This is a genomic window from Aquabacterium sp., assembly GCF_050725395.1.
Classification (GTDB): Bacteria; Pseudomonadota; Gammaproteobacteria; order Burkholderiales; family Burkholderiaceae_C; genus Aquabacterium.
The window spans coordinates 1-56460 of sequence record NZ_JBOHHL010000020.1 but is presented as its reverse complement, the minus strand read 5'-3'; the positions used below and the strand labels follow the sequence as shown (position 1 = coordinate 56460).

Annotated in this window: 49 protein-coding genes, 1 tRNA gene and 2 pseudogenes (1 of these 52 only partly in view); 33 read left to right on the top strand and 19 right to left on the bottom strand. The window is 64.4% G+C overall.

What is annotated here, in order from left to right; genetic code table 11:
- On the bottom strand, window positions 1-1288 hold the 5' portion of the coding sequence (locus ACREB4_RS13410) for a glycosyltransferase family 4 protein (protein ID WP_431588726.1). The gene continues 29 nt to the left of window position 1, outside the view; the window shows 1288 of its 1317 coding nt (coding positions 1-1288); it begins with the start codon at window positions 1286-1288; its stop codon lies off the left edge, out of view.
- A gap of 274 nt (window positions 1289-1562) precedes the next feature.
- Between ACREB4_RS13410 and ACREB4_RS13405 the strand changes: the two genes are divergently transcribed.
- Window positions 1563-2519 carry an SDR family oxidoreductase gene (locus ACREB4_RS13405; protein WP_431588725.1) on the top strand — a complete coding sequence of 319 codons (957 nt, stop codon included), beginning with the start codon at window positions 1563-1565 and terminating at the stop codon, window positions 2517-2519.
- A gap of 3 nt (window positions 2520-2522) precedes the next feature.
- A complete protein-coding gene (locus ACREB4_RS13400) occupies window positions 2523-3122 on the top strand; it encodes a cysteine hydrolase family protein (RefSeq protein WP_431588724.1) in 600 nt (199 codons plus the stop codon).
- A gap of 31 nt (window positions 3123-3153) precedes the next feature.
- Here the strand turns inward: ACREB4_RS13400 and ACREB4_RS13395 are convergent, their stop codons facing one another.
- Window positions 3154-5202: an NAD(+) synthase gene (locus ACREB4_RS13395; RefSeq protein ID WP_431588723.1), complete on the bottom strand. Its 2049-nt coding sequence runs from the start codon at window positions 5200-5202 to the stop codon at window positions 3154-3156.
- Window positions 5203-5364: 162 nt separating this feature from the next.
- Between ACREB4_RS13395 and ACREB4_RS13390 the strand changes: the two genes are divergently transcribed.
- The 6 genes from ACREB4_RS13390 to ACREB4_RS13365 all read left to right on the top strand — a co-directional run bounded on the left by ACREB4_RS13390 (window position 5365) and on the right by ACREB4_RS13365 (window position 12466).
- Window positions 5365-5946 (top strand): (2Fe-2S)-binding protein, encoded by a 582-nt coding sequence (locus ACREB4_RS13390; RefSeq protein ID WP_431588722.1) that lies wholly within the window; start codon window positions 5365-5367, stop codon window positions 5944-5946.
- The gene (locus tag ACREB4_RS13385) at window positions 5943-6974 is read left to right on the top strand and encodes an FAD binding domain-containing protein (protein WP_431588721.1); all 1032 of its coding nucleotides are present in this window, start codon (window positions 5943-5945) and stop codon (window positions 6972-6974) included. Before ACREB4_RS13390 ends, ACREB4_RS13385 begins: the two co-directional genes overlap by 4 nt.
- On the top strand, window positions 6971-9256 hold the full coding sequence (locus tag ACREB4_RS13380) for a xanthine dehydrogenase family protein molybdopterin-binding subunit (RefSeq protein ID WP_431588720.1): 2286 nt from the start codon (window positions 6971-6973) through the stop codon (window positions 9254-9256). Before ACREB4_RS13385 ends, ACREB4_RS13380 begins: the two co-directional genes overlap by 4 nt.
- 186 nt (window positions 9257-9442) lie before the next feature.
- Window positions 9443-10639, top strand: a complete 1197-nt coding sequence (locus ACREB4_RS13375) for an acetyl-CoA C-acyltransferase (RefSeq protein ID WP_431588719.1) — start codon at window positions 9443-9445, stop codon at window positions 10637-10639.
- Between the two features lie 25 nt (window positions 10640-10664).
- Window positions 10665-11441 (top strand): SDR family NAD(P)-dependent oxidoreductase, encoded by a 777-nt coding sequence (locus ACREB4_RS13370; protein ID WP_431588718.1) that lies wholly within the window; start codon window positions 10665-10667, stop codon window positions 11439-11441.
- 11 nt (window positions 11442-11452) lie between these two features.
- A complete protein-coding gene (locus ACREB4_RS13365; RefSeq protein ID WP_431588717.1) occupies window positions 11453-12466 on the top strand; it encodes an AraC family transcriptional regulator in 1014 nt (337 codons plus the stop codon).
- A gap of 13 nt (window positions 12467-12479) precedes the next feature.
- Here ACREB4_RS13365 and ACREB4_RS13360 read toward each other — a convergent pair whose 3' ends face one another.
- The 6 genes from ACREB4_RS13360 to ACREB4_RS13335 form a co-directional block, all read right to left on the bottom strand.
- Window positions 12480-13241: an enoyl-CoA hydratase gene (locus ACREB4_RS13360; protein ID WP_431588716.1), complete on the bottom strand. Its 762-nt coding sequence runs from the start codon at window positions 13239-13241 to the stop codon at window positions 12480-12482.
- Window positions 13242-13250: 9 nt separating this feature from the next.
- Window positions 13251-14144, bottom strand: a complete 894-nt coding sequence (mmsB, locus tag ACREB4_RS13355) for a 3-hydroxyisobutyrate dehydrogenase (RefSeq protein WP_431588747.1) — start codon at window positions 14142-14144, stop codon at window positions 13251-13253.
- A gap of 14 nt (window positions 14145-14158) precedes the next feature.
- Entirely contained in the window at window positions 14159-15682 is a 1524-nt protein-coding gene (locus ACREB4_RS13350; protein ID WP_431588715.1) for a CoA-acylating methylmalonate-semialdehyde dehydrogenase, read from the bottom strand.
- A complete protein-coding gene (locus ACREB4_RS13345) occupies window positions 15679-16845 on the bottom strand; it encodes an acyl-CoA dehydrogenase family protein (RefSeq protein WP_431588714.1) in 1167 nt (388 codons plus the stop codon). The genes ACREB4_RS13350 and ACREB4_RS13345 overlap by 4 nt, the downstream gene beginning before the upstream one ends.
- Before the next feature lie 179 nt (window positions 16846-17024).
- Complete coding sequence (locus tag ACREB4_RS13340) at window positions 17025-17621, bottom strand: outer membrane beta-barrel protein (RefSeq protein ID WP_431588713.1); 597 nt, start codon at window positions 17619-17621, stop codon at window positions 17025-17027.
- A 125-nt stretch (window positions 17622-17746) separates the two neighbouring features.
- On the bottom strand, window positions 17747-18700 hold the full coding sequence (locus ACREB4_RS13335) for a phosphate acetyltransferase (RefSeq protein WP_431588712.1): 954 nt from the start codon (window positions 18698-18700) through the stop codon (window positions 17747-17749).
- Window positions 18701-18781: 81 nt separating this feature from the next.
- Here ACREB4_RS13335 and ACREB4_RS13330 point away from each other — a divergent pair, with 81 nt between their 5' ends.
- The 10 genes from ACREB4_RS13330 to ACREB4_RS13285 all read left to right on the top strand — a co-directional run bounded on the left by ACREB4_RS13330 (window position 18782) and on the right by ACREB4_RS13285 (window position 29950).
- Window positions 18782-20002 carry an acetate/propionate family kinase gene (locus ACREB4_RS13330; protein WP_431588711.1) on the top strand — a complete coding sequence of 407 codons (1221 nt, stop codon included), beginning with the start codon at window positions 18782-18784 and terminating at the stop codon, window positions 20000-20002.
- A gap of 231 nt (window positions 20003-20233) precedes the next feature.
- Window positions 20234-21496, top strand: a complete 1263-nt coding sequence (locus ACREB4_RS13325) for a DUF2325 domain-containing protein (protein ID WP_431588710.1) — start codon at window positions 20234-20236, stop codon at window positions 21494-21496.
- 86 nt (window positions 21497-21582) lie between these two features.
- On the top strand, window positions 21583-21981 hold the full coding sequence (locus tag ACREB4_RS13320) for a hypothetical protein (protein ID WP_431588709.1): 399 nt from the start codon (window positions 21583-21585) through the stop codon (window positions 21979-21981).
- A 154-nt stretch (window positions 21982-22135) separates the two neighbouring features.
- Entirely contained in the window at window positions 22136-23503 is a 1368-nt protein-coding gene (locus ACREB4_RS13315; RefSeq protein ID WP_431588708.1) for a TolC family protein, read from the top strand.
- On the top strand, window positions 23500-24885 hold the full coding sequence (locus tag ACREB4_RS13310; RefSeq protein WP_431588707.1) for a multicopper oxidase family protein: 1386 nt from the start codon (window positions 23500-23502) through the stop codon (window positions 24883-24885). The genes ACREB4_RS13315 and ACREB4_RS13310 overlap by 4 nt, the downstream gene beginning before the upstream one ends.
- A gap of 63 nt (window positions 24886-24948) precedes the next feature.
- Complete coding sequence (locus ACREB4_RS13305; protein ID WP_431588706.1) at window positions 24949-27174, top strand: heavy metal translocating P-type ATPase; 2226 nt, start codon at window positions 24949-24951, stop codon at window positions 27172-27174.
- On the top strand, window positions 27171-27587 hold the full coding sequence (gene cueR, locus ACREB4_RS13300; RefSeq protein ID WP_431588705.1) for a Cu(I)-responsive transcriptional regulator: 417 nt from the start codon (window positions 27171-27173) through the stop codon (window positions 27585-27587). The genes ACREB4_RS13305 and cueR overlap by 4 nt, the downstream gene beginning before the upstream one ends.
- A 118-nt stretch (window positions 27588-27705) precedes the next feature.
- Window positions 27706-28008, top strand: a complete 303-nt coding sequence (locus ACREB4_RS13295) for a DUF3649 domain-containing protein (RefSeq protein WP_431588704.1) — start codon at window positions 27706-27708, stop codon at window positions 28006-28008.
- A 17-nt stretch (window positions 28009-28025) separates the two neighbouring features.
- On the top strand, window positions 28026-29618 hold the full coding sequence (locus tag ACREB4_RS13290; protein WP_431588703.1) for a PepSY-associated TM helix domain-containing protein: 1593 nt from the start codon (window positions 28026-28028) through the stop codon (window positions 29616-29618).
- 2 nt (window positions 29619-29620) lie between these two features.
- Window positions 29621-29950, top strand: coding sequence for a DUF3325 domain-containing protein (locus tag ACREB4_RS13285; protein ID WP_431588702.1), 330 nt, complete (start codon window positions 29621-29623; stop codon window positions 29948-29950).
- 22 nt (window positions 29951-29972) lie between these two features.
- Here ACREB4_RS13285 and ACREB4_RS13280 read toward each other — a convergent pair whose 3' ends face one another.
- On the bottom strand, window positions 29973-30101 hold the full coding sequence (locus ACREB4_RS13280; RefSeq protein WP_431588701.1) for a hypothetical protein: 129 nt from the start codon (window positions 30099-30101) through the stop codon (window positions 29973-29975).
- A gap of 335 nt (window positions 30102-30436) precedes the next feature.
- Between ACREB4_RS13280 and ACREB4_RS13275 the strand changes: the two genes are divergently transcribed.
- Both ACREB4_RS13275 and ACREB4_RS13270 read left to right on the top strand, forming a co-directional pair.
- Window positions 30437-32062, top strand: coding sequence for a ShlB/FhaC/HecB family hemolysin secretion/activation protein (locus tag ACREB4_RS13275; RefSeq protein WP_431588700.1), 1626 nt, complete (start codon window positions 30437-30439; stop codon window positions 32060-32062).
- A 41-nt stretch (window positions 32063-32103) separates the two neighbouring features.
- Window positions 32104-32628 (top strand): hypothetical protein, encoded by a 525-nt coding sequence (locus ACREB4_RS13270; RefSeq protein WP_431588699.1) that lies wholly within the window; start codon window positions 32104-32106, stop codon window positions 32626-32628.
- Window positions 32629-32781: 153 nt separating this feature from the next.
- Here ACREB4_RS13270 and ACREB4_RS13265 read toward each other — a convergent pair.
- A pseudogene (locus ACREB4_RS13265) lies at window positions 32782-32976 on the bottom strand (cold-shock protein); the annotation flags it as partial.
- 285 nt (window positions 32977-33261) lie between these two features.
- On the opposite strand from ACREB4_RS13265, the gene clpS reads away from it, so the two are divergent.
- Together clpS and clpA are read left to right on the top strand one after the other, a co-directional pair.
- Window positions 33262-33615, top strand: a complete 354-nt coding sequence (clpS, locus tag ACREB4_RS13260; RefSeq protein ID WP_431588698.1) for an ATP-dependent Clp protease adapter ClpS — start codon at window positions 33262-33264, stop codon at window positions 33613-33615.
- Complete coding sequence (clpA, locus tag ACREB4_RS13255) at window positions 33612-35933, top strand: ATP-dependent Clp protease ATP-binding subunit ClpA (RefSeq protein ID WP_431588697.1); 2322 nt, start codon at window positions 33612-33614, stop codon at window positions 35931-35933. Before clpS ends, clpA begins: the two co-directional genes overlap by 4 nt.
- Window positions 35934-36018: 85 nt before the next feature.
- Here the strand turns inward: clpA and ACREB4_RS13250 are convergent, their stop codons facing one another.
- The 5 genes from ACREB4_RS13250 to ACREB4_RS13230 all read right to left on the bottom strand — a co-directional run bounded on the left by ACREB4_RS13250 (window position 36019) and on the right by ACREB4_RS13230 (window position 40203).
- Window positions 36019-36816: a UDP-2,3-diacylglucosamine diphosphatase gene (locus ACREB4_RS13250; RefSeq protein WP_431588696.1), complete on the bottom strand. Its 798-nt coding sequence runs from the start codon at window positions 36814-36816 to the stop codon at window positions 36019-36021.
- 4 nt (window positions 36817-36820) lie between these two features.
- Entirely contained in the window at window positions 36821-37321 is a 501-nt protein-coding gene (locus ACREB4_RS13245; protein WP_431588695.1) for a peptidylprolyl isomerase, read from the bottom strand.
- Between the two features lies 1 nt (window position 37322).
- Window positions 37323-37898 carry a peptidylprolyl isomerase gene (locus tag ACREB4_RS13240; RefSeq protein ID WP_431588694.1) on the bottom strand — a complete coding sequence of 192 codons (576 nt, stop codon included), beginning with the start codon at window positions 37896-37898 and terminating at the stop codon, window positions 37323-37325.
- Window positions 37895-39073, bottom strand: a complete 1179-nt coding sequence (locus ACREB4_RS13235; RefSeq protein ID WP_431588693.1) for a L,D-transpeptidase family protein — start codon at window positions 39071-39073, stop codon at window positions 37895-37897. The genes ACREB4_RS13240 and ACREB4_RS13235 overlap by 4 nt, the downstream gene beginning before the upstream one ends.
- A 74-nt stretch (window positions 39074-39147) precedes the next feature.
- On the bottom strand, window positions 39148-40203 hold the full coding sequence (locus ACREB4_RS13230) for a L,D-transpeptidase Cds6 family protein (protein ID WP_431588692.1): 1056 nt from the start codon (window positions 40201-40203) through the stop codon (window positions 39148-39150).
- 251 nt (window positions 40204-40454) lie between these two features.
- Here ACREB4_RS13230 and cysS point away from each other — a divergent pair, with 251 nt between their 5' ends.
- The 6 genes from cysS (at window position 40455) to ACREB4_RS13200 (ending at window position 46446) form a co-directional block, all read left to right on the top strand.
- Window positions 40455-41858: a cysteine--tRNA ligase gene (gene cysS / locus ACREB4_RS13225; RefSeq protein ID WP_431588691.1), complete on the top strand. Its 1404-nt coding sequence runs from the start codon at window positions 40455-40457 to the stop codon at window positions 41856-41858.
- The gene (locus ACREB4_RS13220) at window positions 41858-42568 is read left to right on the top strand and encodes a DNA-3-methyladenine glycosylase family protein (protein ID WP_431588690.1); all 711 of its coding nucleotides are present in this window, start codon (window positions 41858-41860) and stop codon (window positions 42566-42568) included. The genes cysS and ACREB4_RS13220 overlap by 1 nt, the downstream gene beginning before the upstream one ends.
- A 33-nt stretch (window positions 42569-42601) precedes the next feature.
- Window positions 42602-43573: an acetyl-CoA carboxylase carboxyltransferase subunit alpha gene (locus tag ACREB4_RS13215; protein ID WP_431588689.1), complete on the top strand. Its 972-nt coding sequence runs from the start codon at window positions 42602-42604 to the stop codon at window positions 43571-43573.
- Between the two features lie 5 nt (window positions 43574-43578).
- Window positions 43579-44919: a tRNA lysidine(34) synthetase TilS gene (gene tilS, locus ACREB4_RS13210; RefSeq protein WP_431588688.1), complete on the top strand. Its 1341-nt coding sequence runs from the start codon at window positions 43579-43581 to the stop codon at window positions 44917-44919.
- A 95-nt stretch (window positions 44920-45014) separates the two neighbouring features.
- Window positions 45015-46274: an aspartate kinase gene (locus ACREB4_RS13205; protein ID WP_431588687.1), complete on the top strand. Its 1260-nt coding sequence runs from the start codon at window positions 45015-45017 to the stop codon at window positions 46272-46274.
- Between the two features lie 81 nt (window positions 46275-46355).
- Window positions 46356-46446 (top strand) — tRNA-Ser (locus ACREB4_RS13200).
- Between the two features lie 909 nt (window positions 46447-47355).
- Here the strand turns inward: ACREB4_RS13200 and hmpA are convergent.
- Window positions 47356-48534: an NO-inducible flavohemoprotein gene (hmpA, locus tag ACREB4_RS13195; protein WP_431588686.1), complete on the bottom strand. Its 1179-nt coding sequence runs from the start codon at window positions 48532-48534 to the stop codon at window positions 47356-47358.
- A 155-nt stretch (window positions 48535-48689) separates the two neighbouring features.
- Here hmpA and norR point away from each other — a divergent pair, with 155 nt between their 5' ends.
- Window positions 48690-50210 (top strand): nitric oxide reductase transcriptional regulator NorR, encoded by a 1521-nt coding sequence (gene norR / locus ACREB4_RS13190; protein WP_431588685.1) that lies wholly within the window; start codon window positions 48690-48692, stop codon window positions 50208-50210.
- 21 nt (window positions 50211-50231) lie between these two features.
- Here norR and ACREB4_RS13185 read toward each other — a convergent pair whose 3' ends face one another.
- Window positions 50232-50579 carry a DUF2845 domain-containing protein gene (locus tag ACREB4_RS13185; protein ID WP_431588684.1) on the bottom strand — a complete coding sequence of 116 codons (348 nt, stop codon included), beginning with the start codon at window positions 50577-50579 and terminating at the stop codon, window positions 50232-50234.
- A 132-nt stretch (window positions 50580-50711) separates the two neighbouring features.
- Between ACREB4_RS13185 and ACREB4_RS13180 the strand changes: the two genes are divergently transcribed.
- Window positions 50712-51494 carry an EcsC family protein gene (locus tag ACREB4_RS13180; protein ID WP_431588683.1) on the top strand — a complete coding sequence of 261 codons (783 nt, stop codon included), beginning with the start codon at window positions 50712-50714 and terminating at the stop codon, window positions 51492-51494.
- Between the two features lie 49 nt (window positions 51495-51543).
- Here ACREB4_RS13180 and ACREB4_RS13175 read toward each other — a convergent pair whose 3' ends face one another.
- Window positions 51544-51792: a hypothetical protein gene (locus ACREB4_RS13175; protein WP_431588682.1), complete on the bottom strand. Its 249-nt coding sequence runs from the start codon at window positions 51790-51792 to the stop codon at window positions 51544-51546.
- Window positions 51793-51855: 63 nt separating this feature from the next.
- On the bottom strand, window positions 51856-52797 hold the full coding sequence (locus ACREB4_RS13170; RefSeq protein ID WP_431588681.1) for a LysR family transcriptional regulator: 942 nt from the start codon (window positions 52795-52797) through the stop codon (window positions 51856-51858).
- Between the two features lie 104 nt (window positions 52798-52901).
- Between ACREB4_RS13170 and ACREB4_RS13165 the strand changes: the two genes are divergently transcribed.
- The 3 genes and pseudogenes from ACREB4_RS13165 to ACREB4_RS13155 all read left to right on the top strand — a co-directional run.
- Window positions 52902-53528: a glutathione S-transferase family protein gene (locus ACREB4_RS13165; protein ID WP_431588680.1), complete on the top strand. Its 627-nt coding sequence runs from the start codon at window positions 52902-52904 to the stop codon at window positions 53526-53528.
- Window positions 53525-54475 carry a pyridoxamine 5'-phosphate oxidase family protein gene (locus ACREB4_RS13160; protein WP_431588679.1) on the top strand — a complete coding sequence of 317 codons (951 nt, stop codon included), beginning with the start codon at window positions 53525-53527 and terminating at the stop codon, window positions 54473-54475. The genes ACREB4_RS13165 and ACREB4_RS13160 overlap by 4 nt, the downstream gene beginning before the upstream one ends.
- Window positions 54476-54514: 39 nt before the next feature.
- A pseudogene (locus ACREB4_RS13155) lies at window positions 54515-56460 on the top strand (alpha-2-macroglobulin); the annotation flags it as partial.

The window sequence follows — 56460 nt, the reverse complement described above, 5'->3', positions numbered from 1 at the left end:
CGGCGGGCATGCCGACCAAGTGCAGACCGTGAGCTGCCGGGATGTGGGGAAGCTCACGCGGTTGCAACACGGACTCGTACACCTCGGTGAGCTGCTCGGTCACGCGCTCCCAGGTGAACATGGCCCGCGCACGCCGCAGGCCACCCATGCCCAGCCCCTCGGCCAGCGACGGGTTGTGGAAAAGCTCCTCCAGCCTGGCCCCCAGGGCGGCCGGATTGTGCGGAGGCACATGGAAGCCGGTCACGCCATCGACCACCGAATACTGCAAGCCTCCCACGGCGCTGGCCACCACCGGGATGCCGGAGGCCATGGCCTCGAGCGGCGTGATGCCGAAGGGCTCGTACCAGGGCGTGGTGACGAAGACATTCGCCGCCGCGTAAAAGGGGCGCAACTCGTGGCGCTGGCGGTGACCGATGAAGGTCACCTTGTCGGCCACACCCGCTTCATGGGCGATCTGCCGCAGCCGTGCGATCTCGGGCGTGGCGACTTCGTCAGGCTCGTGGGCGTCACCACCGACGATCAGCAGGCGGGCTGGGATGGCGGCATTCAGATGGGCCAGTGAGCGGATGACGTTGTCGATGCCTTTGCGCGGCACCAGCCTGCCCAGTTGCAGGATGACGAACTCGTGCTCAGCAAGGTCCAGGGCTTTGCGTGCTTTGCCACGGTTCATCGGGCCAAACTCGCTGGCGTCGAAACCGCAAGGCACCATGGCCAGGCTGGAGGGCCTGGCGCCATAGAGCGACAACAGATCGTGCTGGTCCTGGGGGCATTCGGCGATGATGGCATCGGCCCGCTTCACCAAGTTGCGTTCAATGCTGATGCGGGCGAGGGGAAAGGTGTCGGCTTCTTTTTGGTGCTGCTGCCGCACCAGTCCCAAGGCATGAAAGGTGATGACGAATGGCGTGCAGGTCGTGGACTTGAGGCGCTGAGCCACCAGCCCTGACATGAAGAAATTGGCGTGGACCACATCGTAGGGCTGGCCGATGCGAAAGAGCCTTTCAGTGCTTCGGGCGAACTCCGGCATGTGTCCCAGGAGCTTTTCCTTGGGGATGAATGTTGGGTCGCCCGCGTTGATGTGAATGACGCGCGCACCGGGCCGGAGGTCAACGACTGGGGGCAGGTCCGGGTTGTCTCTTCGTGTGAAGACATCGACCTGGTGACCAGCTTTGGCAAGGCAGCGCGCGACCTGGGCCACGTAGATGTTTTGCCCTCCCGCATCAGTGCCTCCCATGGTGGCCAGCGGAGACGCATGTTCACTGATCAAGGCAATTCTGAGTGGTTCGCGCATGATGTGGTCCGGTGGGTTCGGGACTCTTGCCGTGGCAAGTGATATGCCCGGCAAAGCTGTCAAAACGAGCACTTCTGGGGAAGCCGATCGCCACCATCACGCTAGAAATAATTACGGACGCTTTTGCAAGGAGCTTGTCAAATCGGCATCACGCACAAGGGCACATGGCGCTTGATCGTGCAGGACCACGACGGTGCGAACCTCCTTGCGAAAGGTATGGCATTTGCTGAAAAGCGGTATCTCTCGAAAGTGTTCAACGTCAGGAGCCCGCCCCATGAGCAAGCCGCCCCTCAAGTCTCTCGATCAGCAGGTCATCGTCATCACCGGTGCATCCAGCGGCATCGGCCTGGCCACGGCATTGGCCGCGGCCAAGCAAGGCGCCAAGCTCGTCCTGGCAGCCCGCAGCGGCTCGACGTTGGAAGAAATCGGCCGGCAGATCAACGTGGGCGGCGGCCAGGCCATCACTGTGCAGGCCGACGTGGGCGAACGCGCGCAGGTCGAGGCCATCGCGGCCGCTGCCATCCAGCATTTCGGTCGCATCGACACCTGGGTCAACGATGCCGGTGCGTCGGTCTATGGCCGACTGGACGAGGTGAGTGAAGAGGACAGCCAGCGGTTGTTCAAGACCAATTTCTGGGGCGTGGTGAACGGATCTCTGGTGGCCTTGCCTTACCTGAAGGTGAATGGCGGCGCGCTCATCAACCTGGGCAGCGAGGTTTCGGACGCGGTGGTGCCGCTGCAGGGCATGTACTCGGCCAGCAAGCATGCGGTCAAGGGCTTCACCGACGCCCTGCGCATTGAGCTGGAGGCCGATGACGCTCCCATTTCGGTCACCCTGATCCAACCCACCGCGGTCGACACGCCTTACCCAGAGCATGCTGGCAACTACCTCAGCCAGGAGCCGATGCTGCCGTCTCCGATGATCGAGCCGGAAAAGGTGGCCAGCGCGATCCTCGACGCCGCCACCGACCCCGTCCGCGACGTCAAGGTGGGCGCCATGTCGGTCATCAACACCGCGATGTCCAAGGTCCTGCCGGGACTGGCCGACACCATGGCCAAGATGCAGATGGGCCGTCAGCAGCGCAACGAAGTGCCGCACTCGCGGGATGGCACCTTGTACCAAGCCGGTGAATCAGGGCGCATCCACGGACGGGGCGATCAGAGCAAGGCCGATCCCAAGCGGGCTCGCCAGACCAATGTTCGCCCGCACGCCGTCGTCGACGGAGATTGAGCGGTGCCCACCGACGAGCGCAGGGCGCCCTTGGCGAAGGAGCATGCCGCTGGCGGAACGGCCTTGCTCATCATCGACATGTTGAGTGATTGGCGATTTCTGCACGCGGAGCAACTGCTGGCCCATGCGAGCGCCATCGCGCCGGCCATCCATGCGTTGAGCGCCCGTTGCCGCGAGGTGGGCGTGCCCATCGTGTACATCAACGACAACCACGGACATTGGCGTTCAGACTTTCGCAAGGTGGTCCAAAATGCCTGCGATCAAGAAGGGCCGGGCGGGCAAATCGGCCGCCTGCTCACACCGCATGAGTGTGACTACTTCGTGCTCAAACCCAAGCACTCGGGCTTCTATGCCACACCGCTCGAATTGCTGCTCCGCCACCTGCATGTCGGCAAGCTGATCCTCACCGGCGTGTCGGTCGAGCATTGCGTGACGATGACGGCCACCGATGCCTGGATGCGCGACTTCAAGGTATGGTGCCCCCATGACGCAGTGGCTTCTCATGACCCGGGCCTGCGTGATCGGACCCTGGCGCAGTTGCAGGAGACCCTGCAGGTTTGCACGCGGGCCTCTGGGACCTTGAGCCTGCCAGGACTTGACTGACAAAAGCTGGGGAACGCGCGTCGGCTCGGGGTCACGCCTTCAATGATTTGATATTGCCCATGGGGTCCGCATCAGGAACCTTGTCAAGGTCTGCCAGCCAGGTCGTGGCTCGGGCATCGCTGGGGGCTCGCCAATCTCCACGGGGCGACAGCGATCCACCGGAGCCGACCTTGGGCGAGTTGGGGACGCAGGACCGTTTGAACTGGTTGGCGAAGAAGCGCTGAAGAAACACCCTCAAGTGCTTCTTGATGTCGGTGAGGGTGTACTTGTCGTGGCCCAACCAGGCGGTGTAGGCCAGGAAAGCGATCTTCGATGGCGGGAAGCCGTAGCGCACCAGTTGGAACAGGTGGAAATCCTGCAGTTCGTAAGGTCCGATGAAGCTCTCGGTGCTTTGGCCAGGCTGATCTTGCCCATCTTTGCCTGGCACCAACTCCGGACTGATTTCCGTGTCGACGATGGCGTGCAGGACATCGCTGCCTGGCTGACCCACCTGCCCGGAGTCAGCCACCCAGCGCACCAGGTGCTTGATGAGTGTCTTGGGCACGCTGGCGTTCACGTTGTAGTGCGACATGTGGTCGCCCACGCCGTAGGTGCACCAACCCAGCGCCAGTTCGCTCAGGTCCCCCGTGCCAACCACAATGCCTCGGTGCAGGTTGGCCAGCCGGAACAGGTGACTGGTGCGTTCGCCCGCCTGCACATTCTCGAAGGTCACATCGTAAACGGGTGATTCGGCGGTGTGCGCGTGCCCGATGTCCTTGAGCATTTGCTGGCAGCTGGGACGGATGTCGATTTGAAGCTGAGTGCAGCCTACCGCCTCCATCAGCCGCAAGGCCTGGTCCAAGGTGCGGGTGCTGGTGGCAAACCCTGGCATGGTCACACCCAGGATGTCCGAGCGTGGTCGCCCGAGCAAATCCAGCGCTTTGGCGCACACCAGCAATGCATGGGTGGAGTCCAGGCCGCCTGACACGCCGATGACCAGTTTGCCCTGGCCCGCCACCGAGAGGCGCTGCACGAGGGCCTGCACCTGGATGTTGTAGACCTCGCGGCAACGTTCATCACGTTTTTGCGGATCGGCAGGCACGTAAGGAAAGCGTTCGATGCGGCGCTGCAGTGGCCTTCGGCATGACACCCATTGCAAGCTGAAAGGCACCGTCCGGAACCGCGACAGCTGGGGCCCATGCAATGCCGCCGATTGCCCGAAGCTCGTCTGGCGCATGCGTTCATGCGCGAGCCTCTCCAGGTCCACGTCGGCCGTGACCAAGTGGGAATCTCTCAGGAAGCGATCCGACTCTGCGAGCAAATCGCCGTTCTCGCAAATCAGGGCCTGACCGTCCCAGGCGAGGTCGGTGGTCGATTCGCCTGCTCCGGCGGAGGAATAAAGGTAGGCGGCCAGGCAACGGGCCGAGTGCAAGCTCACCAGTCGCTGCCGGTAGTCGGCCTTGCCCACGGTGATGTTCGAGGCGGACAGGTTGAGCAGCAAGGTGGCACCCGCCAACGCGGCATAGGAGGAGGGCGGGATGGGCACCCAGACATCCTCGCAAATCTCCACGTGAAAGCGCAGATTGGGCACGTCCTGGCATTCGAAGATCAGCCCGCTGCCAAAGGGCACGGCCTCACCCGCGATGTCGACCTCGGTGCTGGAGGCTGCTGTGCCAGGATTGAATTGCCGGGCTTCGTAGAACTCGCCATAGTTGGGCAGGTAGGTCTTGGGCACCAGGCCAAGCACCCGGCCGCGCTGCACGATGGCGGCGCAGTTGAAGAGCCTTTGCTCTACCCGCCAGGGAACGCCCACGACGGCCACGATGGCCAGTTCGCGAGAAGCTTCGACGATCTCAGCCAGGGCACGCTGGCACGCCTCCAGCAAAGCCTGTTGATGAAACAAGTCATCGCAGGTGTACCCCGACAAACCAAGTTCAGGGAACACCACCACGGCGGCATGGGCCTCTGCGGCCTGGGTCATCAGCGCGGTGGTCTGCTGGGCGTTCCAGGCTGGATCGGCCACGCGGATCGCCGGCACGGCCACCGCCACTCTGATGAAGCCATGCTGGTACAGGTCCAAGAAATCGGCAGAACGGTCCATGGTGTGTCGTCAGCGTTGGGATTGCATGTTTCCTGAGCATCTGGCGTACCCAGAAAACTGTGGTTGATTGGCGGACAGGTTCGGCGAGCAAACCATGAACCTGCATGCCACACCAGGAACGTTGTTTGCCATTTCCGCACAATACGTTCACGGGACCCCACCATGCCAAACGATGAGCTCTCTTTCTCTACCAGCCAAGGCATTCCCCAACGAGACATCCGCTTGCGCATCAACGGCGAACTGTCAAGCCTGCGCGTCGAGGTCTGGGTGACCTTGCTGGATCTGCTCAGGGACAAGCTCCAGCTCACCGGCACCAAGAAGGGCTGCGACCACGGCCAGTGCGGCGCCTGCACGGTACTGGTCGACGGCAAGAGGATCAATTCATGCCTGACGCTGGCGGTCATGCGCGACGGGGCCGACATCACCACGGTGGAAGGTTTGGCTCAGGGCGAGACCTTGCACCCTTTGCAGCAAGCTTTCATCGACCATGACGCATTTCAATGCGGCTACTGCACGCCGGGGCAATTGTGCTCGGCCGTGGGCTTGATGAACGAAGGGCAGGCGCGCACGCCGGACGAGGTGCGTGAACTGATGAGCGGCAATCTTTGCCGCTGCGGTGCCTATCCGCAGATCGTGAAGGCCGTCGGCCAGATCATGTTTGGTCCCGAGGCCCCCAGTCGGACCGAGCCCGTCCAGGACAGCACGGCCGAACGGCCGATCGTGGTCGGGACGGTGCCCGCATGAACGCCTTCGACTACGCCGTGCCGCAGAGCCCAGACAGCGCCTTGGCCGAGATCGCCAAGGCCACGGGTTCCAGTCGGTTCATCGCTGGCGGCACCAACCTCATCGATCTGATGAAGGAAAACGTGTTGCGCGTCGGCAAGCTCGTGGACATCAACCACCTGGGGCTGGACGGCATCGAATCTAACGACGCAGGTGGCCTGACGCTGGGTGCCCTGGCCCGCAATGCCGACACGGCCTACCACCCGGTGGTGCGCGAGCGCTATCCACTCTTGAGCGCGGCCATCCTGGCAGGCGCTTCGCCCCAAATCCGCAACATGGCCAGCAACGGGGGCAACCTGTTGCAACGCACCCGTTGCCTTTACTTTTATGACACGGCCACGCCTTGCAACAAGCGCCAGCCCGGCAGCGGCTGCTCGGCGATTGGTGGCTTGACGCGGCAGCACGCCATCCTGGGCGCCAGCGAGCATTGCATCGCCACCCATTCCTCGGACATGTGCGTCGCTTTGGCAGCCCTGGGTGCGGTGGTGCGTGTGCAGTCGGCGGCCGGCCCGCGCCACATCGCGTTTGCCGACTTCCACCGCTTGCCCGGCGAGCAGCCCGAGGTGGACACCACCCTGCAGCCCGGTGAGCTGATCACGCACATCGAATTACCGCCAGCGGACCGCTTCAAGGGCCACAGCGCCTACCTCAAGCTGCGCGATCGTGCCTCCTATGCATTCGCGCTGGTGTCGGTGGCCGCGGCCCTGGACGTCGGGGAAGACGGCTTGGTGCGCGCCGTCCGGGTGGCCTTGGGCGGCGTGGCGCACAAGCCGTGGCGCGATCCGGTGGCGGAAGCCATGCTGGTGGGCCAGCCCGCCACCGAGGCCGGTTTCCAAAGTGTGGCCGACTCCTTGCTGCAAGGCGCGCGCGGCCAGGGCGTCAATGATTTCAAGATACCCATGGCACGGCGCGCCATCGTGCGGGCACTGTCCGTGGCGGTGCAAGGGACGGTGGTTCAGCAAGAACACATCGAAGGGGAGTCCGCTTGAACGACACCAGCACCGCCGTGGCCATTGGCCAGCCTCTTTCGCGGCTTGATGGCCGGGCCAAGGTCACTGGGCAAGCACGCTATGCGGCTGAGCACCACGCGCCGGACCTGGCCCATGGGGTGGTGGTTTGCAGCACCATCACCAAAGGGCGCATCGCGGGTTTCGAGTTGGACGCGGCCCTGAGCGTCCCGGGTGTGCTGGACGTGATCACCCACCAGAACCGTCCCAAGATGCGTTCATTGGGCTTGTTTCACAAGGACATGACGGCACCGGGCGGCATACCGTTTCGGCCGCTGTTGAATGACGAGGTGATGCACAGCGCGCAGCCCGTGGCCTTGGTGGTGGCCGACACATTCGAAGCGGCACGGTACGCGGCCTCGCTGGTGGTGGTGCGCTATGAACAGGAAGCGCACGACACCGACCTGATGGCCAACCTGCACCGCGGTTACAAGCCCAGCCGCTTGAAGGCCGGCTATTCGCCGCCACCCAAACCGAAAGGTGACGCCGATGCCGCCTTTGCCCGCGCGCCTGTGAAGCTGGAAGCCGAGTATTACTCGGGCGTCGAGCACCACCATCCCATGGAAATGCACGCCTCGACCGTGCTCCTGGGGGAGGACGGTCACCTGACCATCCATGACAAGACGCAGGGCCCGCAGAACAGCCGTTGGGTGGTCTCCCGCGTGTTCGGTCTGTCGAAAGACAAAGTGACCGTGCGCAATGCCTTCGTGGGCGGGGCTTTCGGCTCGGGTCTTCGGCCGCAGTATCAATTGCTGCTGGCGGTGATGGCAACCTTGAAGCTTCAGCGCTCGGTGCGCGTGGTGCTGACACGCCAGCAGATGTTCACCTTCGGCCACCGGCCCGAGACCTGGCAGCGCCTGAAGCTGGCCGCCAGCCGCGACGGTGCCTTGCAATCCGTCATCCACGAGGCCGTCGCTGAGACTTCGCGCAACGAGGACTACGTGGAAGTGGTCGTCAACTGGTCAGGCCAGCTCTACCAGAGCGAGAACGTGCGCCTGGACTACAAGGTGGTCGACCTGGACCAGCACACGCCCATCGACATGCGCGCACCCGGTGCGGCGCATGGTGTTCACGCCTTGGAAGTGGCGATGGACGAGTTGTCGTATGAATTGGGCATGGACCCCTTGGCCTTGCGCTTGAAGAACTATGCCGAGCGCGATGGCAACGACGACCTGCCGTTTTCAACCAAGGAGTTGCGGGCCTGCTATGAGCAAGGTGCCGAGCGTTTTGGCTGGGCCAAGCGACCACAAACACCTCGGGCCCGCAAGGAGGGCACCGAGTTCATCGGCTGGGGCATGGCCACCGGCACCTGGGACGCGATGCAGATGTTCGCGCGGGCCAGCGCCGTGCTGCACGCCGATGGCCGCCTGGTGGTGGGCAGCGCTGCGTCCGACATCGGCACTGGCACGGTCACGGTGATGACGCAGATCGCGGCAGCGGCGATGGGTTTGCCGCTGGACGCGGTGACGTTCCAGTGGGGCGATTCCACCTTGCCGGCGGCACCCATCGAAGGTGGCTCGTCGCACGTGACCACGGTGGGCTCGGCGGTGGAGGGTGTCTGCGAAAAGCTGCAGAAGAAGCTCTTCAAGCTGGCCAAGGCTTTGCCCGCATCGCCTTTTGCCAAGGCGCGCTTCGAGGAACTGTTGTTCAAGGACGGCGCCATGATGCTGATGGGCCAAGCTGCCACCGGGATCCGTTTGGTCGATGTCCTCAAGCTGAGTGGCCAACCTCAACTGGCCGAGAAGTACCTGATGCTGCCCAAGATGTTGGAGCAGAAGAAGTACGTGCGGGCCACGCACTCAGCCGTGTTCGTCGAGGTGAGGGTGGACGAAGACTTCGGCACCGTGCGTGTGACGCGCGTGGTCAGCGTCATCGCGGCGGGCCGCATCATCAATCCCAAGACGGCCACCAGCCAGATCATCGGTGGTGTGGTGTGGGGCATCAGCCAGGCCCTTCACGAAGAGACCCATTCGGACCACCGGTTGGGCCGCTTCATGAACCACAACTTCGCGGAATACCACGTGCCCGTCAACGCCGATATCCACGACGTCGAAGTGCACTTCGTCGAGGAAGACGACCGCATCGTGAGTCGCCTGGGCGCCAAAGGCGTGGGCGAGATCGGCATCGTGGGCGTGGCGGCCGCGGTGTCCAACGCCATCTACCATGCGACAGGCACGCGGGTGCGCAGCACGCCGATGACACCTGACAAGGTGATGCGGCCCAGCCCTCGAGTTCAGGCCCGCGAGAGGCTTGAGGCGGACTGAATCAGGGCATCTGCATGGTTCCAGGGGCAGGGCCGTCATGCGGCACGGTGGATGGTTCTTTGCCCTCCACGTTCGAGTTCATAGAATTCGCCAGTTTCTCGGGGCACGAACATTCACGCAGGCACGCGTGAAATTCAGTGCAACATCAATCCCTGAGAATTGACCCGATGAAAAGAGGAGACCAGCATGAGTCATGAAGATCCGGTGGTGATCGTGTCCGCCGCCCGCACCCCGCTGGGGGGCTTTCAAGGTGCCCTGTCGCAGGTCACGGCCCCCGCCCTTGGCGCTGCCGCCTTGGGCGCCACGCTCGAACGTGCCGGCCTTGCCGCCGACCAGGTGGACGAAGTCTTCCTGGGATGCGTTCTGCCCGCTGGTCTCGGCCAGGCGCCGGCCCGGCAGGCCGCCTTGAACGCCGGGCTGCCCGACACCGTGCAATGCACCACCGTGAGCAAGGTTTGCGGCTCGGGCATGAAGGCCGTCATGCTGGCGCACGATGCGCTCTTGTGCGGCAGCGCGAAGGTGGTGCTGGCCGGTGGCATGGAGTCGATGAGCCAGGCGCCTTACCTGTTGCCCAAGGCGCGCGGCGGGCTGCGACTGGGGCACGGGCAGGTGCTGGACCACATGTTCCTGGATGGGCTGGAAGACGCCTACACCCCCGCCACCAGGGGCCAGTTGATGGGCCACTTTGCCGAGGAGTGCGCCTCGGAGTTCGGCTTCAGCCGGCAGGCCCAGGATGCCTATGCGATCACGTCGACCACCCGCGCGCAAGCCGCGATCCAGCAAGGCGCCTTCGATTGGGAGGTCGTGGCTGTGCGCGAGGTGGTGCGGGGCCGGGAAACGGTCGTCTCGCAAGACGAGCAGCCATTGAAGGCCCAGGTGGACAAGATCCCCACGCTCAAGCCGGCCTTCAAGCCTGACGGCACGGTGACGGCGGCCAACGCCAGTTCGATCTCCGATGGGGCCGCGGCGCTGCTGCTGATGCGCGCTTCCACCGCCGCGGCTTTCGGTTTGACGCCCCTCGCCGGCGTGGTCGGCCACGCCGGACATGCGCAGGAGCCGCGCCGTTTCACCACGGCGCCGGCTGGCGCGGTGCGCAAGCTGCTCGCGAAGGTGGGCTGGCGGACCAATGACGTGGACTTGTGGGAGATCAACGAAGCATTCGCCGTCGTGGCGATGGCCGCCATGCAAGAGCTTGACCTTGCCCACGAGCGGGTGAACGTGCATGGCGGTGCCTGTGCGCTGGGCCACCCCATCGGCGCCACCGGCGCGCGGCTGATCGTCACCTTGCTGGGGGCGCTGCGCCGCCGCGGACTGCGGCGCGGCGTGGCCACCTTGTGCATTGGTGGCGGTGAAGCCACGGCCGTGGCCATCGAAGTGATTTGAAAATACCAAGACCCAGGAGCAAGACATGGACATTTCCCGCAGCGTTTTTCTGATCACCGGCGGCAGTTCCGGCCTGGGCGCGGCCACCGTGCGCATGGCCCTGGAGGCAGGCGCCCGCGTCGTGGTGGCCGATCTGGCCGAGCCGCGGCCCGAGGTGTTGCCGCCTCACGAGCACATGGCGTGGGTGCGCACCGATGTTTCCAGCGAGGACAGCGGTGTCGCGGCCGTCCAGACCGCGGTTGATCGCTTCGGGCGGCTTGATGTGCTCGTCAATGCCGCGGGTATCGGGCCCGCCGAGAAGCTCAATGGCAAGAACGGCCCGCACCGCCTGGACACCTTCTCCAAGGTCGTGCAAGTGAACCTGATCGGCACCTTCAACATGATGCGCCTGGCGGTGCCTGCCATGATTGCCAGCAAGGCGCCCGGCGATGCCGGTGACGCCTCGGCGTCCCAAGGGGTGGTGATCAACACGGCCTCGGTGGCGGCGTTCGATGGGCAGGTCGGGCAGACCGCCTATGCGGCCTCGAAAGGCGGCGTGGTTGCGATGACCTTGCCCGCCGCGCGCGACCTGGCCCGCGACCGCATCCGCGTGTTGACCATCGCCCCGGGCATCTTCGAAACGCCGATGCTGATGGGGCTGCCGCAAGAAGTTCGGGATTCCCTGAGCGCCACGGTGCCGCATCCTGCCAGGTTGGGCAGGCCGCCCGAATACGCGGCGCTGGTGCAAAGCATCGTGGCCAATGAATACCTCAACGGCGAGGTCATCCGGCTGGATGGCGCACTGCGCATGGCGCCGCGCTGAAGCCGATCGAGATGGCAGGCAGGTCGGTCGAGCCGGGGACCATCTCCATCCACTTTGTCCGCGAGGCGCTGCGGGCGGTGTCGGGGCGGGGCGTGCCAGAGAGCGCGGTTCTCCAACGGGCCGCCATCCCGCCGGCCTTCCTGGACGAACCCCTGGCGCGCGTGTCACCCGAGCAGTTTGGCATCCTGTGGCGCACTGTGGCGCGGCATCTCCAGGACGAGTTCTTCGCGCTGGACCCGCACCCGGTCCGGCCTGGTGCTTATGCCTTGCTCTGCCACGGCTTGCTGGGGTGTGAGGATCTGCGCGCGGTCCTTCGGCACCTCTGCCGCTACACCGAGGTCGTGCTGGACGGCATGCGCGCCAGCCTGGAAATCACCGGGGACACCGCGACATTGCGCCTTCGCGATGCCCGGCCCAGGGCCACGCCCTTTGCGCACGCCACCTACTTCATGGTGGCGTACGGCTTGGCCTGCTGGGTGATTGCCCGGCGCATTCCCCTCGTCCAGTGCCACCTGGCGGGCCATGCGCCGGGCTTTGAACCGGAGTACCGCGTGATGTTCTGTGAAGACCTGAACTTTGGCGCCAGGGAAGGCGCACTGGTGATGCCTGCCGCGCTGTTGTCCCAACCCGTGGCCCAGACGCGTGACGCCTTGCGGCAGTTTCTGCGGCGCGCGCCCGACGTGTTCCTCGTCAAGTACCGCAACATGGACAGCCTGGCCGCGCAAGTGCGCGCGCGGCTTCGGGCCATCGCACCGCCCGATTGGCCCGGTCTGGACGCCGTGGCGAGCAGCCTCCAGGCGGCTCCATCCACGTTCCGCCGCCACTTGGATGCCGAAGGCACCACCTTTCAAATGATCAAGAACGAGTTGCGCCGCGACATGGCGATCACTGCCTTGCGGGAAGAGGCCTTGTCCATCGAGCAACTCGCGCAGACGCTGGGTTTCACGGAGGCGTCCGCCTTCCACCGCGCCTTTGTGAAGTGGACGGGGATGAAACCGTCCGACTACCGGCGGCGCGCGCCTTGATCGTCACCACCCGTCATTGCCAGGCTGCCTTGCGCTTTTCAAGGAAGGCATTGACCCCTTCGCGCTGGTTGGGCTGGTTGAACAGTGCCATGAAGCGCTCGCGTTCTTGCGACAAGGCGGCCGCCCGCGGCACGCCTTCCCGCGCCGCATGGATCAGACCCTTGCAAGCCAGCACGCTGTCCGGGCTTTGCGCGCCAACGCGCTCGGCCAGCGCCAAGGCCTTGGCCAGCGCCTGGCCGCTGTCGACCACTTCTTCCACCAGGCCGATGCGCAAGGCGGTGGCGGCGTCGACTCGCTCGCCCAGCAGGATCATGCGCTTGGCCCAGCCTTCGCCCACCAGCGCGGGCAGCATCTGCGTGCCAGTGCCGCAAGGCAACAGACCCACGGCGGCCTCGGGCAGGGCGAGGTGTGCATGCTGCTCGGCCACGCGGATGTCGGTGGCCAGGGCGCATTCCAGGCCGCCACCCATGGCGTAGCCGTTGATGGCGGCAATCGTCACCAGGCGCGACTCGGCCAGGGCTTCGAAGGCCGCGCCAAAGGCCTGGGCCATGTCCAGCGCCTTGCTCCGATCGCCTTCCGCGAAGGTGTTGAGGTCGGCGCCGGCGCAGAAGAACTTGGCGCCACTGCCCATGACCAGGGCGCGCACGGCGGCGTTGGTGTTCAGGTCCAAGACGGTTTGGCGCAGCTGACGCAAGCCTTCAAGGCTGAAAGCATTGGCCGGTGGCCGGTTCAAAGTCACCAGGGCGGTGTGGCCTTGCTGTTGAAGGTCGATCATGGGGTGTCCTCAAGTGGCGTCCGCACGGCTCAGCAGTTGGATGATGGAAGAGAAGTCCAGATGGCCCTTGCCTTGCAGGCTCCACACCTGGTAGAGCTGCTGTGCCAATGCGCCCATGGGCAGCGGGTGGCGGCTCTGGCGCGCGGCCTCGGCCGCCAGGCCCAAGTCCTTGAGCATGAGGTCCACGCCGAAGCCGCCCTGGTAGCCCTTCGACGCAGGCACGGTTTCGATGATGCCTGGGTAGGGGTTGTAGGTGTCCGAGCTCCAGCAACGGCCGGACGAGGCGTTGATGATGTCGGCCAGCACTTTGGCGTCGATGCCCTGGTTGACGCCGAGGGCCATGGCTTCCGAGACAGCGATCATCGAGATGCCCAGCACCAGGTTGTTGCAGATCTTGGCAACCTGGCCGTTGCCGACATCGCCGCAATGGACAATGCGTCGGCCCATGTGCTGCAGCACGGGCTGGATTTTTGCAAAGAGATTGTCGGAGGCGCCGACCATGAAGGTCAGGGTGCCCGCCACCGCGCCGCCCGTGCCACCGGAGACCGGGGCGTCCACCAGATCGTTGCCTTGCGCGCGTGCAAGTTGCGCAAGTCGGCGAACGGTGGCCGGATCGATGGTGCTGCAATCGACGATCGGCACGCCGGCTTGAATGGCGCTCAGCACGCCCTGGTCGCCCGCCAGGACCTTCTCCACGTGGGCTGAGGCAGGCAACATGGTCAGCACCAGTTCGGCGTCGGTCGCTGCTTCGGCGGGCGAGCCGCACCGGCGAGCGCCCTCGGCCACCAAGCCATCCACGGCCGCCATGTTGAGGTCATGCACGGCGAGCGCATGGCCCGCCTTCAAAAGGTGGCGGGCCATGGGCGCGCCCATGTTGCCCAGGCCTATGAACGCGATCACCATGGCTTGTCCCTCGCTCATTTGAGGCTGATGGTGGTGTTCACGCCGGCCGAGATGGCATCGTCGTCAAACCAGCGCGCCGTGACCGTTTTCGTCTGCGTGTAGAACTGCACGACCTGCTTGCCATAAGGACCCAGGTCGCCGAGTTTGGAGCCACGCGAGCCCGTGAAACTGAAGGTCGGAACGGGCACGGGAATGGGCACGTTGATGCCCACCTGGCCGACATCGATTTCGCTTTGAAAGCGACGCGCCGACGCGCCGCTCTGCGTGAACAGGGCCACGCCGTTGCCGAAGGGGTTGGCATTCACCAGCGCGATGGCGTCGGCCAGCGTGGCCACTTCCAGGCACACCAGCACCGGCCCGAAGATCTCTTCGGTGTAGATGCGCATGCTGGTCTTGACCCCACCGAACACCGTCGGGCCGACGAAGTTGCCTTGGTCATACCCAGGAACCTTGACGTCCCGTCCGTCCAGCAGGAGCTGCGCGCCTTCGCTCACGCCACTGGCGATCAGTTGTTCGATGCGGGACTTGGCCGTCGTGGAAATCACCGGACCGACATCGGTGCCGGGTTCGACTCCGGCGTTGACCTTGAGGGCCCGGGCGCGCTGCACCAGTTCCGGCAGCCAATGCCGCGACTCGCCCACGAAGACGGCCACCGACGCGGCCATGCAGCGCTGACCGGCCGCACCGAACGCGGCGCCCGCCATGGCGTTGAGCGTGTTCTCCTTGTGGGCGTCGGGCAGGATCACCGCGTGGTTCTTCGCGCCCATCATGCTTTGCACCCGCTTGCCGTGACGGCCTGCCAGGTCGTAGACATGCGTGCCTACCGCGGTCGAGCCGACGAAGGACACGGCGGCGACATCCGGATGGCTGCACAAGGCATCGACCACCTCTTTGCCGCCGTGCACCACGTTCAACACGCCGGGCGGCACACCGGCTTGCAGCGCCAGCCGCACCAGTTCCATGGTGCTCATCGGATCTTGTTCGGAGGGCTTGAGCACGAAGGTGTTGCCACACACGATCGCCATGGGGAACATCCACAGCGGGATCATCGCGGGGAAGTTGAACGGCGTGATGCCCACGCACACGCCAATGGGCTGGCGCAGCGTGTAGGTGTCCACGCCACCGGCCACGTTCTCGGCGAATTCGCCCAGCTGCAGCGTACCCACCGAGCAGGCATGCTCGACCACCTCCAGTCCACGGACGATGTCCCCCTCGGCGTCGGCCAGGGTCTTGCCTTGCTCGTCGGTGAGTACGCGGGCGATGCGTGGCAGGTTCTCGCGGATGAGCGCCTGAAGGCGCAACATGATGCGCATGCGCGCGGCGATCGGTGTTTGCCGCCAGGTGGCGAAGGCAGCCTTGGCAGAGGCCACCGCCGCATTGACCTCATCCGGCGTCGCACAGGGCGTGTGCGCCAGTACTTGCTGGGTCGCCGGGTTGACGATGGGGCGGCGCTCCACGGCGATGGACGCCACGAATTCGCCGTTGACCAGGAGGCGGACAGTTTGGTCGGCGGTGTAGAGGGGGGCGGTGGTGTTCATGAACGGTCCTGGGTGTCGAGCAGCAGTTGGCGGGCGATGACGAGCTTCTGGATCTCGCTGGTGCCCTCGTAGATCTGGGTGATGCGGGCATCGCGGTAGTGGCGCTCGACCGCGTAGTCCTGCAGGTAGCCGTAGCCGCCATGGACCTGGATGGCCTTGGAGCAGATCCATTCGGCGGCCTCGGACGCGAACAGCTTGGCCTGGGATGCCTCCGAGATGCATGGCACGCCGGCTGAGCGCAAGCGTGCGGCGTGGTGCACCAGCAGGCGGGCGGCGTTGAGCCTGGTCTGCATGTCCGCCAGGGTGTGGCCGATGGCCTGGTGCTGTGCGATCGCCTGGCCAAACTGCACCCGTTCGCTGGCATACCTGGCCGCGGCCTCCAGGGCAGCCCGGGCAATGCCCACCGCCTGCGCGGCGATGCCGATGCGGCCACCCTCCAGATTCGACAGCGCGATCTTCAAACCTTCGCCTTCCAGGCCGAGCAGGCTTTGGGTGGGAACATGGCAGTCGGTGAGCGTGATGGGGCAGGTGTCCGACGCGCGGATGCCCATCTTGTGCTCCGGGCGGCCCACATTGAATCCTGGCGTCTCGGTTGGAACGAGGAAGGCGGAGATGCCTTTCTTGCCTGCTTCGGGATTCGTCACGGCGAACACGATGGCCACGCCCGCACGCGCCCCGTTGGTCACGAACTGCTTGGCGCCGTTCAGCACCCAGGCATCGCCATCGCGGACGGCGCGGGTTGTCAGCGCATCGGCCTGCGACCCGGCCTGCGGTTCGGTCAGGCAAAACGCGCCGATGACCTCGCCAGTGGCCATGCGCGGCAGCCATTGCCGCTTCTGCGCTTCCGTGCCGAACTTGAGGATGGGCACGCAGCCGACCGAGCTGTGCACACTCATGAGCACGGCCGAGGAAGCACAACCCGCCGCGACCTCCTCGATGCACAGGGCATAGGCCAGGTCATCCGTCTTGAAGCCACCCCATTCTGGCGGCACCAGCAGGCCCAGCAAGCCCAGTTCTCCCATCTGCGCCACCACCGTGTCCGGCAGGTGAGCGGCCTTGTCCCATTCGGCCGCATGCGGCGCGAGCGCCTTCCGGGCGAAGGACCTCGCGGCGTCCTGCATGGCGCGTTGGTCATCGGTGTAGATCGGGGCAAAGCTGCTCATGGTCGGTGCGCCAGTGGGTGGACTGTGGCGCGATCCTAGGAAGGAAGCCAGGCTTTGTCGATGACCGTTTTGGCGCTGCTTCTGAGCATTTCGATCAATCCCGACGGCCAAAATGGCGGCTTCATGTGAAAACAGGCGCCCATGGGGCGCCTGTTTGTCATGCGTGGGATGTCGGTTTTTTACTTGAAGTAGTAAACGGCGATCACACCCACATGGCTGCCGTCGATCTTGTCGGCACCAGGCAAGTTCTTGACCTCGTACTCTTCGTTCACGTAGCGCACCTTCAAGCCGAACTTGGGCGTGAACAGGTATTCGCCTTCCACGACCACGGCCACGGAAGAGTCAAACTTGTAGTCGCCAACGTTGCTGGCCACACCCGATGAACTCAGCTTCGTTCCGGTGGACTGACGTGCGCCGCCGCCAATTTTCCAGCTGTCGGTCACGTGGTAGTGCGCCAACAACTCGATGGGGAAGCGCGAAAAGGTGACGTTGCCGTTCCGGGCGCTGGCGTTGGCCACGTGGTAGCCGATGGCGGCCTGGATGGACACCGGCGAATTGGCAAACCTGTAGTCCAGACCAGCACGCAGGTCCAGCAGGCCGCCTGCGGTCACCGAACTTTCGTTGCCATTGGTGTAAACCATCGTGGCCACCTTGTCGCCACCCAAGGTCAGGCCGGCGCCCAGCAGCGGGGCCAGCTTGGCTTCGTTGTCGGCCCAGGCCGCGGTGCCCAACAGACTCGTGCTGGCCACCAGGCTCAGCAGTGCTTTCTTCAACATCTTGACTCCATTTTTGGATGTTCATCCCTCCAGCCGAAGGGATTCCGGCTGGTGGCGAGATGTTAAAGATGTGACCGCATGTTTTCCCAAGGTGTGTTGTTGAAACGCTCAAACCAGGGGAGGGGTTAGCCCACGGCCTTGGTTCTTCCCTGCCGGGCAGCCTCCGCGAGCATCGACGCCACCGCGCACGAGGCCAGGCGAGCCGGCTCGGAGTCGGCGCGGCTGGTCAGGATGATCGGCACCTTCGCGCCCAGCACCACCCCTGCCGCATAAGCGCGGGCCAGAAAGCTCAGGCTCTTGGCCAGCATGTTGCCCGCGTCGAGGTCGGGCACGATCAACACATTGGCTCGCCCCGCCACGGGCGAGACGATGCCCTTGATGTGCGCGGCCTCGGCGTCGATGGCGTTGTCCATCGCGAGCGGGCCATCCAGCACCGCGCCGGTGATCTGCCCACGGTCGGCCATCTTGCACAGCGCGGCGGCGTCGAGGGTGGAGGGCACCTTGGAGCTGACGGTCTCCATCGCCGACAACACGGCCACCAGCACGGGCGACATCTGCAGCGCCTGCGCCAGGTCGATCGCGTTCTGCACGATGTCCACCTTCTCTTCAAGCGTGGGCGCGATGTTGATGGCGGCATCGGAAATGATCAGGGGCTGCTCGTGACCGGGCACGTCCATCACAAAGCAGTGGCTGATGCGCCGAGAGGTGCGCAGACCGCCATCGCGGCGCACCACGGCCCCCATCAACTCGTCGGTGTGAAGGCTGCCCTTCATCAGGGCATCGACCTCGCCTTTCAAGGCCATGGCCACGGCCGCCTCGGCGGCGCCGTGGCTGTGCGGCGCGTCGATGAGGGTGATGCCGCTCAGGTCGATGCCCGACTGCCGTGCAGCGGCTTCGATCTTGCCCCGCGGCCCGACCAGGATGGGCGTGATCAGGCCCAGCCTGGCAGACTCCAGCGCCGCGTTCAGCGAGACTTCGTTGGTCGGGTGGACCACCGCCACCCGCAGAGGCGGCAACTTGCGCGCGGTGTCGATCAATCGGTCGTAGTGCGGGTGAACGGAGGTGCTTGGTGTCGACATCGCGGCCCTGCCAGATTGGACAAGGCCCAGTATAGACTTCGTCGACATGGCGTGTTGCGCTGCAGCAATCGAGGCGGTTGGATGACATCAGGACACAAGGACATGGTGGCCGTGGCGAATGCAGGCTCGTCGAGCCTGAAGTTCTCGCTGTACGGTTTGGAGGATGGCAATTTGACCCTGGCCCTGCGCGGCTTGGTCGAAGGGCTGGGCACGTCGCCGGCCTTCACCGCCAAAGACCCCGCCGGCCAAGTCATCGGCCAGCATCGGTGGGAAGAAGGCGCCACGCTGGGCCACGAAGCGGCGCTTCGCCACGTGATGGCGTTCGTGCGCGAACTGGTGCCCGACATCACTTTGCAGGGCATCGGTCACCGCGTGGTGCACGGCGGCCTGGAGCATGCGGCCCCGGTCATCGTGACGCCCGACATCCTGGCGCAACTCGACGCCCTGTCCCCCTTGGCGCCGCTGCACCAACCCAACAACCTCGCGCCCATCCGCTTGGCATTCGAGGTCTTGCCGGGCGTGCCTCAGGTGGCTTGCTTCGACACGGCTTTTCACCGGAGCAACGCCGAGGTCGCCCAGGTCTACGCCTTGCCCTTCGAATTGCACGAAGCCGGCGTGCGGCGCTATGGCTTCCACGGGCTGTCTTATGAATACATCGCGGGGCGATTGCCCGAAGTGGCCCCCGAACTGGCGCAGGGCAAGGTCATCGTCCTGCACCTGGGCAATGGCGCCAGCGCCTGCGCCATGCAAAATGGCCGCAGTGTGGCCAGCACCATGGGCTTCACCGCGCTCGAAGGCTTGCCCATGGGCACGCGTTGCGGCGAGCTCGACCCCGGTGTGCTGATCTGGCTGATGGACCAGCGCGGCATGGATGCTCGGGCCCTGGAAACACTGCTGTACAAGCAGTCCGGCCTGCTGGGCGTGTCGGGGATCTCCAGTGACATGCGTGTGCTGCTGGCCAGCGATGAACCTCGCGCGCGGCTGGCCGTCGACCTCTTCGTGCACCGCACGGTGCGCGAGATCGGCTCCCTGGCCGCCGAGTTGGGTGGGCTCGATGCGCTGGTGTTCACCGCGGGCATCGGCGAAAACGCCGATGAGATCCGCCGCCGGGTGATCGAAGGGTGCGCTTGGTTGGGGGTGAGCATCGACGAGCCCGCCAATCGCGCGCGTGGTCCACGCGTCAGCCATCCAGGCGGCGCGTGTTCGGCCTGGGTCATCCCGACGGATGAAGAACTGATGATCGCCCGGCACACCGTGGCGCTGCTGGCTCAATCACAAGACGACGTCGGGGCGAGGCCCTGAACCAATCCCCTGCTTTTCTCGCGGCCATATTGAAATGAGATTGATTTGCATTTACAATTGCCTTGCGTTCTGTGAATTCACCATCCATTGCGACCTTTGAGAAAGCGGTGTTGCTTGTCGATACCGTCGCGGCTGGGTGAAGTGCACGCCATTGGCATCGAGTGGGGGCGCCAATGGCGGGAATGGTCTGGTGGATTTCCAGAACGCACCTGATTCAAAGCCGGAGCCCGCATGTGCCAGCATGACCCCAAAGAGCTTGAAACGATCGTGCGCCAGGCGGTCATGGGCACCGGCGCCACGGTGATGACCCGCCAGCCGGTCGTCCGTGATGGCTCGCGTCGTCGGCGTCTCTGGGAACTGAGCGATCACGTGCATTGCCCGGTCATCGGGGTGTGCCTGCCCATCTCAAGCTTGCGTCGCATCGTCGACAAAGTGCTGGGCGGTGTCACCGTGGCCGATGACTACGAGTTGCACTGCGGTGTGGTGACGGACAGCAAGGTCCGCACGAAACTGGCCGAGGCACTTCAACGCGAGCTGGACCGCAGCTTCATGCTGTGCGTGCGGCAATCCGCCAAAGCCAAGTCGCCAGAAGCTTTGCTGGTCTGGTGGACCGAAACCGCCCAGGTGAACATGGCGGGGGCGCTGTGGGCCACCGTGACCCATGCCCGTTGCACGCCGGCACTGGAGCACTTGGTGCTGGGCCAGGTGCACATGATCCAGCACCAGGTGGGCGCCGCGCAACGCGTCAATGTGCAACGTTTCGAAGCCGTGGTTGAGGAGAACGCTGCGCTGGCCCGGGCGCTGGGCGACGCCCAACGGCGCAATGCGGTGTTGACCGAAGAACATGCGCGTCGGCAGGAGTCACTGCAAAGCCAGATCGTGCAGTTGAGGGCGGATTTGATCGGTCGTGACACCGCCGTGGCCACGATGAAGGAGTCGCTGCAGGCCCTGGAAAGCGCCATGCCTGGCTTGAAGACTCGCCATGAACTGGCACGCCAGGGCGAACGGCAGATCGAGCGCATCCATGAACTCGAACGTGCCTTGGCGCTGGCCCAGCAAGAGGCCCAGAACCAACGGCGCCGTGCGCAAGCCCTGGCCGAGAAGCTTCACCACGCTGACGAGGCCACCGCCCAAGCAGCCGGGCCCTCGCCGGACTCGGACCCCAGCCTGGAAACCAGCCTTGATGACCGCGCCGTGTTGTGCGTGGGGGGCCGCCAAGCCAGCGTGCCGGCTTACCGCCAACTGATCGAACATGCCGGTGGACGCTTCCTGCACCACGATGGTGGCGATGAAGAGAGTGCCGCCAAACTGGACGCCACCCTGGCCGCCGCCGACCTGGTCATTTGCCAGACGGGTTGCATCAGCCACGAGGCTTATTGGCGCGTGAAGAATCACTGCAAGCGCACGGGCAAACGGTGCGTGTTCCTGGAGAATCCCAGCGCCTCGTCGCTGGCCCGCCGATTGGCGGAGTTGTCGGAGGTCGAGGGGACCTGACCGCAGCTGTCTGAAAAGCCCGAGGCCGAGCCGGCCAGGTAGCCGCGTTGCGCCAGTTGAGGAGCGCTGCAATAATCCAGCTTCGAATGGTGAAGCTTTTCAAGACCCTCCTCGTTTGGCTGTGCATCCTGTCGCTCCCTGTCCAGGGCATGGCGGCGGTGATGAGGCTGTCTTGCGGGCTTGCACACCACCATCAAGCCAAGGTGATGGCCGAGCAGGACCATGCCGCGCATGAGCACCATGCGCACGCCGATGGCCTGGGCCATGCCGATCACCACCAGCATCAGCAGCAGGGGCAGGGGCAGGGGGCCGACAAGTGCAGCGCTTGCGCTTCTTGCTGCACTGGCTTGGGCTTCGTGGCCACCTTCCCGCATTGGCCCGTGGCCTTGCAGGCGCACGCGCCCTGGGAGGCCACCTTCAAATCGCTTTTGCCATCCTTCCTGTCGGAGGGGCTGGAGCGGCCACCGCGATCGGTCCTCGCCTGATCCGACGCCTTGCGCGGCGTCTGTCCTGACGACCGCGCCGATCCAGCAGAGATGACGCTCCGCGGCTTTGGCCGTGGGTGTTCGATCCCCTTTCGCGAGGTTTCCCATGTCGACTTCATCCCGGGCCGTGGCCATTCAGCGAAGTGAGGCACCCATGATGATGACGCTGAAGCACAGAGCCTTGACGGCCGCGCTGGCCCTGGGGCTGGGTGGCTGCGCCGGCTTGTCCGACGACAGCGGTTTTGCCGAGGTTCAACAGCAGACCCAGGCCCGCATCGGCCTGGAGGCCCGGTGGCCCAAGACCGACGCTCAGCACAGCGCCGCGCAGCGGCGTGTGGCCGAGCTTCTGGCCGGGCCTTTGTCGGTGGACAACGCGGTGCAGGTGGCCTTGCTCAGCAACCGTCGGCTGCAAGCCTCGTATGCCGAGCTCGGCATGTCCGAGGCGGACCTGGTGCAAGCCACCCGCTTGCCCAACCCCGGGTTTTCTTTTGGCAGGATGAGGCGAGGTGCCGAGACCGAAATCGACCGCGGCTTCCACTTCGACCTGGCCCGCCTTCTGGTGGCACCCTGGGCCTCCCGGGTCGAAACGCGCCGCTTCGAGCAGGCACGCCATCTGGCGACGGCGCAGACCTTGTCGTTGGCGTTCGAGGCGCGCAAAGCCTGGTTCATGGCCGTGGCGGCGGAGGAAACCTTGCGCTACACGCAAGAGGTGCTCAAGGCCGCCGATGCCGGCGAAGAACTGGCGGCCAGGATGGTCCAGGCCGGCAACTGGAGCCGGCTGGACCACGCCCGCGAGCAAGGCTTCTACGCCGATGCCGCGCTCAATGTGGCCAAGGCCACGCAGGCCAGAACCGCCGCGCGCGAACGCCTGACCAGGCTGCTGGGCCTGTGGGGCGATCAAACCAACTTCAAGTTGCCTGAACGCCTGCCCGATCTGCCCAAGGCGCCCGATGACTTGCCCGACCTTGAACAGCAGGCCATGGCCACGCGCCTGGACTTGCAAGCCCTGCGCGCGCAAAGCCAAGGACTGGCCAGCAACCTGGGCCTGAGCAAGGTAACCCGCGTCATCAACGTGTTGGAGTTGGGCGTGGCCCGCAACACCTTCAGCGATGCCCCCAGCACCGAACGTGGCTATGACATCCGCCTGGAAATCCCGCTGTTCGATTGGGGCGGCGCCCGGGTGGCCAAGGCCGAGGCGGTCTACATGCAGTCGGTGGATCAATTGGCCCACGCCGCGATCGAGGCCCGGTCGGAGGTGCGCGAGGCCTACCTGAATTACCGCGTCAACCACGACATCGTCCGGCGCTACCGCGACGAAATCCTGCCGCTGCGCCAACGCATTTCGCAAGAAAACCAGCTTCGCTACAACGGCATGTTCATCAGCGTGTTCGACCTGCTGGCCGATGCCCGCGCGCAGATCACCGCCGTCAACGGCCACATCGAGGCCTTGCGTGATTTCTGGCTGGCGCAAAGCGATTTGCAGATGGCCCAGATCGGCAAGCCCCACGGAGATCAACCATGAGTTCAAGAAGAAGTTTCCTCCAGAGTCTGGGGCTGACGGGGGGCGCGGTCGCGGCTGCGACGGTCAGCCGTGTCGCGATGGCGGCCTTGCCCGAACCCGTCATCCAGACCTCGCCCGATACCATGGCGCCGCTGGTGCCTGCCAATGGCCGGCCCTACAACCCCGTGGTCACGCTCAACGGTTGGACCTTGCCCTGGCGCATGAACCAGGGCGTGAAAGAGTTCCACCTGGTGGCCGAGCCCGTGGTGCGCGAGCTGGCCCCCGGCATGAAAGCCAAGCTGTGGGGCTACAACGGCCAGTCACCCGGCCCCACCATCGAGGTGGTGGAGGGCGACCGCGTTCGCATCTTCGTGACCAACAAGCTGCCCGAGCACACCACCATGCACTGGCACGGCCAACGTTTGCCCAATGGCATGGACGGCATCGGCGGCCTGACCCAGCCCACCATCAAGCCGGGCAAGACCTTCGTCTACGAGTTCGTCGCGCGCAGGCCGGGCACCTTCATGTACCACCCGCATGCCGACGAGATGACGCAGATGGCCATGGGCATGATGGGCTTCTGGGTGACACACCCCAAGGGCAGGCATCCCCTGATCGACGACGTGCAGCGCGACTATTGCTTCCTGCTGAATTCATACGACATCGACCCTGGCAGCTACACGCCCAAGGTGATGACCATGCTGGACCAGAACCTGTGGACCTGGAACAGCCGCGTGTTTCCCGGCATCGATCCCTTGGTGGCCCGGCAGCACGACAAGGTGCGCATCCGCGTCGGCAACCTGACCATGACCAACCACCCCATCCACCTCCATGGTCACGAGTTCGTGGTCACGGGCACGGATGGCGGCCCGGTGCCGAAGTCCGCGCGCTGGCCCGAGGTGACGACGGATGTGGCCGTGGGCCAGATGCGGCAGCTGGAGTTCGTGGCCAACGAGGAGGGCGATTGGGCTTTCCATTGCCACAAGAGCCACCACACCATGAACGCCATGGGCCATGACGTGCCCACGATGATCGGCGTGGACCACCGTGACGTGTCGCGGCGCATCACCCAACTCATCCCGGGCTACATGGTGATGGGCGACCGGGGCATGGCCGACATGGCCGAGATGGAGATGCCCTTGCCCGACAACACCTTGCCCATGATGACGGGGCAGGGACCGCATGGTTCGATCGAAATGGGCGGCATGTTCTCGGTGGTCAAGGTGCGCCAGGGCCAGAAAGCGGGTGACTACCAGGACCCAGGTTGGTTCAGGCCTCCGGCCGGGACCGTGGCATTCGAGTGGACCGGGTCGCTGGCCGAGCCTGCTCGCCAGGTCGAGCAGCCGGCGCCGGCCGGGGAGTCCTTGTCGGTCCGCAAACCTGGAAGCCATGCCGGGCATTGACCTTCCCATGGTGGGAAGGTGCACAGTAGAGCGTGTTCCCTGTTTTCAGAAGAAAGGCCCAGCATGACCGCCCTGTCCAGCCCCGCGCCCACCTTGCCCGATCAGGCATGGACGATGACCATCGAGGGCATGAGTTGCGCCTCGTGCGCCTCGCGTGTCGAGAAAGCCTTGAACAAGGTGCCCGGTGTCACGTCCGCGGCCGTCAACCTGGCCACCGAAACGGCCACGGTCCACACGGCCGGTCCTGGGCTTGGCATGGACACCCTGGTGGACGCCGTGGGCCAGGCTGGCTATGTGGCGCGGCCGGTTGAAGAAGAGGTTTCCGCCGAGGGGGATGAATCGCCCTCCGGGCTGCCCGACTGGTGGCCCATCGCCGTCGGGGCGGCCTTGTCTGTCCCGCTGGTCTTGCCCATGATCGGCATGCTGCTGGGGCTGGACTGGGCCGTGGGCGGGTGGTGGCAATGGGCCCTGGCCACGCCGGTTCAGTTCTGGTTGGGCGCGCGCTTTTACCGGGCCGGCTGGGGTGCCCTGCGGGCCGGTTCCGGCAACATGGACTTGCTGGTTGCCCTGGGCACCTCGGCCGCCTACGGTCTCAGCGTCTACATGCTGTTGCGCCATGGTGGGCACGGCATGCCTCACCTGTACTTCGAAGCTTCGGCGGTGGTCATCACCCTGGTCATGCTGGGCAAATGGCTGGAGACACGCGCCAAGCACCAGACCACGGCGGCCCTGCGCGCGCTCCATGCCTTGCGGCCCGACACAGCCCGAGTGCGTCGCCGCGGGCAGGAGGTGGACGTGCCGGTGGCTCGGGTGCGCGTGGGCGACCTCGTCGTGGTCCGTCCCGGTGAGCGTGTGCCGGTGGATGGCGAGCTGATCGAAGGTGCCAGCGAAATCGACGAGTCGCTGATCACGGGTGAAAGCCTGCCCGTGTCCCGGCAGGTGGGTGACCGGGTCACGGGTGGCGCGGTCAACGGCCAGGGCTGGTTGCTGGTGCGGACCTTGGCGGTGGGGGCCGAATCGACCCTGTCCCGCATCGTCAGGCTGGTCGAGTCGGCACAGGCCGGGAAGGCGCCCATCCAGCGCTTGGTCGACAAGGTCAGCGCCGTCTTCGTGCCCGTGGTGATCGCCATCGCGGGGGGCACCTTGCTGGCCTGGGGGCTGAGCACGGGCCACTGGGAGACCGCGATCCTCAACGCGGTGGCCGTGCTGGTCATCGCCTGCCCCTGCGCCCTGGGTTTGGCCACGCCCACCGCCCTCATGGCGGGCACGGGCGTGGCGGCCCGCCATGGCATCCTGATCAAGGACGCCGAGTCGTTGGAGGTGGCGCACGCCATCCAAGTCGTGGTCTTCGACAAGACCGGCACCTTGACGGAAGGCAAGCCGAGTTTGGTCGCTTGGGCTTCCACCGATGAGGATGAAGCCCGCTTCCTGGCCGACTGCGCCGCCATCCAGTCAGGCAGCGAACACCCCCTGGCGGCGGCCGTGTTGCAAGTGGCCCGGGCGCAAGGTCTGGCGGTGCCCCGCGCCACGCAGGTCCGGGCATGGCCTGGGCGAGGCATGGCGGCGCAGGTGGGCGAGCGCGGGTTGCAGTTGGGCAGCCCTCGGCTGATGCAGGAACTGGGCGTTGACGTGTCACCGCTGCAGGCGCGGGCCGAGCCATGGCTGCATCAAGGCAAGACCGTGTCCTGGGTGGCCGATGTCACGGATGCGCAATCGCCCAGGCTGCTGGGCATGCTGGTCTTTGGCGATGGGGTCAAGGCCTCGGCCGGTGACGCGGTGTCGCGCTTGCGCCAGCAAGGCCTGCGCACGGTGCTGCTCACCGGCGACAACCGGGGCAGCGCCGAGACGGTGGCGCGGCAGTTGGGCATCGACGAGTTCCACGCGGAGGTCCTGCCGCAAGACAAGGCGGCCCTCGTGGGCCAGCTCAAAGGGGCAGGGCAGCGCGTGGCGATGGTGGGCGATGGCATCAACGATGCGCCAGCCCTGGCCGCCGCCGACGTGGGCATCGCCATGTCCACCGGCACCGACGTGGCCATGCACGCCGCCGGCATCACGCTGATGCGGGGTGACCCCTCCCTGGTGGTCGACGCCATCGACATCTCTCGCAGAACTTACGCCAAGATCCGGCAAAACCTGTTCTGGGCTTTTGTCTACAACCTGGTCGGCATCCCGATGGCGGCGCTGGGGCTGCTCAACCCGGTCATCGCGGGCGCGGCGATGGCGTTCAGCAGCGTCAGTGTGGTCGGCAATGCGCTGGTGCTGAGCCGTTGGAAGGGACGCACGCCATGACCGAAGAGACCTTGTTCACAGGGCCCATGAACATCGGGCAGGCTGCCGCGCAATCGGGGGTCTCGGCCAAGATGGTGAGGCATTACGAATCGCTGGGCTTGTTGCCCAAGGTGGCCCGCACCCAGGCGGGCTACCGGCAGTACGGCGAGCGGGAAGTGCACACGCTGCGCTTCATCAAGCACGCGCGCCAATTGGGTTTTGGCATGACCGAGGTCGCCGAGCTGCTGAAGCTTTGGCAGAACCGGAGGCGGTCCAGTGCCGACGTCAAACGCATCGCCTTGGCCCACGTGGCCGACCTGGACCGGCGCATGCGCGAAATGGCGGACATGAAGCGGACGCTGGAGCGCCTGGCGCAGTGCTGCCATGGGGATGAACGGCCCGATTGCCCGATCCTGGACGAGCTGGCCGACTAGTCAGGCTGCCTTCACTGCATTAGAATAAGAATCGTTATTATTCTTGTTTGAACGTTTTGCAGGGCTTGTCCTCCATGTTCCGAAGTTTCAACGTGGACCCGAGCACGGGCCTGGGCCCATGAAAAAGGCCGTTTTGCTCAGCGCCCGCGAGCGATGGGCCGTCGCCTCCAGGGCCTTGGCCGCCATCCTGGGCGGCTACATCGTCGCCGCCTTGTCCACGGGTGCTTTGGCGGTGTCCCTGCCGGGCAGCCGGCCTGAAGCCACCTTGACCGCCACGATGTTGTCGTTCGCCGTGTACGCGGGGGCGGTCATCTGGGTTTTCTCCGCGCGATCGGCATGGCGGGCATGGCTGGGGTTGGCGCTGCCGGCCTTGGTCTTTGGCGCCTTGATTGCCAGCCATGCGTGGACGAGCCAGCAGTAGCCAGCGGAGAGCAGCAAATGAAAGAAGGTTTCCGCCAATCCATGGCGTGGTTGCACACCTGGTCAGGCCTGCTGGTCGGCTGGTTGCTGTTCATGATCTTTGCCGCTGGCACGGCCACCTATTTCCGCCAGGAGATCACGCAGTGGATGCAGCCCGAGTTGCTGCAAGCCCAGCCCGGCCCGCAGGCCACCACGCATGCCCTGAACGCCTTGCGCGAGAAAGCCCCCAAGGCCAATCGCTGGAGCATCGAGCTGCCCACGCCGCGCGAGCCGGCCGTGCGCATCGGCTGGGTCGAGTCACCGGCCTCGTCCGCCAAGAACGCCCGCGGTCGTTTCAAGACCGAGTTCCTCGACCCCGCCACGGGCGCCGAACTGAAGGCCCGAGAGACCCGCGGCGGCGAGTTCTTCTACCGCCTGCATTTCGACCTGCACTACATGCCAGCGGTGTGGGCCCGGTGGATCGTCGGCTTTTGCGCGATGTTCATGCTCGTGGCCATCGTCAGCGGTGTGATCACGCACAAGCGCATCTTCAAGGACTTCTTCACCTTCCGGCCTGAAAAGAACCAGCGTTCATGGCTGGACGCGCACAACGCCACGGGCGTGCTGGCCTTGCCTTTCCACCTGATGATCACCTACAGCGGCCTGATCACCTTGATGACGCTGTACATGCCCTGGGGCGTCATGACGGCCTACCAGGGCGACCAGAAGGCATTCACCGCCGAGGTCTTCCCGCAGACCAAAACGCCCAAGCCCACGGGGCGGCCAGGCACCTTGACGGCCGTGGAACCTTTGCTGGCGCAGGCCCGGGCGCGTTGGGGCGTAGCGCCAGGGCATGTGACCGTGGTCAATCCGATGGACGCTGGCGCGGTGATCGAGGTCCGTCCGGTCGATGAGCGCCGCATCTCGCTCAATGGCCCGGTCATGACGTTCAAGGGTGACACGGGCGCCTTGCTCTCGGTGCGTGGCGATGACGCGCCCGCGGCCGCCACGCGGGGCGTGATCTATGGCTTGCACGTGGCGCGGTTCGCCGAGCCCTGGCTGCGCGCCTTGTTCTTCGTGTCTGGCCTGGCCGGTTGTGCCATGGTGGCCACGGGTCTGCTCTTGTGGGCCGTCAAGGAGCGCCAGAAGCATGCCAAACAGATCCGCCATGGCCTGCCCATCGGTCTCGGTTTGCGCCTGGTGGACGGGCTCAACATCGGTGCGATCGCCGGTGTGCCGATCGCCATGGCCAGCTATTTCTGGGCCAACCGCTTGTTGCCCTTGGGCTTGCCTGATCGACAGGAGGCCGAGATCACCTGCTTCTTCGCGGCCTGGGGCGTGGCCGCGGTGCTGGGCCTTGCGAGGTCCACGCGCGGCATGTGGCGATGGCAACTGATGGTGGGCGCGGCGCTTTTCGCCTTGCTGCCGCTGCTCAATGCCTTCACCACCTATGCGCATTTGGGCGTCACGCTCGCGGCGGGTCGCTGGGCATTCGCGGGCTTCGACCTCACGGTGCTGGCGCTGGGCTTGGGCCTGGCCACCGCGGCCTGGGTGCTGCAACGTCACGGGGGCAAGGCGATCCGGAAGGCGCGGTCCTCCAAGGCCAAGCATCCTGTGGCGGCGGGAGCATGAGCATGGTCATCTTTTGTCTGGCCTACGCGGCCTTTGCCGCGCTCTGTCTGGCCATGGAACGCCACTGGTCCGATCGCTTCGGACGCGAAGCGCAACCCGGCCGTTGGCGCGTGCCATTGCAACTGGCTGGCACCGCTCTGCTGGTCGCCTCGTTGGCAATTTGCCTGAAAGGGCATGGATTCGGCATCGGCCTGGTCGCATGGCTGGGGAGCCTCACGGCCGCCGGCATCGCCGTGGTGCTGACCTTGACTTACTGGCCCAGGGCCGTCACGGTGTCCGGGCCCGCGCTGCTGGGATTGGCCGTGCTCATGGCGACGGTCAGTCGCCCCTGAGCACGGCTGCTTGGCGGGCGGGTCAGTTCGTGGGGGTCCAGGGCAGGCCGTCCGTGACCTCGAAGCTCAAGGTGCCGACGTGGCGCGAGCGGTCGAAAGCCGGGCCTGCCGCTTCACCGGCCGTGGCGTCCTGGTAGGCGGTCTCGAACACAGGTCTTGGGTACGGGCTTGCCCTTGAGGGGCCGCGTGAAAAGTGTTCACGTTCGCAAGTCCAATCCTAATAATATAAATGCAAATGATTCTCAATGCCGATGCTTGCGCGAAGGCTTCCGAATCTTTGAGAGGTTGGCCACAAGCTGGGGCCTTGCCATGAAAGACCGCCTGTCAAGACCACGTACAAGGCTGCCGTTGTGTTTTGCCGGCTCGGCCTGTCCATGCTGGAGGCGTTGAGATACCATCGGCCGGCCTCACTGGTGCTCGGAGGATGGCGGTGCCGCGGGCCTCGGCAATCTTTCGAAAATCACCATTTCAAAAGGGATTGTTGCCGTGCTATTTGCGCCTTTGAACCTGAAAGTCCTGGCCGCTGCGGCCCTCACGCTGGCCATGGGCTTGGCATGGGCCCAGCCCGCCACGCCAGCGGTCACCTCGCCTTCCGCCCCTTTGCGCGAGCTGGGCAAGCCCGAAGAGGATTTCTCGCTGGACGTCCAGGCCTACCAGGTTGACGGACTGCCCGATGCCTCGGCGGCGCGGCTGGCGGCCATCACGGCGCCTTTCACTGGCAAGGGCCGTGGTTACGAAGACCTGGTCAACGCCACCGCCGCCGTCACCCTGTACATGCAACGGGAGCTGGGCTATTACGTGGGCTTTGCCTACCTCCCGGAGCAACAGGCCAAGGACGGCATCGTCCACATCGCCGTGCTCGAAGGGCGTCTTGACCAGGTTGAGCTGAACTGGCCGCAAGACACCCCGGTGCGCCGCGAGGTCGTCGAGAATTACCTCGCCGCCCTGAAGCCGGGCGAAGTCATCCGCGTGAAAGACGTCGAACGCGTGGTTTTCCTGATCAACGACCTGCAAGGCGCGCGCACCCGTTTCGAAATCGGAGAGGGGCGCGAGCCCGGCACCGCTTCATTGGTGGTCACGCCCACCGCCGAAGCCCGTGTCAGCGGCCGGGTCGAGCTCGACTCCTTGGGCTCCAGGTACACCGGTGTGGGCCGTGTCAGCGGCGGCGTGACCGTGGTCAGCCCGACGGGGCGGGGCGATGCTTTGTCCCTCAACGCATTGAGTTCCTTGTCGGGCGGCCTCGCGTTCGCGGGCGCAAGCTACGTGTCGCCAGTGGGCTCCAATGGCTTGAGGCTGGGCGCGGCGGTTTCCAAGGTTCGTTATCAAATTGACAAAGACGATTTTCCGACCGACCTGAACGGCACCGTGGTGGCCGCCAGCGGCTTCGGCCTCTACCCCCTGGTGCGTTCGCGCAACCTCAATGTGTTCAGCCTGCTGAGCTATGAAAACAAGCGCTTCGATGACCGTGAATACAGCGTGTCTTCCCGCAAGCGCAGCGATGATCTGCAGGCCGGCGTGGTCGGGGATTTCCGCGACAACGTGTTCAATGGCGCGGTCAACACCTATGAGTTGACTTGGCTGCAAGGCCGCATGAAGTTCGATGCCACCGACGCGACCACCGTGGGGTTGAAGCGCAGTTTCGGCAAGGCCAGCCTGGGTTATTCACGTTTGCAAAATCTGGTGAGCAACCGTCTCCAGTTCTACGCGCGTTACCAGGGGCAGATTGCCAACACCACCTTGGATGCCACCGAGCGTTTCGCGATCGGTGGTCCCACGGTCGTGCGGGCCTTCGCGCCAGGCGAGGCCGCGGCCGACACCGGCCACGTGGTGACCGCGGAGTTGCGCTTTCTGCCACCCGAAAGCTGGTTTGGCCGTGCTTCGCAAGACCTGATGTTCAGCACCTTTTACGATTGGGGCCACGCCAAGCTTGGGCAAAACGCCGTGTCGACAGCTTCCAGCGTTCTCAGCGGCTATGGCTTGGGCATGATCTGGGCTCACCCCAACGATTTCTCCCTCCGTCTGAACCTGGCTTGGCGCGCTTCGGGCGAACCCCTGTCCGATGGCGGCACCCACCAGCCGCGCGCCAATGCTGTGGTGACCAAACACTTCTGAGCGTCAACGCCGAGGACATCCTTATGACAAGCCGATCATCCATGTTCACTGTTGCCCATCGCCGTCTGCTTCAAGCCGTCATGCTGACAGGCTGTGGAGCCCTTTCCACGGCGGTCTGGGCGCAGGCCTCTTCCCCCAACACCGAGGGCGGGCCCAACTCATCGATCACCATGAGGTCGGATGCGCCGACCGCTCCGGGCGTGGCCGCGAGGAACTCCGCGGCGAAAACCGTGGACCAGACCCAAGGCACCGCCGCCGCGCGTGCGGTGAGGCAGGGCGATCCGCTCAGCATTCGCGGCGGACTGGTCACGCAAGTGGGTTCAGGCCAGCCTGTGGCCGAAGGCAGCCGGGTGCTGCGGTTGCCAGGCAAATGCACGCCCAAGACTGGCAGCCTGGATTGCGTGGCTGAAGGAGGCCAGGCACCCACTGGTGCGAATGTGTCGTCCAAGGTACGCAACAGCGTCATCGGTGAAGTGGGGGCTGGTCGTGCCGCCACCGAAGGCAGTGGCACCGTCAAACGCAAAGAGGCGTGTACGCCAGCGCCCGGCAAGCTCACCTGCGATTGAAGATTGAACAAAAAACCCGCCTGAAGGCGGGTTTTTTGTGAGCGCCGCCTGTCAGTGCGGCAAGCTGTGGCCAGTCCCTCCAGACAGTTCCCTGAAGTGCAAATCACTCAGGGGATCGGATTGAGCCTGCTCTGCCGTGAGGGCATCGACTGGCTGGATGTTTTGCGCAAGCATGCCTTTCGGCCCGGCTATCAGTTCATACTGAACTTTCGAGCCCTGCTTGAGCGTCCGGAAGCCATCCATCTGGATGGCGGAAAAATGGGCGAAAACGTCTCCCCCACCTTGTTCAGGTTCAATGAAACCAAACCCTTTGGCGTCGTTGAACCATTTGACAGTGCCTATTGCCATACTGTCCCTCCTGTTAGTTTGTTGTCATTCTCTAGGTCGGATTCGGGAGTGTCAAGCACCTAAGGTTGATCTGGTTTTTCGGACTTGACATCCAAAAAATATTGCATTGTGAAATTTTCTTGATTTGTGCCAAGGCGCCTTCAGATCGTTTCGGTGTGCTCATGCCAGCCTGATCTGTGGTGCTTCGAAAAGTCGTGAAAGCTGGGTGAATTTCCCCCCTTGAAGTCAGGTGGCTTGTCGCAACATGTGAAGACACAAGGCAATGGCGTCTCGTAGAATGAATTCATGACCGAACCGTTAAAACCCCACTCATCCGAACCGCCTGTCGGGCCTGGTGACGGTGGAGAGGGCCTGGCGATTGCCGAAAAAGAAACAGTCAGCCTGGAGCCGCCAAAGCTTTACAGGGTGGTGATGCTCAATGATGACTTCACACCCATGGAGTTCGTGATCGTCGTGTTGCAGGAATATTTCCGCCATGACATAGAGACAGCAACGCAGATCATGCTCAAAATCCACCACGAAGGTCGTGGTGTGTGCGGTGTCTACACCAAAGACGTCGCGGCCACGAAGGTCGAACTCGTTCTTGCCGCCGCCCGCAGAGCCGGGCACCCCCTGCAGTGCATTCTGGAGACCGCATGATTGCGCAAGAGTTGGAAGTGAGTCTGCACATGGCCTTCGTCGAGGCCCGACAGCAACGCCACGAGTTCATCACCGTCGAGCACTTGCTGCTCGCCTTGATCGACAACCCCTCTGCTTCCGAGGTGTTGAAAGCTTGTGCGGCCAACCTGGAAGAGTTGCGCAAGAACCTTGATCAGTTCGTGCGGGACAACACCCCCACCGTGGGCGGTACCGACGAAGTCGATACGCAGCCCACCCTGGGCTTCCAGCGTGTGATCCAGCGCGCCATCATGCATGTGCAGTCGTCTGGCAGTGGCAAGAAGGAAGTCACCGGCGCCAATGTGCTGGTCGCGATCTTCGGCGAGAAGGATTCCCACGCGGTGTACTACCTGCACCAGCAGGGCGTGACACGCCTGGACGTGGTGAACTACATCGCCCATGGCATCCGCAAGGCCGATCCTCCGGAGCCCATCAAGTCTTCGTCTGAAGCCAATCCCGCCGAAACCGAGAAGGAAGAGGGCGGCGAGCCCAAGGCCTCTCCGTTGGAGCAGTACACCCAGAACATCAATGCGATGGCCCGCGATGGCAAGATCGATCCCCTCATCGGTCGCGATCATGAAGTCGAGCGCGTCATCCAGATCCTGTGCCGTCGCCGCAAGAACAACCCGTTGCTGGTCGGTGAAGCCGGCGTGGGCAAGACCGCGATCGCCGAAGGCCTGGCTTGGCGCATCACGCAAAAGGACGTGCCCGACGTGCTGGCCGATGCCGAGGTCTATGCCCTCGACATGGGCGCGCTGCTGGCCGGCACCAAGTACCGTGGTGACTTCGAGCAACGCCTTAAAGCCGTGATCAAGCAGCTCAAAGAGCAGCCCAGCGCCATCCTGTTCATCGATGAGATCCACACCCTGATCGGTGCGGGTGCAGCTTCGGGCGGCACGCTGGATGCCAGCAACCTGCTCAAGCCCGCGCTCAGCTCGGGCCAGCTCAAGTGCATCGGCGCCACCACCTTCACGGAATACCGTGGCATCTTCGAAAAGGATGCGGCCTTGTCACGTCGCTTCCAGAAGGTCGAAGTGGTCGAACCCTCGGTCGAGCAAACCATCGAAATCCTCAAGGGCCTCAAGTCGCGCTTCGAAGAGCACCACAGCGTCAAGTACGCCTTGGGTGCCTTGCAGGCTGCGGCCGAGTTGTCCGCCAAGTTCATCAATGATCGCCATCTGCCTGACAAGGCCATTGACGTGATCGACGAAGCTGGCGCGGCGCAACGCATCCTGCCCAAGAGCAAGCAGAAGAAGACCATCACGCGGGCCGAGGTGGAAGACATCGTGGCCAAGATCGCGCGGGTGCCCTCGACCAGCGTGTCCAACGACGACCGCTCCAAGCTCAAGAGCCTGGACCGCGATTTGAAGAGCGTGGTGTTCGGCCAAGACGCGGCCATCGATGCCTTGTCGGCCGCGATCAAGATGTCGCGCTCGGGTCTGGGCAAGCCTGACAAGCCCATCGGCTCCTTCCTGTTCAGTGGCCCCACCGGCGTGGGCAAGACCGAGGTGGCCAAGCAATTGGCCTACATCCTGGGCATCGAGCTGATCCGCTTCGACATGTCGGAGTACATGGAGCGCCATGCCGTCAGCCGCCTGATCGGTGCGCCTCCGGGCTACGTTGGTTTCGACCAGGGCGGCCTGCTGACCGAGGCCGTCACCAAGAAGCCGCATTGCGTGCTGCTGCTGGACGAAATCGAAAAGGCCCACCCGGACGTCTTCAACATCTTGCTGCAGGTGATGGACCATGGCACGCTGACGGACAACAACGGTCGCAAGGCCGACTTCCGCAACGTGATGATCATCATGACGACCAACGCGGGTGCTGAAACCTTGCAGAAGTCGACCATCGGCTTCACGACGCAGCGTCAGGCGGGCGATGAAATGGGCGACATCAAGCGCCAGTTCACGCCCGAGTTCCGCAACCGCCTGGACGCCATCGTGGGCTTCAAGGCGCTGGACGAAGAGATCATCCTGCGGGTGGTCGACAAGTTCTTGCTGCAGCTCGAAAGCCAGCTGGCCGAGAAGAAGGTGGAGGTCACCTTCACCGATGCGCTGCGTGCCCACCTGGGCAAGAAGGGCTTCGATCCGTTGATGGGCGCGCGTCCGATGCAGCGTTTGATCCAGGACACGATCCGTCGTGCACTGGCCGACGAGCTGCTGTTTGGTCGCCTGGTCGATGGCGGTCGCCTGACGGTGGACGTGGTCGAAGGCGAAGGTGGCGAGATGGAAGTCAAGCTGGACATCGTGCCGGCCAAGAAGAGCGACAAGCCGAAGGCGGAAGCTGCCACGGCCGAATGATGATCCGCGCTTGACGCGATGAGCGTCTCAACAAAGGCTCAGCCCTCACAGGCTGGGCCTTTGTGTTTTTCGGAGGGGGGTGGCCTCAGTCGGCCTGGGACAGAGCGATGCGTTGAAATCCCTCGGCCGTGAGGCGGAGCACTTCACCGCGTGGCTGCTCGCCATCGAAGTCCCAATCGCTCAGCACGTGGCGCGTGCCACCTGCGGGGCCAAAAGGCGCGGTTTCCGGCCGGTGGGTGTGGCCGTGCACCAGGACCGAAGCGCCTGCCGCCTGCATCCAGGCGCTGGCGGCAGCTTCGTCCACATCGGCCCAGGTTTCGGGTTTTTGCTGCTGCTGGTGCATGGCACTGGCTTCGCGCATCTGCTTGGCCATGGCCAGGCGATGGGAGTAGGGCAGGGACAGCAGGGCTTCCCGGGCGCCAGGCTGGCGCATCTGCGCCCTGAAGCGCAGGTAGGCTTCGTCGGCCAGGCAAAGCACATCGCCATGGATCAGCAGCAGGTGCTGGCCCCAAGCGTGCAAGACCGTGGGATCGGCCAAGGCGTGGGCGTGGCAGGCGGCGATCATCTCCTGACCCAGCATGAAGTCGCGGTTGCCGACCATCATGCCCAAGTGCAGGCGCTGGCCTGCGTCGGCCAGGAAAGCCGTGCATTCGGCCTCGAAGGCCTCGTTGCGCATGTCGTCGCCCACCCAGGCCTCGAACAGGTCGCCCAGGATCAGGACGGCGTCCGCAGGGGTGTGGCGCAGGTAACCGGCCAGGGCCTCTGCCGTGCGGGGCAGGCCGGCATGCAGGTGCAGGTCCGAGACAAAATCGATGCACCGCCACGAGGGCGGTGCATCGAGGGCCTCGGCAGCCGGGAAAGGGGGGAGCGTGTCCCCGGCCATGTCGTCAGACTTCCGTGGCTTGGGTGATGAGCACGTTCTCGACGGGCACGTCGTCGTGGCCACCGCTGCGGCCGGTCTTGACCTTTTCGATCTGGTCGACCACTTCAGTGCCGGCCACCACCTTGCCGAACACGGCATAGCCCCAGCCACTGCTGGTTTCCGACTTGAAGTTCAGGAAGTCGTTGTTGGTGGTGTTGATGAAGAACTGGGCGCTGGCCGAATGGGGAGCGCTGGTGCGGGCCATGGCCACGGTGTAGTGCTCGTTCTTGAGGCCGTTGTTGGCTTCGTTCTGGATGGTTTCGTTCGTGGGCTTTTGCTTGAGGCCGGGCTCGAAGCCGCCGCCCTGGATCATGAAGCCTTTGATGACACGGTGAAAAACCGTGCCGTTGTAGTGGCCAGCGCGCACATAGTTCAGGAAGTTCTCGACGGTGGCGGGGGCCTTGGCGTCGTCGAGTTCAAGGCGGATCACGCCGGCCGTGGTTTGCAGTTCAACGGTTTTGGTCATGTCATTTCTCCAGGGTAGCTTGTTTGATCACGATGGGCTTGACCGGCACGTCGCCGTGGGGGCCCTTCTGGCCGGTTTCGACCATGCGGATTTTGTCCACCACGTCCATGCCTTGCACGACCTTGCCGAACACGGCGTAGCCATTGCCATCGGGTGATTGGGCGGCATCAAGGAAGTTATTGTCCTTGACGTTGATGAAAAATTGCGAGGTGGCCGAGTCGGGAATGCTGGTACGGGCCATGGCCAGGGTGCCACGGACGTTGCTCAGGCCGTTGCGGCTTTCCAGGGGAATGGGCGCACGCGTGGCTTTTTCTTTCATGTCGGGGGTCATGCCACCACCCTGGATCATGAAAGTCTTGATGACGCGGTGGAACACGGTGCCGTTGTAGTGGCCCGATTTGACGTATTGAATGAAGTTCTCAACCGTCTTGGGTGCCTTGGCGGCGTCCAGCTGGACGACGATGTCGCCCTCGCTGGTGGCGAATTTCACCGTTTGCGCGAATGCAGGGCCGATCACGGCACAACTCAGGGCAGTCGCCAGCAGGCTGGCTTTGACGATCTTGGGCAGGTAGGTCATCCGATCACTCCTTCAAAGAATATTTTCCAAAGGCCACCTTCTTTACCCCAGTATTGACGTTTGATGGTGCCTGTGCGTTGACCTTCGGTCACTTCGCCGAAGGTCACCACGAGGATGTCGCTCTTGTCGCGCCAACCCAGGATGGCCAGGTCCTTGAGTTGCACAGACCGGCCACGCTGGCCGACGATTTCCTTTTCCAGCAGCTGGCGCCATTGGTTCACGTCGCGGTTGCCATTGGAAAACTGCGCAGAATAAAACGACATCAGCCGTGTCAGGTCGCCACTGGCCCGCGCCACCCGCCAACCTTCGATGAGGTTGCGCATGTTACGACGTTCATTCTCCGCCGATTTGGTGGGCACCCAGGTCAGGCTTTTGGCGATGACCACCGGGGTGGTGCGTGGCTGCACGCTTTCGAGAATGGTTTGCAGTTCAGGGTTGGCCAGGGCCACGCAGCCGTCGGTGCTGTTGGGGCTTCGCGCATAGCTGTCGCTGGGCACGCCATGCAGCCAGATGCCGGAGCCGGTGCGGCCTTGGCGGCGGTCGTACTCGTTGGGGTAGTTCAGGGGCAGGGCGCCCACACCATAGAAGTCGCTGAGTTGCTTGCCGTCCAGGCGGCTGGTGATGTAGTAAACGCCCAGGGGGGTGCGTTGATCGCCTTGCGCGGCCTTTTCCGCGCCCAGGCGGCCGATCGACACGTAGTGGTCCGCCACCACGTGCAGACCATGCGGACCATTTTCGAAAAGGTAAAGGCGTGAGCGGCTGGCATCGACCGCGATGGCGTGCTTGGTGGAGGGCGGGATCTCGATGAACTGGGCGGGCAGGGCATCGGCCGGTGGGCGTTCGCGCAAGGCGAACAAGCGCCGCTCGGCTTCGGTGCGCAATTGATCAATGCGTTGCGGTGCGCGTTCGGTCAGGTCGGTGGGCGCGCTGCCCATGGCTTTCAGGGGCGCCGTCTGGGACATCAGCAAATCGCCGTAGACCATCTGGGCCAACTGGAAGTTCGGGACATCCTCGACCAGGGCCTGGGCTTTTTTCAAGGCCAATCTGCCCTGTCCGGCGCCAATGAGCCGGTAGATGTCGAGGAGGCGGGCTTCGGCAGGTTGGCTTGCCTGGACGGGCTTGAGCGCATGGGAAGTCCCTGCACCGACAAGACCCAGGCCCATTGCGCTCGCCATCAGCATGCTCCGCAGGAGCACGGAAAAACGCCGACCTGCCGCAGGGCGCGGCGGTCGGCCCAGATCTCCACTCATCACGAACCGGTGCTTTCCTTCACGATCACCCATTCACCACCGGAACGGACCAGATCGACGCGCTTGCCGCTGCTCACGCTCAGGCTGTCGGCCTTGTAGTCCTGGTGGAAGCGGGCGGTGGCCTTGTTGCCATTGATGGAGATGTCGATCTTGGAGAGCTTGACCGAGATGCTGCGCTTGCCCTGGATGCGCTCGCGGCGCTCTTGCTCCCAGGCCTTGCGGGATTTGCCGCCGTTGAAGTCGCGGCTGTAGGCGGCGAAGTAGCCGCTGAGGTCTTTCTTGCTCCAGGCGTTGGCCCAGGCTTGCAACGCCGCTTCGACTTCACGCTCGCCAGCTTCGGCCTTGGCTTCCACCGGAGCGGAGGCTGGCGCCGGTTTGGTCACGGGAGCAGGCGCTGGCGCAGGCACCGGCGCAGGTGATTTGCTGGGGGCTGGCGCGGGGGCGGGGGCGGGCGACGGCGAGGGCACCGCCGGGGCGGTGCTGCTGCTGTTGCTCAGGCTGGCCATCGAGGTGCCACGTTCCTTGGGGAACAGGTCGCGGATCATGGCGAGCTTGGGCGCCACGGCCGAGCGCGTATCGATCTGCAAGGCCTTGGAGTAAGCCTGGCTGGCCAGCTTGGCGTAGACGTCGCCCAGGTTTTCGTAGGCGGTGGCGTAGCTGGGGTTGGTGCGGATCGCCATTTCGAGCGCGTTGCGCGACTTGTCGTACTGGCCTTGCTGGGCATAGAGCACCGCCAGGTTGTTGAACGGCTCAGGCAGCTCGGGGTAGTCTTCCGTCAGCTTGGTGAAGGCGGTGATGGACTCGGGGATGCGGCCAGCTTGCGAGAGGCTGATGGCCCGCAGGAATCGCATCATGGGGTCGCGCGGCCGCGCTGCCAGGAACTGGTCGGCTTTCTGCAGGGCTTCGGTGTTCTTGCCAGCAGAGAGTAGTTTCTGAACATCGCCGACTTCATCTGCCTGCACCGCGAAGGCGGTCATGGACAAGGTGGCAATGGCCAAGCACTTGGCGGCCAGGGCCGTGAAGCGGACTCCAAACTTAGGCGCAACAGCTTGCATGAGTGGTATTTATCCGATGGGTTTGTGTTGGTTGCCGTTTTCGAGGATACCAGCCATGCAGCGGCCGCAAAAGTATCTGTCATCCTCGGCAGCAAGTGGGCCGCTATACTCGTTGGATTGTATCTGAGCGTTGCAAGTTTGACGGGGCCCGTGCATGCCCTGCGCACTTGTTGCTTTGCCGCAAGTACCACATGGCCCGTGTCGTCCGACACCGGATGTGGTCTTGGGCGCCTGACCAGAATTTCTCTCCAATGAGCGTGCGTATTTTCAACAGCCTGTCGCGGCAGGTCGAGTCCTTTGTGCCCCTGGTTCCTGGCCGGGTCGGTTTGTATGTCTGCGGCATGACCATCTATGACCTATGTCACGTGGGGCATGCCCGCATGATGATGTCATTCGACGTGGTGCAGCGGTGGCTCAGGGCTTCCGGCCTGATGGTGAGCTACGTGCGCAACATCACCGACATCGACGACAAGATCATCCGCCGGGCGGTGGAGCGTGGCATCACGATCCGCGAGTTGACGGACGAGATGACCGAGGCCATGCACCAGGACATTGGTGCCTTGGGCATCCAGCCGCCAGATCACGAACCGCGCGCCACACAGTACGTGCCGCAGATGCTGGACATGATCGCCAAGCTGGAAGGCAAGGGGCTGGCTTACCAGGCCGATGGCGGCGACGTGAACTACGCGGTGCGCAAATTCCAAGGCTACGGCAAGCTGTCCGGCAAGTCGCTGGACCAGTTGCGCGCGGGTGAACGCGAACTGAACGGCGCGGGTGCCAAGGCCGCCGATGGCAAGCACGATCCCCTCGACTTCGTGCTCTGGAAGGCCGCCAAGCCTGAAGAGCCGCAAGATGCCAAATACGAGTCGCCCTATGGTGCGGGCCGCCCTGGATGGCACATCGAGTGCTCGGCCATGGCGTGCAGCCTGTTGGGTGAGCAGTTCGACATCCACGGCGGCGGCCTGGATCTGCAATTCCCCCACCACGAGAATGAAATCGCCCAGAGCGAAGGCGCCAGCGGCAAGCGCTTCGTCAACTACTGGATGCACAACGGCTTCCTGAACGTGGACAACGAGAAGATGTCCAAGTCCTTGGGCAATTTCTTCACCATCCGCGACGTGCTCAAGAGTTATGACGGCGAGACCGTGCGGTTTTTCATGTTGCGCACGCATTACCGCAGCCCGTTCAACTACAGCGATGCCGGTCTGGACGATGCACGCCAAGGCTTGCGCCGTCTGTACACCGCGCTGGGCACCGTGCCCGATGTGCCCGCGGTTCAGATCGATTGGTCCCACCCCCAGGCGGCTCGGTTCAAGGCCGCCATGGACGAAGACTTCACCACACCCATTGCCGTGGCGGTCTTGTTCGACCTGGCGGCCGAAGTGAACCGCTCTGCCTCGGTCGAAGCCGCTGGCCTGCTGAAGGCGCTGGCAGGCATCCTCGGCTTGCTGCAGCAGCCGCCACAGGTCTATCTGCAAGGCGGTGCTGAGGCGGGGGGGCTGGATGCCGCCACCATCGATGCCCTGATCTCTGCCCGGGCTGAAGCCAAGAAGGCCAAGGACTTCGCCAAGTCCGACCGCATCCGGGACGAACTGGCCGGGCAGGGCATCGTCTTGAAAGACGGCCCGCAGGGCACGACGTGGGTCAAAGCCTGATGTCGTCCTCCGATTTCCAGGCAGCAGCCGATGCCGCCGCCGCGTCGCAGCAGCTTGTGCCCGCCTTGGTGACGCCCCCTTATTGGGACGAAGCCTGCAAGCACCTGGCCAAGCGTGATCGCGTGATGCGCAAGCTGGTGGCCGATTACGGGCAGGGGCGTCTGTACAGCCGCCGGGACGCGTTCACCACGCTGGCGCGCTCGATCGTCGGGCAACAGATTTCGCAGAAATCAGCCCAACTGGTCTGGGAACGCTTGCTGACCCTGGTGGGGCAGCAGCCGCCCCAGTCGCGGGCACCGCTGTCGGTGCAGGCCGTGCTGGCCATGGGGGCCGACCAGCTTCGCACCGCTGGCCTGTCGGCCCGCAAGACCGAATACCTGAAAGACCTGGCGGAGCATTTCGCCGAAGGCCGTGTCCATGTGAACCACTGGGAGCGCATGGACGACGAGACCATCATCGAGGAACTGGTGGACATCCGCGGCATCAGCCGCTGGACGGCCGAGATGTTCCTGATTTTTCACCTGATGCGGCCCAATGTGCTGCCGCTGGATGACGCCATATTGATCCAGGCGATCAGCCAAAGTTATTTCAGCGGTGAACCCGTGTCGCGTGCCGAAGCGCGCGACATCGCGGAAGCCTGGGCCCCCTATCGCACAGTGGGAACGTGGTATCTGTGGCGCAGCCTTGACCCGCTGCCCGCGGCATCATAAAAACCTGCTGCGCGTGACCGAGGACAATCTGCCATGAGCAAACGACATTTTCTGGAATTCGAGCAACCGATCGCGGAACTTGAAAGCAAGATCGAAGAGCTGCGCTACGTGCAAAGCGAATCGGCCGTCGACATCTCGGAAGAGATCGACCGGCTGAGCAAGAAGAGCTTGCAACTGACCAAGGACGTGTACTCCAGCCTGTCGCCCTGGCAGGTGACGCAGATCGCGCGGCACCCGCAGCGGCCCTACACGCTGGACTATGTGAACGAGCTGTTCACCGACTTCCAGGAGCTGCACGGCGACCGCCACTACGCGGACGACCTGTCCATCGTGGGCGGCCTGGCGCGCTTCAATGGCCAGGCCTGCATGGTGCTGGGCCATCAGAAGGGCCGTGACACCAAGGAGCGTGCCATGCGCAACTTCGGCATGTCGCGCCCAGAGGGCTACCGCAAGGCCCTGCGCCTCATGCAGGTGGCCGAGAAGTTCGGCTTACCGGTGTTCACCTTTGTCGACACGCCGGGCGCCTACCCAGGCATCGGTGCCGAAGAGCGCAACCAGTCCGAGGCCATTGGCCGCAACATCTTCGAGATGGCGCGCCTGGAAGTGCCCATCATCACCACCATCATCGGTGAAGGTGGCTCGGGCGGTGCCCTGGCCATCAGCGTGGCCGACCAGGTGCTGATGCTGCAGTATTCCGTGTACTCGGTGATCTCGCCAGAAGGCTGCGCCTCCATCCTGTGGAAGACCTCGGACCGGGCCGAAGACGCGGCCGAGGCCTTGGGCATCACGGCGCACCGCCTGAAGGCCCTGGGCCTGGTCGACAAGATCGTCAGCGAGCCGGTGGGTGGCGCGCACCGCGACCACAAGCAGGCAGCGGCCAACCTCAAGCGCGGCTTGAACGACGCCATGCGCCAGCTCAGCGACCTGAAGCTCAAGGAACTGCTGCAGCAGCGCTACGACCGGCTGCAAAGCTACGGCCGCTACAACGACACCAAAGAGCATTGAGCGCCATGGGCGCGGCGGGCGAGGGGGGCTGCATCGCCGTGGCCTACAGCGGTGGACGTGACTCCACCGCCTTGCTGCACGCCACGGCCGTGGCCGCCCGCGAGCAAGCGGGCCTGCGCGTGGTGGCCCTGCACGTGCACCATGGCCTGAGTCCGAACGCCGACCAGTGGCTCGCGCATGCCCAATCGCAATGCGAAGCCTGGGCCGCCCAGGGCCTGCCCGTCAGCCTCGTCTGGCGACGGCTTCGCCTGGAGCGCCAGCAAGGCGACAGCGTCGAAGCCTTGGCGCGGGATGCCCGCTACCAGGCCCTGACCGAGATGGCGCATGAGGCAGGGGCCGACACCGTGCTGCTCGCCCACCACCGGCGCGACCAGGCCGAAACCTTCCTGCTGCAGGCCCTGCGTGGCGCGGGCATGGCCGGCTTGTCGGCCATGCCGGCCATGGCGGATCGCCATGGCATCCAATGGGCGCGGCCTTGGTTGACGCATCCACGCCGTGCCATCGAGGCTTATGTGGCCCAGCATGGCCTGAGCCATGTCGAAGACGACAGCAATGCCGATCCCCGTTTTGCCCGCAACCGTGTCCGCTTGACCGTGTGGCCGGCACTGGAGGCCGCCTTCGAGCAGGCCGAGGTGTCCTTGGCCCAGTCAGCCTCCCGGGCTGCCGATGCCCGGGCCTGCCTGGAGATCTGGCTGGAGCAGTCGCTGGCCGGTTTGCTTTTGCCCGAACAGGATGAGGCGATGAGTGCGCCTGCGCTGCTGGTCTGGCCTTTGCCGCAACAACGGGAGCTGCTCCGGCATTGGTTCATCACCCGCACGGCGCGGCACCTGCCCGCCAGCGCGGTGGCGCGCCTGACCTCGGAATTGCCCGCCTTGGTTGGCACGGGCCGCTCCATCCAATGGCGCGCGGGTGCTTTCGATGTGTGCCTGTACCGCGGTGTTTTGACCTGCCGGCCGGCCGCCTTGGCGGGGCGCCTGGCCGAAGGCGTGCCCACGGTTCGCTTGAGCATCCAGGGCCCGGGGCGCCATGAATTGCCGTCGTGGGGCGGCGCCTTGCTGGTCTCGCCCGTGGCACAAGGTGGCGTGGCCTTGTCCCGTTTGGCGCAGGTCGAAGTCCGGGGCCGGACAGGGGGTGAAGATTTCCAGTTGGGCCCCAAGCGCCCATCCCGGGCCTTGAGAAAGCAGTTCCAGGCCCAGGCCGTGCCCGAGTGGGAACGTGCCGGGCCCCTGGTGTATGCGGAAGGCGAGCTGGTTTTCGCACGGGGCTTGGGGGTGGATGCCCGTGCCCTGGCGGCACCTGGGGAAGCCCAGGTCACCCTGATTTGGGTGCCTGATCTGACAATTTAACGGGTCACGATGGAGGAGCGGTCAGTCGTGACTGACTGATCGGGCTAAAATCGAAGGCTCGACCGAGTAATCGTTACCCTTCAACTTCATCTGACATGGCACTGATCGTTCACAAATACGGCGGCACCTCGATGGGCTCCACGGAGCGCATCCGGAACGTGGCCAAGCGCGTGGCCAAGTGGGTGCGGGCTGGTCACCAACTGGTGGTCGTGCCCTCGGCCATGAGCGGCGACACCAACCGCCTGCTGGGCCTGGCCAAGGAAATCTCCGACCGCGCCAGCCCCCGCGAACTCGACATGATCGCCTCGACCGGGGAGCAGGTGTCGGTCGGTCTGCTGGCCATCGCCTTGCAGGCCGAAGGCCTGGAGGCCGTCAGCTACGCCGGCTGGCAAGTGCCCATCAAGACCGATTCGTCCTTCACCAAGGCGCGCATCGAAAGCATCGACGACGTCCGCGTGCGTGCCGACCTGGCCGCGGGTAAAGTGGTGGTCATCACCGGCTTCCAGGGGGTCGATCCCAACGGCCACATCACCACCTTGGGCCGTGGCGGTTCGGACACCTCGGCCGTCGCGATCGCCGCGGCGATGAAGGCCGACGAATGCCTGATCTACACCGACGTGGACGGCGTCTACACGACCGACCCCCGCGTGGTGCCCGAAGCGCGCCGCCTGAACAGCATCAGCTTCGAAGAGATGCTGGAGATGGCGTCATTGGGCTCGAAGGTGCTGCAAATCCGCTCGGTGGAATTCGCCGGCAAATACCGTGTGCCATTGCGTGTCTTGTCCAGCTTCACGCCCTGGGATATCGACCTCGACGTGGAAGCATCGTCGGGCACGCTGATCAGTTTTGAGGAAGACGAAAAAATGGAACAAGCCGTTGTCTCTGGCATCGCCTTCAACCGCGACGAAGCCAAAATCACCGTGGTTGGCGTGCCCGACACCCCCGGCATCGCCTACCAGATCCTGGGCAAGGTGGCCGAGGCCAACATCGACGTGGACGTGATCATCCAGAACGTCTCGCACGATGGCAAGACCGACTTCTCGTTCACCGTGCACCGCAACGACTACGCGCGCACGATGGAACTGCTGGAAACCAAGGTGGTGCCTGCCCTGGGGGCGCAGCAGGTCGTGGGCGACCCGAAAATCTGCAAGGTCAGCATCGTGGGCATCGGCATGCGCAGCCACGTGGGCATCGCCAGCACGATGTTCCGTTGCCTGTCGGAAGAGAGCATCAACATCCAGATGATCACCACCAGCGAGATCAAGACCTCGGTCGTGATCGATGAGAAGTACATGGAACTGGCAGTGCGCGCCTTGCACAAGGCCTTTGGCCTGGAAGAAGCCCGCGCCGCTTGATCTGGATGGTGAGCATGCCGTTGTTTTGACGGCAGCGCCAAGGAAGGCGTCGTTTTCACCGCTATAATGCCAGCTTGTGCTGGAGACGTGACCGAGTGGCCGAAGGTGCTCCCCTGCTAAGGGAGTATGCGCCAAAAGCGCATCGAGGGTTCGAATCCCTCCGTCTCCGCCAGAAACAGAATGCCCCCTATGAGACTGGTTCTCCTAGGGGGTTTTTCTTTTGACCATGCGCTTTAACCATGGCCCCGGCATCGCAATTGCCGATTGCTGGAGTCCACCATTGCAAGGAGCATGCGATGACTAAAGCTATTACACGCGGTTCGACTCAAGACATCAACACGGTAAACGAGGGCCAAGCATGAAAGCTCCCAACAAGTTTTCGATCGTTGTTGCCGTGGGCTTGGTGCTGCTCCTGGTCTTTCTTGCCAGCCTCGGAACGGGAGCGGTTGATTTTTCGGCCCTGCGAGGTAAAGGCTGAGTTTTCGATTGCGCGCTTAACCGATGGTGAACCGGCTTCTTCCTTGAAGGCTTCTCCTGCCCTCGGCGATGTCTGGCTGGGCTTCACAAGGATCATAAAATACTGTATAAATATACAGTATGAACACGCCACTTCGAGACCAACGGATAGAGCAATGCGCGAAGCGCCTGAGCGCTGGGCGGGGGCCTGTGAAGAAAAACGGTGCCCCAAAAAGGGCCCAGCCTGGGCGCATCGACATGGATTGGTTGCTGGACCTTGGTTTGATGCTGTGCACCGTCGTGGGAATCTTGACGTGGCCCTGGTAGCTAAAACATGAGAGTCCTGGCCATGCCGTAAATCGCCTTGGCGATCTCCGACAACGCCAGCAAGACCATGCAGATGGAGCCGACCCAGATCAACAGGGCCACCCTTTGTTCGGCGCGGCTCATAGGCGCGCGTGTATTCACCCGGGTGATCCGAATCCGAGTGACTTCCCCGCTGGAGTGAAGCGGGGCATTCGACAAAAGATTGGGCTGAAAGCGCCGTTCGCGTTGTCTGACCACGACATGTCTCCCAGTGCGAGGTGGGATGCATGCTTTGTGCCAGGGTGCTGGTTCAGGCCACTCAGGCGATGGCTTCCCGCGGGCCGAAGAACTCGTAGCGCAGTCGGTCGGTCTGCACGCCCAGCGTCTGGCCGATCTGGTAGACGGCTTGCATGAAGGGTTTGGGGCCGATGAAGTACAGGTCCACGTCGCGGTCGTCCGGCAGGTGCTGGGCCAGGATCTCATGGTTCACGCGGCCAACCGCATGGGCCTGTTCATCGCCCCGTGGTTGGTCGTACACATAAGTGGTGCGCACATTCCCATGCTGACGCGCCAATTCGTCCACCCGGTCGCGGAAAGCGTGCACGCCGCCATGCAGGGCCGCGTGGATGAAATGGATCGGCCGGCCAGATGCTGCCGTGGCTTCCAGCATGCACATGGCCGGGGTGATGCCCACGCCACCGCTCACCAGCACCAGGGGACGCGTCGCAGTGTCGCCCAACACGAAATCGCCACTGGGGGCCTGCACCAGCAGTTCCTGCCCGATCTGGACCTCGTCGTGCAGCCAGTTCGACACCAGTCCGCCCGGTTCGCGCTTGACGCTGATGCGCAACCAGTGCTTGCCTGGTGCGTCCGACAGGGAGTAGTTGCGGCGGGCTTCCTGTCCGTGGACGTGGACCACCAGGGTCAGGTACTGGCCGGGCTGAAAGGCGGGCAAGGCACCACCATCGGCGGGCTCCAGGTAAAAAGAGGTGATCAGATCGCTTTCGGGCACCTTGCGAGCAACTTTGAACGCCCGCGTGCCACGCCAGCCGCCCGTTTTGGCGGCATTCGCCTGGTAGACCTGCTCCTCCGCATCGATCAGCAACTGGGCCAGCGCGGTGTAGGCCTCGCCCCAGGCCGCGATGATGTCGTCGGTGGCGGCATCGCCCAGAACGTCCTTGATGGCGCGCAGCAGGCATTGCCCGACGATGGGGTAGTGCTTGGCCTGGACACCCAGGGCCACGTGCTTCTGGATGATGCGGGGCAGTGCGCCGGCCAGGGCTTCCAATCGGTCAATGTTGGCGGCGTAGGCCAGCACGGCGCCGGCCAGCGCGCGGGCTTGCGTGCCCTGGGCCTGGTGCGCTTCATTGAAGAATGCCTTGAGTTGGGGATGCTCGCGCAGCATCAGTTGGTAGAAATGCGTGGTGATCGCTTCGCCATGCTGTTGGAGCACGGGCACGGTGGCCTTGATGAGGGCGATGGTTTGAGCGGAAAACATGGTGAGAGGCGTCCTGTTTAATAGAGGTGTGCCTGAATCAATCCAAATTGCGTGCCAGGTGATCGGCGCGTGCAAGTGCTTGATTTGGCGAAGGACTTGCTCGTTCGTTGTGCTTATGACAACATGATGTGTGTTGTCATATTGACGGGCGTGTTGTGAAATTGACCTTTGAAACCCCCTTGGCCCCGTACCAGCGTTTGCTGTCGGCCGCCCGTGCCCTGGTGCGTTGCGATGCCGCGGCTTTGTTGCGGCTGGACCATGACATGCTGGTGCCGGTGGCCATCGATGGCCTGAGCGAAGACACCATGGGCCGTCGTTTCGCGGTCGCGCGGCATCCCCGCTTGTCGCAACTGCTGTCGAGCGTGCAAGGCTTGCGCTTCCCGCCCGACTGCAATTTGCCCGACCCTTACGATGGCTTGGTGGCCGGGCACCCCGACATCCTGCCCGTTCACGATTGCATGGGGGCGCCCTTGATGGTGGGCGGCCGCCTCTGGGGCCTGGTCACCCTGGATGCCCTGACCCCTGGCGCACTGGGCGACGTGTCACCGGGGCAGTTGCAGGCCTTGAAGGCCATGCTCGAGGACGGCATCGAGAAGCAGGACACCATCGGTGCCTTGGCCGAACGGGCCGAACGCGAGCAAGCGGTTTCGCGCGCATTGCTGCAGACCAGCCAGCAACCTCGGCAGTTGCTGGGGCACAGCGATGCCTTGCAGCAGTTGCTGCGTGACATCGACATCGTCGCGCCGTCCGACCTGACCGTGCTGGTGCTGGGCGAGACGGGTGTCGGCAAGGAGCTGGTGGCGCAGCAGCTGCACGCGCAATCCGGGCGGCGGGAGCGCCCGCTCATCCAGCTCAATTGCGCGGCCTTGCCCGACACCCTGGCCGACAGCGAGCTGTTCGGGCACAAGCGGGGCGCCTTCACGGGCGCGGTGCAGGACCGCGTGGGCAAGTTCGAACTGGCCGATGGCGGCACCCTGTTCCTGGACGAGGTGGGCGAGCTGTCGCCCACCGTGCAGGCCAAGCTGCTGCGCGTGCTGCAAAGCGGTGAGCTGCAGCGGCCCGGCAGTGACAAGGCTTTGAGGGTGGACGTGCGCGTGATCGCCGCGACCAACCGGGATCTCAAGCAGGAGGTGTCGCAAGGGCGTTTCAGGGTGGACCTGTACCACCGCCTGTCGGTGTACCCGCTGCATGTGCCACCTTTGCGCGAGCGTGGCCGGGATGTGCTGACCCTGGCGGGTGGTTTTCTGGAAGAGAACCAGCATCGCCTGGGGGCTCGCAACCTGCGTTTGTCACCCCAGGCCAAGGCGGCCTTGCTGGCTTACGACTGGCCTGGCAATGTGCGTGAACTGGAGCACCTTGTGAATCGTGCCGCTTTGCGGGCCCTGTCCGAGCAGGGGCGAGGGGCCCGCTGGGTGGCCATCGAAGCCGCGCATTTGGGGTTGGACGTGCAAGCCATGGCCGCGGAGGGCTCGGCGGCGAAGCCGGATGACAGCACTGGATGGATGGCCCCGATCGGAGAAAGCTTGCGGGCCGCCACCGATGCTTTCCAGCGGCGCTGGATCGTGGCGGCGCTGAAACGGCATGGTGGCGCCATGGCCGCGGCGGCACGCGAGGCGGGGATGGACCGCAGCAATTTTCACCGCCTGGCCGCCCGACTGGGCGTCAAGACCAACTGAGCATGGGAGGGTGCCTGTGAGTCATTGAGGCGTGCGGCCGTAACTGATGGACTGCACCACGCCCGACTTGAAGCGCACCGTGGCCATGAGGTTGCCGGGGCCACGGTCGTAGAGCCAATCCTCGACCTGCTGGCAGGGCACGACCACGCTGGCGAAAGGCTGCGGCACAGGCGCCAGGGTGGGCGCGTAGTAAACGGGCGCGCAGAAGGCATCGACCAGCACGGGCTGTCCGCACTTGTACAGAACGGACATGCGGGAGTCGCCTTCCGAGGTGATGTTGCCATTGCAGCGCAAGGATTCCGACCTGGCGCAGTTGGGCAACAGCATGGCCAGGATCGCCATCGTCCAAAGCAGACCTCTCGCGTTCACCTTCGGCACCTCCATGTTCAACGCGTCATTTGAACCCAGATCAGCAAAATTGACACCGTGAAAGGGCTTGGCAGGCCTTCAGTGGCGGGCGCATCATTTGCTTGGATGAAAGCCAGAACAAAAGGATGGACCATGTCCCTTTCAAGCTCCGACATCGACGAATTGCGCCAGGCGAAGATCCTGCTTGAGAACCCAGGGCTGGTCGCCAGGATCAGTGATGTGCTCGGCACACCGCTGGAAAAAGGTTTTGGCATGCTGCCCAAGAAGTGGGGGCAGCTCATCAACGAGGCGGCCAGCAAGTCCATCGCCAAGGCCATGGACGTGGCCTTGAAGACCATGGAGCGCGGCCAGACGATCGAGCATTCCGCCAATGTCTGGCACAAGCTGGCCGTGGGGGCGTCGGGGGCCGTGGGCGGGGCTTTCGGGCTGTCGGCCTTGCTGATCGAATTGCCGGTGTCGACCACCATCATGCTGCGTTCGATCGCCGACGTGGCGCGCAGCGAAGGAGAGGACCTGAATTCGCCCGAAGCCCAATTGGAATGCGTGCAGGTGCTGGCCTTGGGCGGCCGGTCCGACAAGGACGACGCGGCCGAAACCGGTTACTTCGCCGCGCGTGCCGCGATGGCGCAGGCCGTGTCGGAAGCGGCCAGGCAGGTGGCTCAAAAAGGTTTGGTGCAGCGCAAGGGCGCGGCCCTGGTGCAACTGATCGCGCAGGTGGCCTCGCGTTTCTCGGTCAATGTGTCCGAGAAGGTGATGGCGCAGGCGGTGCCGGTGGTGGGCGCAGTGGGCGGCGCGGTGATCAACACCTTGTTCATGGAGCACTTCCAGCGCATGGCCCGCGGGCATTTCATCGTGCGCCGACTGGAGCGGGTGCACGGCGCCGAGGAAGTCAAGGTCATCTACGCGGGCCTGTGACTTTTCTTGCTGAACATGTGCCCAGGGCCGCAAGGCCCCAGATGCTCGCTCAGTGCTTGACGTGTTCCTTGTTGAATCCGCCCGTGGGCGCGAAGGTGCGCGGCCGGTCGTCAGGGGTCGAGCAGGGGGCCTGCCACTCTTTCAGTTCGCGGGCCAGCAGCTCGTGCCCGTGGTGTTTGGCCAGGTCGATCAGGGCGAAGACGTTGTCGTCGGTGACCAGTTCATGGCCCAGGCCCTTGGCCAATTGACGGTAGATGTTCTGGATCTCGGGCGTCGCGGAATCGGGCAGTGCGGACATGGGGGTCTCCTGGCTGAGTGGCGGCGGCGAGATGGCCGCCCCCTGTTTTAACCCAGTTTGCAATCACCGTGCCCGAGATGGCTCAACATCGTTCAGTGCTGGGTGGGCGCGCAGGCGCTGGGTCGCGAAATCGATGAAGGCCCGGACCTTGGCCGCCGCGTGCCGGCCTTCCGGGTGCACCAGGTGCACAGGGATGGGGGCGAGTTCGAAGTCGGCCAGCAGGATGCGCAACCGCCCCGATGCCACGTACTCGGCCACCTGGTAGGAGATGGCGCGGGTCAGGCCATGTCCAGCGCAGGCCGCGAGGATGCCGACCTCCGTGGCATTGACCGTCATCTGCACGCGTGGTGAAGGCGCTGGGCGTGGTTGCCGTGCAGGGTCGTCGGGCCGCGCGAACTGCCAGGGGGTGAAGGGCCCGCCCGAGGTTGAGACGCCGATGGCGTCGTGCTGGGCCAGTTCATCGGGCGATTGAGGTTCGCCATACCGGGCCAGGTAATCGGGAGAGGCCACGATGACCCGCCGCACGGTGCCCACCTTGATCGCGCTCAGGGACGAGTCGGGCAGGTGCGCGATGCGCAAGGCCACGTCCACGCCTTCGTCGATCAGGTGCACCACGCGGTCCACGAACATGGCCTTGGCCTGCACCCGCGGGTGGGCTTTCAGAAAGTCGAACATCAATGGCGCGATGTGGATGCGGCCGAACAGCACGGGCGCCGTGACGGTGAGGTGCCCTTGCGGTTCGACGTGGGCACCGCTGGCCAGAGCGTCGGCCTCGTTCAACTCGCCGAGGATGCGGCGGCAATCGGCCAGGTAGCGTTCGCCGGCCTCGCTCAAGCGCAGGCTGCGGGTGGTCCGGTGCAGCAGCCGGGCACCGAGGTGTGATTCGAGCGCGGCCACGGCTCGGGTGATGGCGGCCGGCGAGCTTTTGAGCTGGCGTGCGGCGCCAGCGAAGCTCTGGGTGTCGGCCACGGTGACGAAGACGCGCATCGATTCGAACTGGTCCATGGCTGAATTGTTGCGCAATTTGCAATGATCAGTTGCTGGGTTTGGTGATTCACATTGAAGTTCGGTGTGAATAAGCTGAGCGCACTTCAACAAGGAGCTTCATCATGACCATCCGCCTGCACGACTTCGCTTTGTCGGGCCATGCCCACCGCGTGCGCCTGTTCCTGTCCCTGCTTGGCTTGCCTTTCGAGACTGTGCCGGTCAACCTCGCCAAGGGCGAGCACAAAGGCGAGGCCTTCCTGGCTTTGAACGCCTTTGGCCAGGTGCCGGTGCTGCAAGACGGCGACCTGACGCTGCCCGACAGCAACGCGATCATCGTGTACCTGGCTTTGAAGTACGACCCATCGCGCCAATGGTGGCCCGAGGATGCTGCCCAGATTGCGCAGGTGCAGCGCTGGTTGAGCGTGGCTGCCGGACCGCTGGCGCATGGCGTGGCCAAGGTGCGGTGGACAGGCCTGACGGGTGGAACGCCCGAGAAACCCGTGGTGGAGATGGCCACCCAGTTGCTGCGGGTCATGGACCAGCACCTGGCGGCGCAGCGTTTCCTGGCATCGGAAGCCCACCCGACCGTGGCCGACATCGCCTTGTACAGCTACACGGCCCGCGTGACCGAAGGCGGCATCTCGCTTGAGCCCCATGCCCAGGTGCGGCGCTGGTTGGCCGAGTTGGAAGCGTTGCCGGGTTTCCTGCCCATGCCTTCGACCGAACCATTTGCCAAGAAGCCGGCATGAACACCCAGCGGGAAACCTCGCCCTTTCATCCTGGCGAGCAGCACGTGCAAAGCCTGACCGGGGTGCGGGAGGTGATGGAGGCGCGCGGACGGCAGATGATCCGGGACCACATGCCCGACCAGCACCGCGACTTCTTCGCCACTTTGCCCTTCATCGTCATCGGTGCACTGGATGCAGGGGGGCATCCCTGGGCCACGGTGATGGCGGGGCCACCGGGTTTCATGGACTCGCCCGATGCGCGATCGCTGCATTTGAATGCGGGTTTGCTGGCCGATGACCCACTGGCATCGCATTGGCAGGCGGGCATGCAACTGGGCCTGCTGGGCATCCAGCCGCACACCCGCCGACGCAACCGCATGAATGGGGTGCTGACGCGGGTGAATGAGTTCGGATCCACGGTGGCGGTGCGGCAAAGCTTTGGCAACTGCCCCAAGTACATCCAGCCGCGGGAGGCTTTTTGGGTGCCCGACGCCAGGCCACCCTTGGGCGTCCTTGGACCTGCGTTTCAAGACGAAGGCGCCCACCTGTCGCCGCGGGCGCAAGCCCTCATTGAACAGGCGGACACCTTCTTCATTGCTTCGGCGTCACCGAATGCGTCGGCGAGGGACCTCGATCGCAGCGAAGGCGTGGACGTGTCGCACCGCGGGGGCTTGTCCGGTTTCGTCAAGCTGCGCGATGAGGCCGAAGGCACGCTGCTGACCGTGCCCGACTACACCGGCAACGCCATGTTCAACACTTTGGGCAACATTGTGAGCAACCCCAAGGTGGGCCTCCTGTTCATGGACTTTGAACGTGGCGCGCTGCTGTGGCTGCAAGGGCTCGCAGAGGTTGAGCACGACAGCCCCGAACAGGCCGAGCACACCGGTGCGCTGCGTTTGCTGCGAATCCGCGTCACGCGAGGCAGGCTGCATGAAAGGGGTTGGCCGCTGGCCTGGTCGGAAGACTGATATCGTCTCTGCCCAGGACCACAAAGCAGAGGAAACCCCATGAGTCAGCACTGGTTGCGCCGCCGCATGCCCCGAACCTTGATCTGGGCGGCGCTGGTTTTGAGCGCGGGTGTGTTGTCCGCCGCCACGGTGCAGACTTTTTCACCCCAGGGCGAGGTGGCGCGTGTGCGGCAGGCCCGGGCCACCTTCACCGAATCGATGGTGCGCTTTGGTGACCCCAAGTTGCCCGCGCCGTTTGATTTGGCCTGTGCCAACAGCACGCCGCCAGCCGGCACGGGACGTTGGGTGGACGACAAGACCTGGGTGCACGACTTCACGCAGGACGTGCCGGCGGGCACCAAGTGCAGCTTCAAGCTCAAGATGGGTTTGAAGACCTTGGCGGGTGATGCCGTTCAAGGGCCAGCGGCCTACGACTTCAGCACGGGTGGTCCGTCCATCGTCCGTGCCTATCCCTCGGCGGGCGAGGGCAGCCGCATCGAAGAAGAGCAAGTCTTTGCCTTGCTGCTCACCGGCGCGGCCACGCCTGCCAGCATTCAACAGCACGGTCATTGCGAAGTCGGGGGCCTGGGCGAGCGCGTGCCGCTGAAGGTGGTGATGGGCCCGGTGCGCGACGCCATCCTCAAGGCGGTGGACCTGGTGCCGCAACAAGCCCGCGTGGCGACGGTGCAATGTGGCCGGCCCTTGCCCAACGACGCGCGCGTTCAGGTGGTGTGGGGCCGTGGCATTGCCACGCCCTCGGGCGTGCCCAATTCAGCCGACCGCAGCCTGGACTACACCGTGCGGCCGCCGTTCACCGCGAGTTTCACCTGCGAGCGCACCAGTTCGCGCGCCGATTGCCTGCCCATCCGCCCGATGCGCCTGGAGTTTTCATCGCCCGTGCCGCGCAAGCTGGCCGAGCGCATCGTGCTGGTCGCGCCTGATGGCTCGCACAAGCCCGAGGTCGAGCAGCAGCGTGGCGAGACCAAGGAACAACTGCTGTCGGTGGTGCAGAACGGCGTCCGAAAGTTCTTCCACCTGTTCAGCCGCAACCAGGGCGAGGTGGGCATCGATCCGTCCGAGAGCGGCGTCAGCGCTGTCGAGTTCAAAGGGCCCTTGCCTGAAAGTGCCGATGTCCGCATCGAGTTGCCCGCCGACCTGCGCGATGACGCGGGCCGTGTGCTGAGCAACGCCAGCGCCTTTCCCTTGAAGACGCGCACAGCGGAGGCGCCAGCGCTGGCCAAGTTCCCGGCCGCCACCTTCGGCATCCTGGAGCTGAATGCCGAGCCCATGCTGCCTTTGACGGTGCGCCGCATCGAAGGCGATTTGAAGGTGAAGGGCCTGGCCACACCAGGCGGCGCCGTGCGTGATTTGAAGCTGGCCGACGACCGCGCCATCATCGAATGGCTGGGCAAGGTCAAGCGCTACAACGAAGGCCGCTTGCCGCGCGCCGAGGTGCAGTCGGAGCTGGGCATCAAGCTGCCACCGCCGGTCAAGAAGGCCAAACCGGCACGCCAGGCGAAACGTTATGGCGAAGACGTGTCGGATGACGAGGGCAACGAAGATCCGCCCGACGTGGTGCAGACGCGCACGGTGAGTTTGCTCAACCGCGAGTCTGGCGCGAAGAAACTGAGCTTGCCGTCCAGCGATGCCAAGACCGAACCGCGGCCTTTTGAGGTGATCGGCATCCCGATGAGCCACCCGGGCTTCCACGTGGTCGAGGTGGCGTCGGCCAAGCTGGGCCAGGCCTTGCTGGACCGCGATGCGCCCATGTACGTGCGCACCAGCGTGCTGGTGACCAACCTGGGTGTGCATTTCAAGACGAGCACGAATAACTCGATGGTGTGGGTGACGACGCTGGACAAAGGCAAGCCGGTGGAAGGGGCGCAGGTGCAGATCTCGGATTGCCTGGGCGAGCCGGTGTGGTCGGGCCGCACCGACAAGCAGGGCTTGGTCATGGTCAAGCAGGAACTGCCTCGCCTGAGCTGGGACCACTGCCAGCGCGGTTC

Bases quoted from the DNA above. Each gene is read 5' to 3' on its own strand.
- ACREB4_RS13365 (WP_431588717.1), top strand. From the start codon at position 11,453: ATGGCAGGCAGGTCGGTCGAGCCGGGGACCATCTCCATCCACTTTGTC.
- ACREB4_RS13160 (WP_431588679.1), top strand. From the start codon at position 53,525: ATGAACACCCAGCGGGAAACCTCGCCCTTTCATCCTGGCGAGCAGCAC.
- cueR (WP_431588705.1), top strand. From the start codon at position 27,171: ATGACCGAAGAGACCTTGTTCACAGGGCCCATGAACATCGGGCAGGCT.
- ACREB4_RS13295 (WP_431588704.1), top strand. From the start codon at position 27,706: ATGAAAAAGGCCGTTTTGCTCAGCGCCCGCGAGCGATGGGCCGTCGCC.
- cysS (WP_431588691.1), top strand. From the start codon at position 40,455: ATGAGCGTGCGTATTTTCAACAGCCTGTCGCGGCAGGTCGAGTCCTTT.
- ACREB4_RS13165 (WP_431588680.1), top strand. From the start codon at position 52,902: ATGACCATCCGCCTGCACGACTTCGCTTTGTCGGGCCATGCCCACCGC.
- ACREB4_RS13350 (WP_431588715.1), bottom strand. From the start codon at position 15,682: ATGAACACCACCGCCCCCCTCTACACCGCCGACCAAACTGTCCGCCTC.
- ACREB4_RS13290 (WP_431588703.1), top strand. From the start codon at position 28,026: ATGAAAGAAGGTTTCCGCCAATCCATGGCGTGGTTGCACACCTGGTCA.
- mmsB (WP_431588747.1), bottom strand. From the start codon at position 14,144: ATGGTGATCGCGTTCATAGGCCTGGGCAACATGGGCGCGCCCATGGCC.
- ACREB4_RS13375 (WP_431588719.1), top strand. From the start codon at position 9,443: ATGAGTCATGAAGATCCGGTGGTGATCGTGTCCGCCGCCCGCACCCCG.
- ACREB4_RS13245 (WP_431588695.1), bottom strand. From the start codon at position 37,321: ATGACCAAAACCGTTGAACTGCAAACCACGGCCGGCGTGATCCGCCTT.
- ACREB4_RS13370 (WP_431588718.1), top strand. From the start codon at position 10,665: ATGGACATTTCCCGCAGCGTTTTTCTGATCACCGGCGGCAGTTCCGGC.
- tilS (WP_431588688.1), top strand. From the start codon at position 43,579: ATGGGCGCGGCGGGCGAGGGGGGCTGCATCGCCGTGGCCTACAGCGGT.
- ACREB4_RS13230 (WP_431588692.1), bottom strand. From the start codon at position 40,203: ATGCAAGCTGTTGCGCCTAAGTTTGGAGTCCGCTTCACGGCCCTGGCC.
- ACREB4_RS13175 (WP_431588682.1), bottom strand. From the start codon at position 51,792: ATGTCCGCACTGCCCGATTCCGCGACGCCCGAGATCCAGAACATCTAC.
- ACREB4_RS13345 (WP_431588714.1), bottom strand. From the start codon at position 16,845: ATGAGCAGCTTTGCCCCGATCTACACCGATGACCAACGCGCCATGCAG.
- ACREB4_RS13390 (WP_431588722.1), top strand. From the start codon at position 5,365: ATGCCAAACGATGAGCTCTCTTTCTCTACCAGCCAAGGCATTCCCCAA.
- ACREB4_RS13360 (WP_431588716.1), bottom strand. From the start codon at position 13,241: ATGATCGACCTTCAACAGCAAGGCCACACCGCCCTGGTGACTTTGAAC.
- ACREB4_RS13340 (WP_431588713.1), bottom strand. From the start codon at position 17,621: ATGTTGAAGAAAGCACTGCTGAGCCTGGTGGCCAGCACGAGTCTGTTG.
- ACREB4_RS13235 (WP_431588693.1), bottom strand. From the start codon at position 39,073: ATGGCGAGCGCAATGGGCCTGGGTCTTGTCGGTGCAGGGACTTCCCAT.
- ACREB4_RS13310 (WP_431588707.1), top strand. From the start codon at position 23,500: ATGAGTTCAAGAAGAAGTTTCCTCCAGAGTCTGGGGCTGACGGGGGGC.
- ACREB4_RS13395 (WP_431588723.1), bottom strand. From the start codon at position 5,202: ATGGACCGTTCTGCCGATTTCTTGGACCTGTACCAGCATGGCTTCATC.
- ACREB4_RS13305 (WP_431588706.1), top strand. From the start codon at position 24,949: ATGACCGCCCTGTCCAGCCCCGCGCCCACCTTGCCCGATCAGGCATGG.
- ACREB4_RS13330 (WP_431588711.1), top strand. From the start codon at position 18,782: ATGACATCAGGACACAAGGACATGGTGGCCGTGGCGAATGCAGGCTCG.
- ACREB4_RS13240 (WP_431588694.1), bottom strand. From the start codon at position 37,898: ATGACCTACCTGCCCAAGATCGTCAAAGCCAGCCTGCTGGCGACTGCC.
- ACREB4_RS13170 (WP_431588681.1), bottom strand. From the start codon at position 52,797: ATGGACCAGTTCGAATCGATGCGCGTCTTCGTCACCGTGGCCGACACC.
- ACREB4_RS13315 (WP_431588708.1), top strand. From the start codon at position 22,136: ATGATGATGACGCTGAAGCACAGAGCCTTGACGGCCGCGCTGGCCCTG.
- ACREB4_RS13405 (WP_431588725.1), top strand. From the start codon at position 1,563: ATGAGCAAGCCGCCCCTCAAGTCTCTCGATCAGCAGGTCATCGTCATC.
- ACREB4_RS13335 (WP_431588712.1), bottom strand. From the start codon at position 18,700: ATGTCGACACCAAGCACCTCCGTTCACCCGCACTACGACCGATTGATC.
- ACREB4_RS13385 (WP_431588721.1), top strand. From the start codon at position 5,943: ATGAACGCCTTCGACTACGCCGTGCCGCAGAGCCCAGACAGCGCCTTG.
- ACREB4_RS13320 (WP_431588709.1), top strand. From the start codon at position 21,583: ATGGTGAAGCTTTTCAAGACCCTCCTCGTTTGGCTGTGCATCCTGTCG.
- ACREB4_RS13215 (WP_431588689.1), top strand. From the start codon at position 42,602: ATGAGCAAACGACATTTTCTGGAATTCGAGCAACCGATCGCGGAACTT.
- clpS (WP_431588698.1), top strand. From the start codon at position 33,262: ATGACCGAACCGTTAAAACCCCACTCATCCGAACCGCCTGTCGGGCCT.
- ACREB4_RS13180 (WP_431588683.1), top strand. From the start codon at position 50,712: ATGTCCCTTTCAAGCTCCGACATCGACGAATTGCGCCAGGCGAAGATC.
- ACREB4_RS13270 (WP_431588699.1), top strand. From the start codon at position 32,104: ATGTTCACTGTTGCCCATCGCCGTCTGCTTCAAGCCGTCATGCTGACA.
- hmpA (WP_431588686.1), bottom strand. From the start codon at position 48,534: ATGTTTTCCGCTCAAACCATCGCCCTCATCAAGGCCACCGTGCCCGTG.
- ACREB4_RS13325 (WP_431588710.1), top strand. From the start codon at position 20,234: ATGTGCCAGCATGACCCCAAAGAGCTTGAAACGATCGTGCGCCAGGCG.
- clpA (WP_431588697.1), top strand. From the start codon at position 33,612: ATGATTGCGCAAGAGTTGGAAGTGAGTCTGCACATGGCCTTCGTCGAG.
- ACREB4_RS13250 (WP_431588696.1), bottom strand. From the start codon at position 36,816: ATGGCCGGGGACACGCTCCCCCCTTTCCCGGCTGCCGAGGCCCTCGAT.
- ACREB4_RS13205 (WP_431588687.1), top strand. From the start codon at position 45,015: ATGGCACTGATCGTTCACAAATACGGCGGCACCTCGATGGGCTCCACG.
- ACREB4_RS13220 (WP_431588690.1), top strand. From the start codon at position 41,858: ATGTCGTCCTCCGATTTCCAGGCAGCAGCCGATGCCGCCGCCGCGTCG.
- ACREB4_RS13285 (WP_431588702.1), top strand. From the start codon at position 29,621: ATGGTCATCTTTTGTCTGGCCTACGCGGCCTTTGCCGCGCTCTGTCTG.